The organism is Elioraea rosea (assembly GCF_007644105.1).
GTDB classification, from domain to species: domain Bacteria; phylum Pseudomonadota; class Alphaproteobacteria; order Acetobacterales; family Acetobacteraceae; genus Elioraea_A; species Elioraea_A rosea.
Genome location: NZ_VFAC01000002.1, coordinates 223,827 through 281,497 on the forward strand (window position 1 = coordinate 223,827; position 57,671 = coordinate 281,497).

General features: G+C 69.1%; 44 protein-coding genes (2 of these 44 cut by a window edge). 29 read left to right on the top strand and 15 right to left on the bottom strand.

The window, feature by feature from the left end; genetic code table 11:
* The 3 genes in view from FIF60_RS02770 to FIF60_RS02780 are tightly spaced (at most 7 nt apart) and all read right to left on the bottom strand, a layout consistent with a single transcriptional unit that may run on beyond the window.
* Positions 1 to 809 carry the 5' portion of an ABC transporter permease gene (locus FIF60_RS02770; RefSeq protein WP_144183598.1) on the bottom strand. 373 nt of this gene lie to the left of the window's left edge, so only the first 809 of its 1,182 coding nucleotides appear in the window; it begins with the start codon at positions 807 to 809; the stop codon falls past the left edge of the window.
* A 7-nt stretch (positions 810 to 816) separates the two neighbouring features.
* On the bottom strand, positions 817 to 1,848 hold the full coding sequence (locus tag FIF60_RS02775) for an extracellular solute-binding protein (protein ID WP_144183600.1): 1,032 nt from the start codon (positions 1,846 to 1,848) through the stop codon (positions 817 to 819).
* The gene (locus FIF60_RS02780) at positions 1,845 to 2,816 is read right to left on the bottom strand and encodes an aminotransferase class IV (protein WP_158639033.1); all 972 of its coding nucleotides are present in this window, start codon (positions 2,814 to 2,816) and stop codon (positions 1,845 to 1,847) included. Before FIF60_RS02780 ends, FIF60_RS02775 begins: the two co-directional genes overlap by 4 nt.
* A 52-nt stretch (positions 2,817 to 2,868) precedes the next feature.
* On the opposite strand from FIF60_RS02780, the gene FIF60_RS02785 reads away from it, so the two are divergent.
* Positions 2,869 to 3,576: a DUF2272 domain-containing protein gene (locus FIF60_RS02785; RefSeq protein WP_158639034.1), complete on the top strand. Its 708-nt coding sequence runs from the start codon at positions 2,869 to 2,871 to the stop codon at positions 3,574 to 3,576.
* Positions 3,577 to 3,592: 16 nt separating this feature from the next.
* Here the strand turns inward: FIF60_RS02785 and FIF60_RS02790 are convergent, their stop codons facing one another.
* Positions 3,593 to 4,288, bottom strand: coding sequence for a helix-turn-helix domain-containing protein (locus FIF60_RS02790; protein ID WP_144183604.1), 696 nt, complete (start codon positions 4,286 to 4,288; stop codon positions 3,593 to 3,595).
* A gap of 176 nt (positions 4,289 to 4,464) precedes the next feature.
* Between FIF60_RS02790 and FIF60_RS02795 the strand changes: the two genes are divergently transcribed.
* The 9 genes from FIF60_RS02795 to FIF60_RS02835 all read left to right on the top strand — a co-directional run bounded on the left by FIF60_RS02795 (position 4,465) and on the right by FIF60_RS02835 (position 17,120).
* A complete protein-coding gene (locus FIF60_RS02795; RefSeq protein WP_144183605.1) occupies positions 4,465 to 7,209 on the top strand; it encodes a nitrate/nitrite transporter in 2,745 nt (914 codons plus the stop codon).
* Positions 7,210 to 7,228: 19 nt separating this feature from the next.
* Positions 7,229 to 10,975 carry a nitrate reductase subunit alpha gene (locus FIF60_RS02800; protein WP_144183606.1) on the top strand — a complete coding sequence of 1,249 codons (3,747 nt, stop codon included), beginning with the start codon at positions 7,229 to 7,231 and terminating at the stop codon, positions 10,973 to 10,975.
* Between the two features lie 28 nt (positions 10,976 to 11,003).
* Positions 11,004 to 12,560 carry a nitrate reductase subunit beta gene (gene narH / locus FIF60_RS02805; RefSeq protein WP_144183607.1) on the top strand — a complete coding sequence of 519 codons (1,557 nt, stop codon included), beginning with the start codon at positions 11,004 to 11,006 and terminating at the stop codon, positions 12,558 to 12,560.
* Positions 12,557 to 13,252: a nitrate reductase molybdenum cofactor assembly chaperone gene (narJ, locus tag FIF60_RS02810; RefSeq protein ID WP_144183608.1), complete on the top strand. Its 696-nt coding sequence runs from the start codon at positions 12,557 to 12,559 to the stop codon at positions 13,250 to 13,252. Before narH ends, narJ begins: the two co-directional genes overlap by 4 nt.
* Positions 13,253 to 13,264: 12 nt before the next feature.
* Positions 13,265 to 14,020, top strand: a complete 756-nt coding sequence (gene narI, locus FIF60_RS02815; protein ID WP_144183609.1) for a respiratory nitrate reductase subunit gamma — start codon at positions 13,265 to 13,267, stop codon at positions 14,018 to 14,020.
* A 5-nt stretch (positions 14,021 to 14,025) separates the two neighbouring features.
* Positions 14,026 to 14,805: a peptidylprolyl isomerase gene (locus FIF60_RS02820; protein WP_144183610.1), complete on the top strand. Its 780-nt coding sequence runs from the start codon at positions 14,026 to 14,028 to the stop codon at positions 14,803 to 14,805.
* Positions 14,802 to 15,506: a carbonic anhydrase gene (locus tag FIF60_RS02825; RefSeq protein ID WP_144183611.1), complete on the top strand. Its 705-nt coding sequence runs from the start codon at positions 14,802 to 14,804 to the stop codon at positions 15,504 to 15,506. Before FIF60_RS02820 ends, FIF60_RS02825 begins: the two co-directional genes overlap by 4 nt.
* Positions 15,507 to 15,613: 107 nt before the next feature.
* Positions 15,614 to 16,318: a monofunctional biosynthetic peptidoglycan transglycosylase gene (mtgA, locus tag FIF60_RS02830; protein WP_144183612.1), complete on the top strand. Its 705-nt coding sequence runs from the start codon at positions 15,614 to 15,616 to the stop codon at positions 16,316 to 16,318.
* A gap of 31 nt (positions 16,319 to 16,349) precedes the next feature.
* On the top strand, positions 16,350 to 17,120 hold the full coding sequence (locus FIF60_RS02835; protein WP_204251079.1) for an SDR family NAD(P)-dependent oxidoreductase: 771 nt from the start codon (positions 16,350 to 16,352) through the stop codon (positions 17,118 to 17,120).
* 10 nt (positions 17,121 to 17,130) lie between these two features.
* On the opposite strand, the gene FIF60_RS02840 is transcribed toward FIF60_RS02835, so the two are convergent.
* Positions 17,131 to 17,889 (bottom strand): DUF3750 domain-containing protein, encoded by a 759-nt coding sequence (locus tag FIF60_RS02840; protein ID WP_144183614.1) that lies wholly within the window; start codon positions 17,887 to 17,889, stop codon positions 17,131 to 17,133.
* 75 nt (positions 17,890 to 17,964) lie between these two features.
* On the opposite strand from FIF60_RS02840, the gene FIF60_RS02845 reads away from it, so the two are divergent.
* Positions 17,965 to 18,717 carry an SDR family NAD(P)-dependent oxidoreductase gene (locus FIF60_RS02845; RefSeq protein WP_158639035.1) on the top strand — a complete coding sequence of 251 codons (753 nt, stop codon included), beginning with the start codon at positions 17,965 to 17,967 and terminating at the stop codon, positions 18,715 to 18,717.
* 25 nt (positions 18,718 to 18,742) lie between these two features.
* On the opposite strand, the gene FIF60_RS02850 is transcribed toward FIF60_RS02845, so the two are convergent.
* Positions 18,743 to 22,114 (bottom strand): PAS domain S-box protein, encoded by a 3,372-nt coding sequence (locus FIF60_RS02850; protein ID WP_158639036.1) that lies wholly within the window; start codon positions 22,112 to 22,114, stop codon positions 18,743 to 18,745.
* 348 nt (positions 22,115 to 22,462) lie between these two features.
* Here FIF60_RS02850 and FIF60_RS02855 point away from each other — a divergent pair, with 348 nt between their 5' ends.
* The 8 genes from FIF60_RS02855 (at position 22,463) to FIF60_RS02890 (ending at position 39,967) form a co-directional block, all read left to right on the top strand.
* On the top strand, positions 22,463 to 23,152 hold the full coding sequence (locus tag FIF60_RS02855; protein ID WP_144183620.1) for an extensin-like domain-containing protein: 690 nt from the start codon (positions 22,463 to 22,465) through the stop codon (positions 23,150 to 23,152).
* Positions 23,153 to 23,458: 306 nt separating this feature from the next.
* Positions 23,459 to 26,839 (top strand): maltotransferase domain-containing protein, encoded by a 3,381-nt coding sequence (locus tag FIF60_RS02860; RefSeq protein ID WP_239451468.1) that lies wholly within the window; start codon positions 23,459 to 23,461, stop codon positions 26,837 to 26,839.
* Entirely contained in the window at positions 26,836 to 30,126 is a 3,291-nt protein-coding gene (gene treS, locus FIF60_RS02865; protein ID WP_144183622.1) for a maltose alpha-D-glucosyltransferase, read from the top strand. Before FIF60_RS02860 ends, treS begins: the two co-directional genes overlap by 4 nt.
* 1 nt (position 30,127) lies before the next feature.
* Positions 30,128 to 32,290 (top strand): 1,4-alpha-glucan branching protein GlgB, encoded by a 2,163-nt coding sequence (gene glgB, locus FIF60_RS02870; protein ID WP_144183624.1) that lies wholly within the window; start codon positions 30,128 to 30,130, stop codon positions 32,288 to 32,290.
* A 2-nt stretch (positions 32,291 to 32,292) separates the two neighbouring features.
* A complete protein-coding gene (glgX, locus tag FIF60_RS02875; RefSeq protein WP_144183625.1) occupies positions 32,293 to 34,392 on the top strand; it encodes a glycogen debranching protein GlgX in 2,100 nt (699 codons plus the stop codon).
* Complete coding sequence (gene treZ / locus FIF60_RS02880; RefSeq protein WP_144183627.1) at positions 34,389 to 36,185, top strand: malto-oligosyltrehalose trehalohydrolase; 1,797 nt, start codon at positions 34,389 to 34,391, stop codon at positions 36,183 to 36,185. The genes glgX and treZ overlap by 4 nt, the downstream gene beginning before the upstream one ends.
* Positions 36,182 to 38,935, top strand: coding sequence for a malto-oligosyltrehalose synthase (gene treY, locus FIF60_RS02885; RefSeq protein WP_144183629.1), 2,754 nt, complete (start codon positions 36,182 to 36,184; stop codon positions 38,933 to 38,935). The genes treZ and treY overlap by 4 nt, the downstream gene beginning before the upstream one ends.
* Before the next feature lie 81 nt (positions 38,936 to 39,016).
* Positions 39,017 to 39,967, top strand: a complete 951-nt coding sequence (locus tag FIF60_RS02890) for an aldo/keto reductase (protein ID WP_144183631.1) — start codon at positions 39,017 to 39,019, stop codon at positions 39,965 to 39,967.
* 66 nt (positions 39,968 to 40,033) lie between these two features.
* Here FIF60_RS02890 and FIF60_RS02895 read toward each other — a convergent pair whose 3' ends face one another.
* From FIF60_RS02895 to FIF60_RS02925, 7 genes are all read right to left on the bottom strand, one after another.
* A complete protein-coding gene (locus tag FIF60_RS02895; RefSeq protein ID WP_144183633.1) occupies positions 40,034 to 40,279 on the bottom strand; it encodes a hypothetical protein in 246 nt (81 codons plus the stop codon).
* A 98-nt stretch (positions 40,280 to 40,377) separates the two neighbouring features.
* The gene (locus FIF60_RS02900; protein ID WP_158639037.1) at positions 40,378 to 42,114 is read right to left on the bottom strand and encodes an AI-2E family transporter; all 1,737 of its coding nucleotides are present in this window, start codon (positions 42,112 to 42,114) and stop codon (positions 40,378 to 40,380) included.
* Positions 42,111 to 42,938 (bottom strand): metallophosphoesterase family protein, encoded by an 828-nt coding sequence (locus FIF60_RS02905; protein WP_158639038.1) that lies wholly within the window; start codon positions 42,936 to 42,938, stop codon positions 42,111 to 42,113. The genes FIF60_RS02900 and FIF60_RS02905 overlap by 4 nt, the downstream gene beginning before the upstream one ends.
* Positions 42,935 to 43,867, bottom strand: a complete 933-nt coding sequence (locus FIF60_RS02910; protein WP_144183639.1) for a diacylglycerol/lipid kinase family protein — start codon at positions 43,865 to 43,867, stop codon at positions 42,935 to 42,937. The genes FIF60_RS02905 and FIF60_RS02910 overlap by 4 nt, the downstream gene beginning before the upstream one ends.
* A gap of 218 nt (positions 43,868 to 44,085) precedes the next feature.
* Complete coding sequence (locus tag FIF60_RS02915) at positions 44,086 to 44,250, bottom strand: DUF1328 domain-containing protein (RefSeq protein ID WP_144183641.1); 165 nt, start codon at positions 44,248 to 44,250, stop codon at positions 44,086 to 44,088.
* 202 nt (positions 44,251 to 44,452) lie between these two features.
* Positions 44,453 to 44,650, bottom strand: a complete 198-nt coding sequence (locus FIF60_RS02920) for a CsbD family protein (RefSeq protein WP_144183643.1) — start codon at positions 44,648 to 44,650, stop codon at positions 44,453 to 44,455.
* Positions 44,651 to 44,747: 97 nt separating this feature from the next.
* A complete protein-coding gene (locus tag FIF60_RS02925; RefSeq protein ID WP_144183645.1) occupies positions 44,748 to 45,467 on the bottom strand; it encodes a response regulator in 720 nt (239 codons plus the stop codon).
* A 93-nt stretch (positions 45,468 to 45,560) separates the two neighbouring features.
* Here FIF60_RS02925 and FIF60_RS02930 point away from each other — a divergent pair, with 93 nt between their 5' ends.
* The 6 genes from FIF60_RS02930 to FIF60_RS02955 all read left to right on the top strand — a co-directional run bounded on the left by FIF60_RS02930 (position 45,561) and on the right by FIF60_RS02955 (position 49,981).
* A complete protein-coding gene (locus FIF60_RS02930; protein ID WP_144183647.1) occupies positions 45,561 to 46,061 on the top strand; it encodes a sigma-70 family RNA polymerase sigma factor in 501 nt (166 codons plus the stop codon).
* 239 nt (positions 46,062 to 46,300) lie between these two features.
* The gene (locus FIF60_RS22005) at positions 46,301 to 47,011 is read left to right on the top strand and encodes a sigma-70 family RNA polymerase sigma factor (protein WP_275426700.1); all 711 of its coding nucleotides are present in this window, start codon (positions 46,301 to 46,303) and stop codon (positions 47,009 to 47,011) included.
* Positions 47,011 to 47,244 carry a hypothetical protein gene (locus FIF60_RS02940; protein WP_144183651.1) on the top strand — a complete coding sequence of 78 codons (234 nt, stop codon included), beginning with the start codon at positions 47,011 to 47,013 and terminating at the stop codon, positions 47,242 to 47,244. Before FIF60_RS22005 ends, FIF60_RS02940 begins: the two co-directional genes overlap by 1 nt.
* A complete protein-coding gene (locus FIF60_RS02945) occupies positions 47,241 to 48,986 on the top strand; it encodes a sensor histidine kinase (RefSeq protein WP_144183653.1) in 1,746 nt (581 codons plus the stop codon). Before FIF60_RS02940 ends, FIF60_RS02945 begins: the two co-directional genes overlap by 4 nt.
* A 218-nt stretch (positions 48,987 to 49,204) precedes the next feature.
* Positions 49,205 to 49,552: a hypothetical protein gene (locus tag FIF60_RS02950; protein WP_144183655.1), complete on the top strand. Its 348-nt coding sequence runs from the start codon at positions 49,205 to 49,207 to the stop codon at positions 49,550 to 49,552.
* Positions 49,553 to 49,555: 3 nt separating this feature from the next.
* Complete coding sequence (locus FIF60_RS02955) at positions 49,556 to 49,981, top strand: hypothetical protein (protein ID WP_144183657.1); 426 nt, start codon at positions 49,556 to 49,558, stop codon at positions 49,979 to 49,981.
* A gap of 12 nt (positions 49,982 to 49,993) precedes the next feature.
* Here the strand turns inward: FIF60_RS02955 and FIF60_RS02960 are convergent, their stop codons facing one another.
* Positions 49,994 to 51,019, bottom strand: coding sequence for a sensor histidine kinase (locus FIF60_RS02960; RefSeq protein ID WP_144183659.1), 1,026 nt, complete (start codon positions 51,017 to 51,019; stop codon positions 49,994 to 49,996).
* A gap of 98 nt (positions 51,020 to 51,117) precedes the next feature.
* Between FIF60_RS02960 and FIF60_RS02965 the strand changes: the two genes are divergently transcribed.
* From FIF60_RS02965 to FIF60_RS02975, 3 genes are all read left to right on the top strand, one after another.
* A complete protein-coding gene (locus FIF60_RS02965) occupies positions 51,118 to 51,867 on the top strand; it encodes a Crp/Fnr family transcriptional regulator (RefSeq protein WP_144183661.1) in 750 nt (249 codons plus the stop codon).
* A gap of 103 nt (positions 51,868 to 51,970) precedes the next feature.
* Entirely contained in the window at positions 51,971 to 52,432 is a 462-nt protein-coding gene (locus FIF60_RS02970; RefSeq protein WP_158639039.1) for a PRC-barrel domain-containing protein, read from the top strand.
* 127 nt (positions 52,433 to 52,559) lie between these two features.
* The gene (locus FIF60_RS02975) at positions 52,560 to 53,432 is read left to right on the top strand and encodes a YihY/virulence factor BrkB family protein (RefSeq protein WP_158639040.1); all 873 of its coding nucleotides are present in this window, start codon (positions 52,560 to 52,562) and stop codon (positions 53,430 to 53,432) included.
* Between the two features lie 4 nt (positions 53,433 to 53,436).
* On the opposite strand, the gene FIF60_RS02980 is transcribed toward FIF60_RS02975, so the two are convergent.
* On the bottom strand, positions 53,437 to 55,506 hold the full coding sequence (locus FIF60_RS02980; protein ID WP_204251080.1) for an acetate--CoA ligase family protein: 2,070 nt from the start codon (positions 55,504 to 55,506) through the stop codon (positions 53,437 to 53,439).
* Between the two features lie 170 nt (positions 55,507 to 55,676).
* On the opposite strand from FIF60_RS02980, the gene FIF60_RS02985 reads away from it, so the two are divergent.
* Positions 55,677 to 57,671, top strand: partial view of a heavy metal translocating P-type ATPase gene (locus tag FIF60_RS02985; protein ID WP_144183669.1) — the 5' portion only. 540 nt of this gene lie beyond the right edge of the window; the window shows 1,995 of its 2,535 coding nt (coding positions 1-1,995); its start codon is at positions 55,677 to 55,679; the stop codon falls past the right edge of the window.

Genomic DNA, 57,671 nt, shown 5'->3' on the forward strand with positions numbered 1-57,671 from the left:
AGCAGGACATGCAGCATCGCGACGATGACGGCGATGCGCGTGCCGATGAGCTGGACCGGCGCCTCCGTCAGCCCGAGCGCGACGAGGGTCGCGTTCACCGGCCCCTCGCGCTGCAGCAGGACGAACCAGGCAGTGGTTCGCACGAGGATCGACGACCAGAACGGCACCAGCACGGCGAGCAGCCCGAGCCCGGCCCAGCGCGGCGGCAGCGAGGCAAGCAGGAAGGCGACGGGCGCCGCAAGAAGCGTGGCCAGAAGCGTCACGATCACCGCCACGCCGAGGGTGCGGAGGAAGAGGGTGAGGAACAGCCGGTCCTCCTCCCCCATGCGCGTCACCGCACCGCCTGGTGCCTGGTCGAGATCGAGCGCGCGCAGGAGATAGAGCGGCGTCACCGGGCCGGTGGCGTCGCGGAGCCTGAGCCAGGTGTCCCGCTCACCCCAGCGCGGATCGAGGGCGGGAAGCGACACCGCGTACGGCGCAGTGAGGCCGTCCGCGGCCCGCGCGGTGCGCAGAAGCAGCGCGCGCTGGCCGCCGGCGGCGAAGTTCATGCGCTGGGCGAGCGGGCCCAGCCTGCGCTCCTCGAGCGCGACGCCCAGTTCGTCGGCGACGGCAGCGAAAGCCTCCTCGCCGGGAAGCGCCTCTCCATCCCATGCGGCGAGCGCGTGGTGCGTGCGGGGAAGCGTATCGGCAAGCTCGCGATCTGCCACCGCCGTCAGCAGCGTCGTGCCGAGCGGCACAAGGAACGCCGCCGCGAGCAGAAGCAGGAGCGGCGCGACGAGGACCGCTGCGAGAGCGTTCTGCCCCCTCACCCGACCGTCAGCGGTTCAGCCAGGCGGCGAAGCGGCGCTCGAGCTCCGGCCCGTGCTCGATCCAGAACTCCGTCGAGATGTTGAGCCCCTTCTCGACGTGGTTGGTCATCATCAGCGGGTTGCGGGCGCGCACCTCCACATCGTTCGCCACCGCCGCTGTGACGGGGTTGATCGGCCAGAGCCTGGTCAACTCCAGAAGCGGCGCAGGATCGGTGATGAACTCGATCATGCGCATCGCTGCCGGTGCGTGCGGCGAGCCGCGCACCACCGCCCAGTAGTCGTATGCGTAGAGAAGCGTCTCCCACTTGAGCGCGTAGGCAGCACCTGAGCGCATGGCATTCGTCGTCCGCCCCACGAAGCCTACGGCGTAGGCAACCTCCCCGGCATTGACGAGCTCGATCGGCTGCTGCCCGCCCGACCAGAACATCAGCTCCGGCCGAAGTGCATCGAGCCTCGCGAAGGCGCGCGCCTGGCCCTCGGGGGTTGCGAGCACGCGATAGACGTCTCCCGGGGCAACGCCGTCGGCCATCAGCGCAACCTCCAGCGTGATCCGTGCCCCGCGCCGGAGAGCCCGCTTGCCCGGGAAGGTGCGCGTGTCCCAGAACTCGGCATAGGTGGTCGGCCCGTTCGCGTTGCGGCGCGTGTCGTAGAATACCGCCACGCCCCAGCCGATCGCGCCCGCGCCGCAGGTGATCGCGCCGCCCGGCAGGAACTTGTCGCGCCGCACGACCGACCAGTCGATCCGCTCGAACACGCCGTCCTCGCAGCCCTGAACGAGATCGGGCGCCTCGACCATCACCACGTCCCAGGTGACGTTGCGCGCCTGAACCATCGCCCGGATGGGGCCGACATTGTAGTCGTAGGAGGTGTCCGCAACCGCTATTCCGGAAGCGCGCGCGAAGGGCTGGAACAGCGTCGAGCGCATATGGTCCTGCAGCGGGCCGCCGCCGGCGACGATGGTGAGGTCTCGTGCCCCGGCCGGCGCGGCGGCGAGCATCGCGGCGAGGCCGATGGCGCACAGGGCGCGGGTAGGGATCATGAAGCCCTCCTGGACGTATTGGGCAGAAGAGAGGCGACGGGCGTGATCCGCCAGCCTTCGTTCTTGCGCCGATAATAGGTGTTGAGCAGCCGTGTCGTGACCGGCCCTGGCCGGCCCGAACCGATCGGCGCGCCGTCGAGCCGCGTGAGAGGGAACAGCCCGCAGGACGTCGACGTTATGAAGGCCTCGTCCGCTGCCGCGAGAATCTCCGGCGCGAGAGTGCCGTAGCGGCCTGCGATGCCGAGATCGGCCGCGATCTCCATCATCGTCCGGCAGGAGATGCCCTCGAGCACACCCGCCTCGGCGGCGAGAAGACCTTCCCGCGTCACCGCGACCACGTTGAACCCAGGCCCCTCCGCGACGTTGCCCTCCTGGTCGAGCAGGATGGTCGTGTCGAAGCCGGCATCCTTGGCGAGGAACAGCGCGCGGGTGAAATCGCCCCAGTGCGTGTTCTTCCAAACCGGGTTCACCGAATTAGCGGGAATGCGGCGGATGTCGCGCGAGATCGTCGCATCGAGACCGCGCCGCATCTCATCCGGCTGGCCGCGCAGCACGAGAGGCTGGGCATAGGCGAAGAAGCGGTTCGCTGCCGTGCGCGGGTCGCGCGAGCCTGGCGGCGCCTGGCCACGCGTGCAGGCGAAGTAGACGAGCGTGTCGGCGAGTCCGCTTCGGTCGACGAGCTCTGCAAGCAAGGCGGCGAGGGCATTGCGCGGCAGGCCGGGGGCGAGCCGAAGCCCGGCGCAGGAGGCCTCGAAGCGATCGAGATGGTCCTCGAGCCGGAAGAAGCCGCCCCGCCAGGTATGGACGACGTCGTAGGTCATGTCGGCATACATCAGGCCGAAATCGCGCACCGGGATGCGGGCCTCGGAAAGCGGAACGAAGGTTCCATCGATGAAGGCGACCGCGCGGGAGAAATCGGCCTGCGCGGCACTCAGATGGTCAGGAACCTCGAGTGTCTCCTCGCTCACCACAGCACCTTCCCTGCACAGCCGGCGGCATCGTGGAAGCACGGTCGGCAGCGTGTCAACGCGGCTCCGGCTTGCCCGGCGCGGCCGCGTGGTGAAGACTCGGCGCACGATGGCACGGATGGATACGACCGCTGACCGCCTCGCCGCCTGGGCGGAAGGCGAGGAAGCGCGCTTCCTCGGCAGGCTCGAGGACGAGGAGCCCTGCAACGGCTGGATCGCCGAATACTGGCGCATCGTCGGCGATGCCGCGGAGCGCCCGGCCTATCGCCACGTCGATGGGCGGACGGTCGATGCTGCGGGCGATCGCTGGGCCTGGTCGGCCGCCTTCATCGGGGCAGGCGTGTGGTTCGCCTCGTCCGGCGCGCCCTGGTTCGCCTACTGCGAATGGCACAGCACCTACGTGCGCGATGCCATCCGCCGCGCGGCCGAGGGGGGGGCACAGCCCTATCGCGCGTACCCGATCGGCACGACCGCGCTGCGGCGTGGCGACATCGTCGTGCAATGGCGCGCCGGCCTCGGCGACGGGGCGCCAGACCGGCCGGTGACCTTCGAGGCCGCGTCGCGCATCGAGCCGTTCACGAGCCATGGCGACATCGTCGTCTCCGTCGGCGCCGATGCCGCGGAGATCATCGGCGGCAACCTCTCCGACACGGTGATGCGCCGACACCTCGCGCTCGACGGCACAGGCCACCTCGCCGACGCGGGGCAGCTGCGCGGACATTGGTTCGCGCTGCTGCGCTTCGAGGAGGCCGCAGCGTAGGTCAGGCAGCCCCTCGCTAGCCCCCGGCGATCGAGCCCAAGCGGCCCGCTGCGGAGGCAAGCCTCGAGCGGTCATTCACCCGAACCGTCCTGCCGGTCGCCGCGATCGCGCCCTGGTCGCTCAGCGCAGCGATGGCGCGCGAGAAGCTCTCCGGGCTCATGCCGAGCCGGCGGGCGAGAACACGCTTCGTCTCGGTCAACGCGATCACGTCGCCCGCCTGCTCGCTCTCGCGCAGCAGCCAGTCGGCCAGCCGCTCCGTCGCACCGAGGGACTTCAGGTCCTTGATCTGCCCGATCAGCAGGCGCCAGTGGCCGGCCAGCATGTCCACCACCGCGCGGGCAAAGCGGGGCTCACCGTCGAGCTCGGCGCGGAAGACATCGGCACGGATGGTCATCACGCGGGATTCCTGCATCAGCCGGCAAGACGCCAGGTAGGGAAGGCCGAGCACGACGGCCGGCACGAGCAGGAACGTTCCGGGCCCGAAGATCTCGATCACGGTCTCCTGCCCACTCTTCGCGGTGGAGACGAGCGCGGCACGGCCGGTGAGCACGACATGAGCCGCCTCCGGAACGGTCCCTTCCTCGAACAGGACCGTTCCCGCGGGGAGGATCTGCACGATGCTTCCCGCGAGCAGCCGGCCGAGACTCGCATCGCTCAAAGCCGATCCAACGCCGGCTTCCCGGAGCAGATCGATCGCCTGTCGTCCCAGCATGGCTGCGCCCTCCCGAACCTTGGCAAATGTCAAGGCGATGCTTGATCGATGCGCTGCACCATAAAACAAAAGCGCGGCGCGGTTGCCAAACTTGATCTGGCTCAACAACCGCTGGTGCTGCCACGATGAGGCTTCCTTCAGCACCCGACTTCCGGGTGAGGACGGAGCATAGAACGATGGGTCAGCCTCTCCCCGACGCGGTCCCACCTGGCGCGCGGCAGGCGATGTGGATGAGCACGGTCGCCTTCACCGTGTGTTTCGCGGTGTGGACGATCTTCTCGATCATCGGCGTTCAGATCAAAAGAGATCTTGGCCTGAACGACACGCAATTCGGCCTGCTCGTGGGCACGCCGATCCTGACGGGAAGCCTGATCCGCCTGCTCCTCGGCATCTGGACCGACCAGTATGGCGGCCGGATCGTGTTCACGGGCGTGATGGTCTCGGCCGCGATCGCGACCTTCCTCCTGACCTTCGCGTACGACTACCCCACCTTCCTCATCGCGGCCCTTGGCGTCGGCATCTCGGGCGGCTCCTTCGCCGTCGGCATCGCCTATGTCTCGAAATGGTTCCCGAAGGATAAGCAGGGCACCGCGCTCGGCGTGTTCGGCGCGGGCAATGTCGGCGCTGCGGTCACCAAGTTCTTCGCTCCGCTCGTGATGGTGGCGTTCGGCTGGACCGCGGTCGCGCAGCTCTGGGCGCTCGGGCTTCTGGTGATGGCGGCGGTGTTCTGGTTCACGACGAAGGACGACCCGCAGCTGGAGGCGAGGCGGGCCGCGGGCGTGAAGCCGGAGCCCCTCTCCGCGATGCTCGTGCCGCTCAAGAACATCCAGGTCTGGCGCTTCAGCCTCTACTACTTCTTCGTGTTCGGCGCCTTCGTCGCGCTGGCGCTGTGGCTGCCGCGGTACATCATCGACACCTATGGGTTCGGCATCGCCGCCGCCGGCATGATCGGCGCCGCCTATTCCGTTCCGGCCTCGATCTTCCGCGCCTATGGCGGCGTCCTGTCGGACAGGTACGGCGCCAGGAGGGTGATGTACTGGACGCTCGGCGTCTCCGTCATCGTGAGCTTCATCCTGTCCTATCCGCCAACGACCTACGTGGTGGACGGAATCCAGGGGCCGATCACCTTCCGGCTCGCCACCGGGGTCATCCCCTTCATCGTTCTCGTCTTCGTGCTCGGCTTCTTCATGAGCCTCGGCAAGGCGGCCGTCTACAAGCACATCCCGGTCTACTACCCGAACCATGTCGGCGCGGTGGGCGGCATCGTGGGGCTGATCGGCGGCCTCGGCGGCTTCATCCTGCCGATCGTGTTCGGCCTGATGAACGACCTCACGGGCATCCGGCAGTCCTGCTTCATGCTTCTGTTCGCGATCAGCACCGTGGCGCTGGTGTGGATGCATGTCGCGATCCTCAGGATGGAGCGCGAGGCGGCAGGGCCGGCGCTCGCCGGGCTGCCCGAGCTTCCCGAGATGCAGCCCATCCACGGACCCGCGCAGGCAGGCGCCCTGCGTGGCCACGCGATCGAGGACTGGCGGCCCGAGGAAGAGCAGTTCTGGGCCGACAGGGGCCGGGCAATCGCGCGGCGCAATCTCTGGGTCTCCATCCCGTGCCTTTTCCTCGCCTTCGCGGTGTGGATGGTGTGGTCGGTCGTCGTGGCGAAGCTTCCCGCCGTCGGCTTCCGGTTCGACACGGGCCAGCTCTTCTGGCTCGCCGCCCTGCCCGGCCTCTCCGGCGCGACGCTCCGGGTGTTCTACTCCTTCATGCCGCCGATCTTCGGCGGGCGGCTCTGGACGACCGTGTCCACCTGGTCGCTGCTGATCCCCGCGGTGGGCATCGGCCTTGCGGTGCAGAATACCGCCACGCCCTACTGGGTGTTCCTGCTTCTCGCGCTCGCCTGCGGCTTCGGTGGCGGCAACTTCGCCTCTTCGATGGCGAACATCTCGTTCTTCTTCCCCAAGCGCGAGAAGGGCAACGCGCTCGCGCTCAACGCCGGGCTCGGCAATCTCGGCGTCAGCGCGGTGCAGTTCGTGGTGCCGCTCGTGATCACAGCGGGCGTGTTCGGCGCGCTGGGCGGCGATCCGGCCACGGTGACGCAGGCGGGAGCGCAGACAAGGCTCTGGCTGCAGAACGCCGGTTTCATCTGGGTGCCGTTCATCGCCGCAGCGGCCTTCGCCGCCTGGTTCAAGATGGACGACATCGCCAGCATGAAGGCCTCCTTCACAGACCAGGCCGTCATCTTCCAGCGCAAGCACAACTGGATCATGTGCTGGCTCTACACCGGAACGTTCGGCTCCTTCATCGGCTACTCCGCCGGCTTCCCGCTGCTCGCACGCACCCAGTTCCCTGAGGTGGACGCGCTCCAGTTTGCGTTCCTCGGCCCCCTCGTCGGCGCCGTCTCCCGCTCCGTGACGGGCTGGGTGTCGGACCGATGGGGCGGCGGCCGCGTCACCTTCTGGGTGTTCGTCGCCATGGCGCTCGGCGTCTACGGGGTGATCCACTTCATCGGCATCAAGGACCAGCCGGGCGCGTTCTGGGGCTTCTTCGCAAGCTTCCTCTTCCTGTTCTTCGCAAGCGGCGTGGGCAACGCGTCCACCTTCCAGATGATCCCCGCGATCATGGGCAAGGACATGACGCGGCTGATGCCCGGCGCGAACGCCACCGAGCGGCGCGTGCAGGCCGACAAGGAGAGTGCCGCGATCATCGGCTTCACCTCCGCCATCGCCGCCTACGGCGCCTTCTTCATCCCGAAGAGCTACGGCACCGCCATCGCGATGACCGGCGGGCCGCAGGCGGCGCTCTGGGCCTTCTTCGCCTTCTACCTGAGCTGCATCGCGATCACCTGGGCGGTCTACACGCGCAGAGGTGGCCTTCTCTACGACATCGAGCATCGGCAGCGCCCCGCTGCCCCCGCCGCGGCCTGAGACAGGAGGACAATCCGAGATGAGCCACTTCCTCGACCGCCTGACCTTCCTCCAGAAATACGCCGGCACCTTCTCCAACGGCCATGGCGAGGTGACCACCGAGAGCCGCGCCTGGGAGGATGCCTATCGTTCCCGCTGGGCAACGGAGAAGGTGGTGCGCTCGACGCACGGGGCGAACTGCACCGGCTCATGCTCGTGGAAGATCTACGTCAAGGGCGGCATCGTCACCTGGGAGACGCAGCAGACGGACTATCCGCGCACGCGGCCCGACCTGCCGAACCACGAGCCGCGCGGCTGCTCGCGGGGCGCCTCCTACTCCTGGTACCTCTACAGCGCCAACCGCCTGAAATACCCGATGGCGCGCAAGCGGCTCATCAAGCTGTGGCGCACCGCGAAGGCGAAGCATGGCGACCCCGTCCTCGCCTGGAAGTCGATCCAGGACGATCCCGCGCAGCGGCGCGAGTACCAGGCCGTCCGCGGCATGGGCGGGTTCGTGCGCATCTCCTGGGAGGAGGCCGAGGAGATCGTCGCCGCCGCGAACGTCCACACGGTGAAAACCTGGGGGCCCGACCGCGTCATCGGCTTCTCGCCGATCCCGGCGATGAGCATGGTCAGCTACGCCGCAGGCAGCCGGTATCTCTCCCTGATCGGCGGCGTCTGCATGAGCTTCTACGACTGGTACTGCGACCTGCCGCCCTCCTCGCCGCAGACCTGGGGCGAGCAGACCGACGTTCCCGAGAGCGCGGACTGGTTCAATGCGGGCTTCATCATAATGTGGGGCTCGAACGTGCCGCAGACGCGCACGCCCGATGCCCACTTCATGGCCGAGGCGCGCTACCGCGGCACGAAGGTGGTGACGGTCACGCCGGACTATTCGGAAGCCTCGAAGTTCGCCGATCTCTGGCTGCATCCGAAGCAGGGCACCGATGCCGCGCTCGCGCTGGCGATGGGCCATGTCATCCTCAGCGAGTGGCATGCCAAGGACAGGGGCGAGTACTTCGTCGACTACTGCCGCCGCTACACCGACATGCCGATGCTCGTGCTGCTCGCGGAGCAGGACGGGCGCCTCGTTGCCGATCGCCAGCTCCGCGCCTCGGACCTCGCCGACAATGCGGGCCAGACCAACAACCCGGACTGGAAGACGGTCGCAATCGACGATGCATCGGGCGAGCCCTACGTGCCGACCGGTTCGATCGGCTTCCGCTGGGGCGAGCAGGGCAAGTGGAACCTCGAGGGGCGCGATGCCCGCACGCTCGAGTCGGTGACGCCGCGGCTCTCGCTGGTCGGAGACGGCGCCACCGCGCAGGTGACGTTCCCCTATTTCGGCGATCTCGCGCAGCCCTTCTTCAATCCGACCGCGCTCGGCCAGACGATGACGAGGACGGTGCCCGTGCGCAGCATCACGCTCGCCGACGGGAGGGAGGCGAAGGTCGCGACGGTCTATGACCTCATGCTCGCCAACTACGGCGTCGAGCGTGGCTTCGGCGACGGCGCGGCGAGCTACGAAGCCATGGCCCCATATACGCCGGCCTGGGCAGGCATGGTGTGTGGCATCCCCGCGAAGCAGATCGTCACGGTCGCGCGCGAGTTCGCCGACAATGCCGAGAAGACGCGCGGCAAGTCGATGGTGATCCTCGGTGCCGCGCTGAACCACTGGTACCACTCCGACATGAACTACCGCGGCATCATCAACCTGCTGGTGATGTGCGGCTGCATCGGCCAGTCCGGCGGCGGCTGGGCACACTATGTCGGGCAGGAGAAGCTGAGGCCGCAATCGGGCTGGATCCCGCTTGCCTTCGCGACTGACTGGCACCGCCCGCCGCGGCAGCAGAACTCCACCTCGTTCTGGTACGCGCACACCGACCAGTGGCGCTACGAGACGGTGTCGGTCGGCGAGATCCTCTCGCCCACCGCGCCGCGCAAGCTCTCCGGCGCGCTGATCGACTTCAACGTGCGCGCCGAGCGCATGGGCTGGCTTCCCTCGGCGCCGCAGCTCGCGCTCAACCCGCTTACGGTCGCGGCCGACGCGGCCAAGGCCGGGCAGGAGGTTCCGGCCTGGCTCGCGGGCGAGCTCTCCGCCGGGCGCATCACGATGTCCTGCGAGGATCCCGACCATCCGGTGAACTGGCCACGCAACCTGTTCGTCTGGCGGTCGAACCTGCTCGGCTCCTCGGGCAAGGGTCACGAGTACTTCCTCAAGCACCTGCTCGGCACGCAGAACGGCGTGCAGGGCAAGGACCTCGGCGAGGAGGGGCGGGCGAAGCCGGAGGAGGTCGCCTGGCACGGCGAGGCGCCGAAGGGCAAGCTCGACCTCCTGGTGACGCTCGACTTCCGCATGAGCACCACCTGCATGTACTCCGACATCGTCCTGCCCACCGCCACGTGGTACGAGAAGAACGACCTCAACACCTCAGACATGCACCCGTTCATCCACCCGCTGACCACGGCGGTGGACCCCGCCTGGGAAAGCCGGAGCGACTGGGCGATCTTCAAGGGCATCTGCAAGCGGTTCAGCGAGCTTTCGAGAGGTCATCTCGCCGTCGAGAAGGACGTGGTGCTCACCCCGCTGATGCACGACAGCCCTGCCGAGCTCGGCCAGACGCATGTCGTGAAGGAGTGGCGCAAGGGCGAGGTCGCGCCGATCCCGGGCAAGACGATGCCTGGCGTGACGGTGGTCGAGCGCGACTATCCGAACACCTATGCCCGCTACACGTCGCTCGGCCCGCTTCTCGAGAAGCTCGGCAACAACGGCAAGGGCATGACGTGGAAGACCGGCGACGAGGTTGAGTTCCTCCGCCAGCTCAACGGCACCGTCGAGGTGCCTGGCGTCGAGACGCCGCTCGCGCGCATCGACAGCGACATCGATGCCTGCGAGGTGATCATGCATCTCGCCCCCGAAACCAACGGGCATGTCGCGGTGAAGGCGTGGGAGGCCCTCGGCAAGGCCACGGGGATCGACCACACGGGCCTCGCCAAGCCCAAGGAGCACGAGGCGATCCGCTTCCGCGACATCGTCGCCCAGCCGCGCAAGATCATCTCCTCGCCTGTCTGGTCGGGGCTCGAGAGCGAGGAGGTCTGCTACAACGCCGGCTACACGAACATCCACGAGCTCATACCGTTCCGCACCCTGTCGGGGCGGCAGCAGCTCTACCAGGACCATCCCTGGATGCTCGCCTTCGGCGAGGCGCTCTGCGTCTATCGTCCGCCGATCGACCTCAAGGCCCACCAGGCGATGACGGGCCGCGCGCCGAACGGCAACAAGGAGATCGCGCTCAACTTCATCACGCCGCACCAGAAATGGGGCATCCACTCGGTCTACACCGACAACCTGATCATGCTGACGCTCTCGCGCGGCGGCCCGATCGTCTGGATCTCGGAGGTCGACGCCGCGGAGGCCGGCATCGAGGACAATGACTGGGTGGAGGCGTTCAACCTCAACGGCGCGCTCTGTGCCCGCGCCGTCGTCTCCCAGCGCGTGCCGAAGGGCATGATCATGATGTACCACGCACAGGAGAAGATCGTGAACGTGCCGGGAAGCGAGATCACCCACGCCCGCGGCGGCATCCACAACAGCGTCACCCGTGCCGTCATCAAGCCGACGCACATGATCGGCGGCTATGCGCAGCAGGCCTATGGCTTCAACTACTACGGAACGATCGGCACGAACCGTGACGAGTTCGTCGTCGTCCGCAAGATGGCGAATGTCGCATGGCTCGATGGTCCGCGCCTGACGCACCAGGCGGCAGACCTCAAGGCGGCCGAGTGAGCGCGGCGCGAGCAAGGGAGATCAGATCATGAAGGTCCGTGCCCAGATCGCTATGGTGCTGAACCTCGACAAGTGCATCGGCTGCCATACCTGCTCCGTCACCTGCAAGCAGGTGTGGACGAGCCGCGAAGGCGTCGAGTACGCGTGGTTCAACAACGTCGAGACCAAGCCTGGCATCGGCTACCCGAAGGACTGGGAGAACCAGGAGCGGTGGCGGGGCGGCTGGAAGCGCAAGGCGAACGGAAAGATCATTCCTCGCCAGGGCGGCAAGTGGCGCATCCTCGCCAACATCTTCGCCAACCCCGACCTGCCCGAGATCGACGACTACTACGAGCCCTTTACCTTCGACTACACCCACCTGCAGACGGCGCCGGAAAGCGAGACGATGCCGGTGGCACGGCCCGTCTCGCTCATCACTGGCGAGCGGATGGAGATCAAGTGGGGGCCGAACTGGGAGGAGATCCTCGGCACCGAGTTCCGCAAGCGCTCCAAGGACGCGAACTTCGAGGGCATCCAGAAGGAGATCTACGGGCAGTTCGAGAACACCTTCATGTTCTACCTGCCGCGCCTCTGCGAGCACTGCCTGAACCCGGCCTGCGTCGCCTCCTGCCCCTCGGGCTCGATCTACAAGCGCGAGGAGGACGGCATCGTCCTGATCGACCAGGAGAAGTGCCGCGGCTGGCGGATGTGCGTCTCCGGCTGCCCCTACAAGAAGATCTACTACAACTGGCAGAGCGGTAAGGCAGAGAAGTGCATCTTCTGCTACCCGCGCATCGAGGCAGGCGAGCCGACCGTGTGCTCGGAGACCTGCGTCGGCCGCATCCGCTATCTCGGCGTCCTGCTCTACGACGCCGACCGCATCGAGGAGGCGGCCTCGGTCGAGAACGACCAGCACCTCTACCGCAGCCAGCTCGACATCTTCCTCGACCCGCATGACCCCGCGGTGATCGCCCAGGCGCGTGCCGATGGCGTGCCCGATGCCTGGCTCGACGCGGCACGGCGCAGCCCCGCCTACAAGATGTGCGTCGAATGGCAGATCGCCTTCCCGCTCCACCCCGAGTACCGCACGCTTCCGATGGTCTGGTACGTGCCGCCTCTCTCGCCCGTGCAGTCCGCCGTCGAGGCGGGGCATGTCGGCTGGAAGGAGGGCCTTCCTGACATCGACAGCCTGCGCATCCCCGTGCGCTACCTCGCCAACCTGCTGACGGCGGGGGCCGAGGCGCCGGTGGTGCTCGCGCTGAAGCGGATGTTCGCGATGCGGATGCACATGCGCGCCCGCACCGTCGAGGGCCGCAACGATACCTCGATGCTCGACGCTGTCGGGCTGACGCGCGCGCAGATCGACGACATGTATCGGACGCTCGCGATCGCGAACTACGAGGACCGCTACGTCATTCCCTCGACGCATCGCGAATACGCCGAGAATGCCTTCGACCTGAAATCCTCCTGCGGCTTCAGCTTCGGGCAGGGCTGCTACGACGGCCGTACGGTGGGAAACCTGTTCTCGGCGCTCGGTCCCTCTGCCGGTCGCATGGCGCCGCCGCGCGTCGACGAACCTGCCGAGCGGAAGGAGGACGCGCGATGAACCGGCGCTTCCGAATCCTCTCCGCCCTGCTGCACTACCCCGACGAAGCGCTGCGCGCAGCCCTTCCCGAGATCACCGAGGCCATCGCGACGTCCGGCTTCGGCGATCGGCATGCTCGCGCGCTCGCGCGGCTGTGCCGCCGGCTCGCCGCGGGCGAGCTGCTCGACAGGCAGGAGGCCTACAGCACGCTGTTCGACCGCGGCCGCTCGTGCTCGCTCAACCTCTTCGAGCATGTGCATGGCGACACGCGCAACCGCGGCCCTGCCATGGTGGCGCTTGTCGAGGCCTACCACGCGGCGGGCTGGGCGGCGCCGGCAAACGAGCTGCCCGACTACCTGCCCCTGTTCCTCGAGTTCCTCGCCGTCGCCCCGGAGCCGCTGACCCGCGATCTCCTCACCCAGGCCGCGCCGATCCTCGACCAGCTGCATGCCCGGCTCGCCGGACGCGGCACGGCCGATGCGCGCGCCTACGCGGGCGTCATCGCCGCAATGCTCGCCGAGGCAGGCCGGGCCCCGGAAGCCCCGCCCGCGCCGGCCGAGGAGGACGACCCCGAGGCGATCGACCGCGCGTGGGAGGACGCGCCCGTCACGTTCGGCCCGGAGAACGACCCGGACAAGGAAGGCGCGCGAAGCAAGGTCGCCGCCATGATCAAGCGGCTGCGCACGCTTCGCGCCAGCCAGCCCACCCGCTGAAGGAACCGCGACATGGTCGAGCTCTATCAAAGCTTCACCACCTATCTTCAGGGCTTCCTGTTCGGCATCTACCCTTACATCTGCATGGGCGTGTTCGTGATCGGCAGCCTCATCCGCTTCGACCGCGACCAGTACACGTGGCGTTCGGGTTCCTCGCAGATGCTCCGCACGGGCCAGCTCCGCCTCGGCTCGAACCTGTTCCACTACAGCATCTTCTTCCTGTTCTTCGGCCACCTCTTCGGCCTGCTGACGCCGCATTGGGGCTATGAGTGGGCGATCAGCCCGGCGACCAAGCAGGCGCTCGCGATCTACAGCGGCGGGGCGGCGGGGGTCGTCTGCTTCATCGGCCTCAGCATCCTGATGCACCGCCGCCTGGTCGACCCGCGCATCCGCCGCACCAGCACCTTCGCCGATCTCGCGATCCTCGTGCTGTTGTGGGTGCAGCTTTCACTCGGCCTCATCACCCTGCCCTTCTCGATGTCGCACAGCGACGGGTCGGTGATGCTCGCGCTCGCGTCGTGGAGCCAGGCCATCCTCACCTTCCAGGCGCGGGCCTCGGAGCTCGTGATCGGCCTGCCCTTCCCCTATCTCGCGCATCTCGTGCTCGGAATGACGCTGTTCCTGCTGACGCCGTTCTCCCGGCTCGTGCACATCTTCTCCGTCCCGATCTGGTACCTGTTCCGCACCTGGCAGATCGTGCGCCGGCGCGGCGGCGCCACACGGCGGCCCGGCCCCGTTCTGCCGCCGCGGCCGACAGCGGCGGAGTGAGCGCAATGCCGGTACGCGTGAACGATACGGTCATCCCCGAGCGGGAGATCGCCGCGGAGATGCAGCACCATCCCGCGCCGACGCGGGACCTCGCCTGGCAGGAGGCGGCGCGCGCTCTCGTCGTGCGCCGCCTGCTTCTCGACGCGGCAGCGGAACGCGGCATCGCCCCGCCCGAGGACGGCACGCTCGTCGCCGAGGAGGCGATGATCGAGGCCCTGCTCGACGACGTGGTGAGCGTGCCGGAGGCGGACGAGGAGTCGCTGCGTCGCTGGTACGATGCCAACCGCGCCCGGTTCCGCAGCAAGGAGCTCTGGGACGCGAGCCACATCCTCATCGCCGCCGACCCTGCCGACGAGACCGAGCGCCGAACCGCGGAGGCCCGGGCCCGCGACCTGCTCGACCGGGTGCTGGCAGACCGTTCTGTATTCAGCGCGCTTGCCGAGGCGCATTCCGCCTGCCCCTCGGGCAAGCAGGGCGGGCGGCTCGGCCAGGTCACGCGCGGAAGCCTGGTTCCCGAGGTCGAGACGTTCCTCTCCGCGCTCGAATCCGGGCAGATCTGCCCGACCGTGGTGAAGAGCCGCTACGGCATGCATGTGCTCTGGCTGCATGAGCGCGCCGAGCCGCGGCAGCTTCCCTTCGAGGCGGTGCGCGAGGATGTCGCGCGCTTCCTGCGAGAGACGTCCTGGCGTCGCGCGGTGCACCAGTTCATCGCGCTGCTTGCCGGGCGCGCGCGCATCGAGGGTGTCGAGCTCGACGGCGCGGCCGCCACTCCACTCGTCCAGTGACGACGCCCGGCGCCGCGCTCGCGCGGCTCGTCGAAGGCTTCGACAGGTTCCGTGCGGCCTATTTCGAGACCGACCACACGCTCTTCGACCAGCTGGTGTGGGAGGGGCAGAAGCCGCAGATCATGGTCGTCGGCTGTTCCGACAGCCGCGCCGACCCGACCATGATCACCGATGCCGGACCGGGCGATGTGTTCGTGATCCGCAACGTCGCCGCCCTCGTTCCGCCCTACATGCCCGACGGGCGTCTCGCCGGCGTCTCCTCCGCGCTCGAGTTCGGGGTGAAGGGGCTTGCCGTCTCCCATATCGTCGTGCTCGGCCACGCCATGTGCGGCGGCGTGCGCAGCCTGATGGAGTACGGCGATGCCGACCCGCGCTTCGAGTTCATGGGCCGATGGGTCGGGCTGCTGGCGGAGGCGCGCGAGGAGGTGAGGATGCTGGTCACGGAGGCCGAACCGGCTCTGCTCGCCCGTTATGCGGAGCGCGCCTCGGTGCTCGTGTCGCTGCGCAACCTGATGACCTACCCCTGGGTCGCGGACCGCGTGCGCGACGGCACGCTCGCCCTGCACGGCTGGTATTTCGACTTCACCTGGGGCGTGCTGATGGCCGCGGAAGGGCCGCGCGGGCCGTTCCGTCAGCTCGAGTCCACCGACAGGACGCCCGAGCCCGCCATCGGCGCGACACGGACCGACGAGGCCGCCTGACGGTCACAGCTTCGCTGGTCACCTCGCCTGCGCGCCTGCGGTGGGTGGCGCCGGCGCACGGCTTGTGGTGTGAAGGGCGAGCAACCCTCCTGCTCCGCCGCCCGGGAATGCCTGACAGGAACGCGACCAGATCACCATGGCCGAGGCGCCTGCGGCGGCTCATCATCTCCGTGCTTGCCGCGGTGATCCTGCTGCCACTCGCCGCCATCCTGCTGTTCCGGTTCGTACCGCCCCAGGCCACCCCGCTGATGGCGATCCGCCTCCTGCAGGGCCATGGGTGGGAACGGGCCTGGGTTCCGCGCGAGCGGATCTCCTCCGCGCTGGCCGCCTCAGTGATCGCGGCGGAGGACAACCTCTTCTGCCGCCAGAGCTTCGGGTTCGATGTCGATGCACTGCGCGGCGAGGTCGAGGCCTGGAGGCGCGGAGACAGGCCTCGCGGCGCCAGCACCATCACGATGCAGACGGCGAAGAACCTGCTTCTCTGGCCGGGGCGCGACCCCCTGCGCAAGGCGATCGAGGCCTGGCTCACGCCGCAGCTCGCGCTCGCCTGGCCACGGCAGCGCGTGCTGGAAGTATATCTTAACATCGTCGAGTTCGGCCCGGGCATCTACGGTGCCGAGGCTGCGGCGCGTCGCTTCTTCGGCAAGCCCGCAGCAGCGCTCAGCCCGCGCGAGGCGGCGCTGCTCGCCGCGGTGCTGCCGAGCCCGCTCACCTGGTCCGCCGCCGAGCCAGGGCCCTATGTACGCCAGCGTGCCGCGGTGATCGAGCGGCGCGTCGGCCAGCTCGGCTCGCTTCTCGATTGCGCCTGGTAGCCGCCGCTGCCTCGCGCGCTACACTGCTCCCATGCGCATCGAGGATCTCGCGGGCAAGGCCTGCCTCGTCACCGGCGCGAGCCGCGGGATCGGCGCGGCGGTGGCCCGTGGGCTCGGCGCCTGCGGTGCACGTGTTGCCGTGCACTACCGGAGCGGCGCGGGGGAAGCACAGGCCGTTGCGGCCGATATCGAGGCCGCGGGCGGCGAGGCGGAGCTGCTGTCCGGAGACATCGCGGCCGCGGGAACGGCCGCCCGTCTCGTCGCCGAGACGGTCGCGCGGTTCGGGCGGCTCGATGTGCTGATCAACAATGCCGGCGACCTGGTCGAGCGACGGCCGGTCGCCGACACGCCCGACACGCTGCTGGCGAGGCAGATCGACGTCAACGTCCGGCCGGTGCTCGAAGCCTGCCGCGCGGCGATCGCGCAGTTCCGGGCGCAGGGAGGCGGCGGCGCGATCGTGAATGTGAGCTCGATCGCCGCCCGCACGGGAGGCGGCGGCGGCTCGGCGCTCTACGCCGGCGCCAAGGCTTTCGTCGCCACGATGACGCGCACGATGGCCAAGGAGCTTGCGGCCGAAGGCATCCGCGTCAACTGCGTCTCGCCCGGCGTGATCGACACGCCTTTGCAGCACCGCACCACGCCACCCGACATGCTCGCCGCCATCGCCGCGCAGATCCCCATGCGCCGGGTCGGGCGCGCCGAGGAATGCGTCGGTGCCTTCCTGTTCCTCGCCTCAGAGGCGATGAGCAGCTACGTCACCGGCCAGGTGATCGAGGTGAATGGCGGCCTGCTGATGCCCTGATGCGCTGCGGTCACTTCGCCCAGGCGGAGGCCGAAACGCCGAGGCGCCCCAGCCCCGGCAACACCACCGCGGGGCGCAGCACGTCGATGCCCGCGACAGCGCCGAGCACGTTGAGCTCGACCCCCTCGACGGCGCCAACCGCCAGCCCACCATAGCCGCCGAGGGTGAGGCGAAGCCCCGTGCCGCTCGCCGTGGGGCGAAGCCAGCGTCCGTCATAGGGATAGTCGCGTCCGATCGCCGTCGGCGGAAGCGAGGCGCCGGCTTCCGGCACGGCATCGAGCACCGCGGCGACGAAGGTGTTGGAATTCGGCCCAGGCCAGGCGCGGTAGTCGCCGCTGCGCAGCCAGCCATAGGCCTCGATCGCTGCCTGCATGCGTGGGATCAGCGCCTCCGCGGCCTTGCCATCGGCGGCGAACACCACGGTGGGCGCGCGACCGAACCAGCGGCCGTCCGGCTCGAACCCGTTCACACGCAGCGGCTGCCCCCAGGCCGTGACGTCGTAGCGCATGTAGCGGTCCGCCCCGGCGGGCTTGATCACGATCCACGAATGCACAGCAAAAATGCCGCGCCACCGCACCGTCGGCGCGGCGAAGACGCGAACGACCGCCTGCCGCGCCTCGGCGGCCGGCCGCAGCAGCCCCGCGCTCGAGCGATCGGCCCGGCGCCAGTCAGGCCCCGGTGCGGTCGCGGCATGCAGCACCGCGGAGAGGCCGAGCGGCAGGAGGAAGAGAAGGCAGAAAAGGCGCGCGGCGAGCTTGAGCTTTGTCATCCTGGCGTTGAGAGTCGCCCTCCGGCACGGAAATGCAAGCGCCCGGGGCCAGGGCGCGCAGGGAGGGATGAGCGGATGGATCTGACGGGCAAGGTCGCGTTGGTCACGGGCGGCAATGGCGGCCTCGGGCAGAGGATCTGCCATGCCCTCGCGCGCCATGGGGTGCACGTGGCGGTCGTCTACGCGCGAAGCCGCGAGCAGGCCGAGGGCGTGGCGGCGGAGCTTGCCGCGCAGCATGGCATCGAAGCGGCCGCATTCGCCTGCGACCTCGAGGACGGCGCGGCCGCCGAGGTGGCAGTCGCGGCCGTTCTCGAGCGGTTCGGCCGGCTCGACATTCTCGTCAACGACGCTGCCTTCAACATCGCCATTCCCTTCGCCGACCTCGACACGCTGACCGTCGAGCTGTGGGAGAAGATGATGGCGATCAACCTCACCGGGCCGTTCCGGCTGATCAAGGCAGCCGCGCCGCATCTCAAGGTGCATGGCGAGGGGCGCGTCGTGAACATCTCCTCCGTCGCCGGACTGGGGCCGAGCGGCTCCTCCGTCGCCTACGCCGTCTCGAAGGCGGGGCTGATCCATCTCACGCGCTGCATGGCCGTGGCCCTGGCGCCGAAGGTGCTCGTCAACTGCGTCGCGCCGGGGCTGCTCGAAGGCACGCGGGCCACGGCGAACCTGCCGGCCGACCTCGTCGCGCGCTCTGCCGCCGGTGCTGTGCTGGGCAAGGCCGCCGACAAGGATGACTGCGCCGACATGGTGGTCGCCATGTGCCGCACGACAACGATGACCGGCCAGACCGTGGTGATCGATTCGGGCCGGGTGTTCCACTGAACCGCGCCCGCCGGCGCGTGGGCGGTCAGGCGGGCGCGGCACCTTCGGCTGGCGCCTGCCCCGGGGCCGCGGCGATTGCCAGCGCACGCTGCACGGCAGCGACGAGGCCCGCCCGGTCGAACGGCTTGTTGAGCAGCAGGATCTCGGGGGGAAGTTCGTCGCCTCCGAGAAGCCTGTCCTCCGTGTAGCCGGACATCAGGATCGCCGGCAGGCCGCGGCGGAGGGCGCGCGCGGAAGCGGCGAGCTTGAACCCGTCCATCCCGTCCTGGAGGATCACGTCGCTGAGCAGCAGGTCCACCGCATGACCCTGTCCCAGCCAGTGCAGCGCCTCCTCCGCCGTGGCGAGGCAGGTCGGCGACAGGCCGATCTCGCCGCACAGCCGCTCGACCGATCGGCGGACCTCCGGGTTGTCCTCGACGACGAGAACGCGCAGCCGCGGCAGGGCGCCGCGCACGGCGGCTGGTTGGGCGACCGTGCCCGCGGAGGCTAGGCGGGGGAAGATCATGCTGAGCCGCGTCCCGGCCCCCTCGGCGGTGTCCAGCGTCACCCGCCCGCCTGACTGCGCAACGAACCCCTGCACCATCGAGAGGCCGAGCCCCGTTCCCTTGCCGACAGGCTTGGTCGTGAAGAACGGATCGAACACCTGGGCGACGATGTCGGACGGGATGCCCGGGCCGTTGTCGGCGACCGTCACGGCGACGGCATCCTTCGGCGCGTCGCCTGCCGCATCCTCCTCGAGCGCCGCGGGCGCGATCGAGATGGTGATGCGGCCGCCCTCCGGCATCGCATCGCGGGCGTTGATCACGAGGTTCAGAAGCGCGGCCTCGAACTGGGCCGGATCGACATCGATCACCAGCGGGCCTGCCGCGAGGTCGAGCCGAAGCGGGTGCCGTTCGCCGACCGATCGCGCAACGAGCTCGAGAAAGCCGCGCATGTACGCGACGATGTCGATCGCCTTCGGGCGAAGCGGCAGGCGCCGCGCATAGGAGAGCAGACGGTGCGTCAGCGCCGCGCCGTTCTGCGCCGCCTCGCGCGCCACGGCGATGAGCTCGCGCAGCTCCGGCTCGTCCATCCGGTCCTCGGCGATGTCGAGATTGAGCGCGATGATGGTGAGCAGGTTGTTGAAGTCGTGCGCGATGCCGCCGGTGAGCTGGCCGATCGAGGCAAGCTTCTCCGCGCGCGCGGCCGCAAGCTCCGCGGCACGGGATTTCGTGACGTCCTGGCAGTAGCCGGCGATGTGCGTGCGGCCGTCCGGCTCCGCCTTAGGCGTGCCCTCGGCGCGGATGTGCAGCGGCGTGCCGGTTCCCGGGTCGATGCGGAACTCGCAGGCGAACGGGCGCACGGCCTCGGCTGCCTCCTCGAGCGCCCGATGCAGCATCTCGCGATCGTCCGGCTCGACCAGGCCGAACCCGCTCTCGGCCGTCGACCGTGGCACAGCCGCGGGGCCGAACAGGCGCAGCAGCTCCTCTGACCAGACGATCCGCGCCTCGGTCGGCTCGTAGGAGAACCGGCCGACACGGGCGAGCCGCTGCGTCTCGGCCAGTTCGTCGGCGCGATCGGCGAGCGCGGCCTCGCTCCTCCGAAGGTCGCTTTCGGCACGGAGCCGCTCCGAGAGGTCCCACACCGCGACGAACCTGGCAGAGCGGCCGCCGAAACGGGTGGCACGGCTGACAATCTGCACCGTGCGTTCCGCGCCGCTGCGCGTCAGGTGGCGCCAAGGGCCGGATACGGCCCCCTTCTCGGTCAGCGACCGCGCGAGCGCGACGACCTGCTCGTGCTCCTCCTTCGGGCGGATGTCGAGGATGGTCATGCGCAGGAACTCCTCGCGCGACCAGCCATAGGCCTCGACGGCGGCGTCGTTGACGCTCAGGAACGCAAACGTCTCGTTGTCATAGAGCCACATCGGGATCGGGTTGCCCTCGAACAGGCTGCGGAATGCCGCTTCCCGTTCGGCAGAGCGTTCTGCCTCCGCACGCTGCTTGGTGATGTCGCGCTGGATCGCGATGAAGTGCGTCGGCGACCCGTCTGCGTCGCGCACCGGCGAGATCGACAACTCGCTCCAGTAGGGCGCGCCGTCCTTGCGGTGGTTCACGATCTCCTGCCGCACCGGCCGGCCGGCCAGAAGCGCTGCGCGGATCGCCTGCCTCGCCTCGATGCTCGTTTCGGACCCCTGAAAGAGCCGCGGCGTTCGGCCGAGCACCTCGATCACGCTGTAGCCGGTCTGCGCGAGGACGGCGGGGTTGACGTACTCGATCACCGGGCCCGGCTCGTCGAGCTGCGCTGCGTCGGTGATGATCACGAGGTCGTTCGAGGCATCCACTGCCCGACGGAACAGGCGTACCTGCTGGGCATCGCGGAGGCGGCGAAGCAGCGGGCGGATGGTGGTCGCGATGTCGCCGAGCGACTCGAGCACCGCAGCGAGGTCTCGCCGTGCGCCCGTCGCAAATCCGAGGGCAAGGCCGTAGCGCTCGTCGCCGAGCGAGAATGGCGCGAAGACTTGCGCATTGATCCCGTGCTCCACGGCCATCTTGAGCCCCGGGTAGCGGTCGAGGTCGGCGGCGCGAAGGTCAGGCATCACGAGCTGTTCGCCGCGTGCGATGGCCGCGCCGACCGGTGCGTTGTCGACCGTCAGGTGCAGCAAGCGCAGCCGCTCGAGATAGTGGGGATCGGCGATCGGGCCGACGCCGTCGCCACCGACGAGCTGGAGCGACCGGCCATCGGAGGCGAGCCGCCAGAACAGGCAAAGGCTGGCACCCGTTGCATCACGCAGTGCCCGCATGACGGAGCGGGTCGCGGCATCGAAGTCAACCGCCTCGGCGACGCTTGCGAGAATCGACTCCGCGAGGCGGTTCCGCGCGATCTGCTTGCGCTGCTCCGCCAGCCTCAGGCGCAGGTCGAGCTCCGACATCACCGACGCGGCGAGATCGGTCAGCGCGCGCGCCTCGGCGTCGGTCAGGCCCGGGCGCGGGACGGTGTCGAGCACGCAGATCGTGCCAAGCGCGTGGCCATCGAAGGTGACGAGCGGCGCGCCGGCATAGAAGCGAAGGCCGTCCGCCCTGGACACAAGTGGATTGGACGCGAAACGCGGATCGGCCAGGGCATCGGGGACGACGCATGGGCCTTCGCCCAGGATCGCGATGGTGCAGATGGAATGGCTCCGCGGCACCTCCTGCACATCCACCCCGATGCGGGCCTTGAACCAGACACGCTCGGCATCGACGAAGGTGACGAGGGCGTGGGGGACGCCGAAGATCTGCTTGGCGAGCCGGACCGAGCGATCGAACGCATCCTCCGGCATCGTGTCGAGGATGGCATAGCGGGCGAGGGCGGCGAGCCGGCGAGCCTCGGCCGCGGAGGCTTCCGTACCGGAGGCAGGCTGGCGGGGGGCATCAGCCATGCGATCGACCATCTCCTGGCGGCAGTCCGCCGCGCAAACCACCAGACCGGGCGACAGCGCGATCCGCCACCGCCTGACGACCACCCTCTCCCCTTCGGCCAGGAACGCCGCCTGCGCACGCCATCAACGGCACGAGGACCCGGCTTGCGTCCTCGGAACGCGTGGGCGCGTCGCGCCTCGATCCGCCAGACAGTGCCTACCATACCGGAAGTTGCATGAACGATCCATCAGCACAGACCCATACCGGCGCATGGCTTCCGCAGTCCGCGCTCGCCTCCGCCGCGACGGTCGCGTTCAGGATTGCGTCACCCGGCCCGACGCGGCGCGGACCGACCCCATCTCCCCCCGATGCGTCCATTGCTGGTCACCCTCGCCATTGCCCTCCTGCTCGGCGGCCTTGGTGTCGTCGCGCTTCGCCACCTGCCGCCCGAATGGGACCCGCGTGAACCGCTCGACCTCGCCGCCCCGCCGAATGCGATGACGGCCTGGAAGCTTCGCCGCCTCGGCGGTGACGGAGAGGCCTGCCGCGCGGCGTTCGACATCTCCTCCATCGCGACGCGACCGGTGCTGGACCGACCCTCGGCCGTCGGCTGCCCCATCGAGAACGCGATGCTGCTTCCGGCGGCCGTGGCACCAAGGCCGAACACGCCGACGGTGACGTGCCGCCTCGCCGCCGCGTGGACGCTGTTCGAACGGCACACGCTGCAGCCCGCGGCGCGCGAGCATCTCGGATCGGAGGTGGCGTCGATCCGGCATCTCGGGACCTTTGCGTGCCGGAACGTCAACCACGCCTCCTCGGGGCGGCGAAGCCAGCACGCGACGGCGAATGCCATCGACATCGCAGGCTTCGTGCTCGCCGACGGGCGCGAGATCAGCCTGCTCCGGCACTGGAACGAGGGGGCCGAGCCAGCGGCGTTCCTTCGCGCGGTGCGTGATGGCGCCTGCCGCTGGTTCAAGGCCGTGCTTGGCCCCGACCACGACGCCGCGCACCGCGACCACTTCCACTTCGACATGGGACCCTGGCGTGCGTGCCGGTGAACGCAGCGCGCATAACGCGGGTCCGTCGATCGGGTTTCGGGGAGCACGACTCACATCGGTGAGAGTAGGGCACGGCGAGACTAAGTCGGTGGCTTCGGCCGGGCATTCACCCCAAAATCGTTTGACGCGCTTTGGAACGATCGCCTAGCCTTCGGTCTATACCCCTCAATACGATTTCTGGATCGGATACCCGTTCCGATCATGGATGACTGTCATGGAGGACCCATGATGTTCAGTCGCGCCGGAGCATATTCTTACTAACTTGGCAAACGTGATCGGGGAGTGACAACAATTCCTGAGGCGACGATGAGCGATGCGAAGCGGATGACGGGCAGGCGCAAGCCGGCCAGCCCAGGCCGGGATGGCACGGCCAGCCGGAGCGGAAATGGAGCGGCGAGCCGCGCGCCGATGATCTACTACGCTTCGCCGCTTCTGCTCGGGGCAGGCGAGGCGGCGGGCCAGCACATTGCCCGGATCGCCCGAATGGGGTTCGACACGCTCCTGATCGCCCCACCCTGCCAGCCCGGACGGTCAGGCTCGCCGTTCGAGCTCGCCGATCCCGATCAGCTTCACGCCGTGCTCGGCGGCGGCGACACCACCTCCTACCTTCGCGCGCTCAGCGCCAGTTTGGCCGGGCACGGCATGAGGCTGATGATCGATTTCGCTGTCGATCGCCTCGCCGCCGATTCCCCTCTCGTCGCGTCCTCGCCCGATCTGTTCGAGCCCGAACCTGGCCGCCCCGAGGCGCCGCTCGATCCCCGCAAGCCGCTCCGCCCGGGCGACGCGGCGCTGAGCCGGACCGATGATGGCGACCGGGCGGCGCGTGTCGCCGCGCTGTTCGGAGCGCTGCTTCGCGACTGGGTCGAAGCCGGCGTCGGCGGTGTCCGCGCGCTGCGGCCAGGCCATGCCCCGGCATCCGTCTGGCGGCGGGTCCTGGCTGAGGCGCGCGGGGCGCGGAGCGACCTCCTCGCCCTGGCGTGGACGCCCGGGTTGCCGGCCGAGGCCGTGGCCGGACTGGCGGACGCGGGCTTCACCCATAGTGTCGCGAGCACGCCGTGGTGGGATGGGCGGGCGGCATGGCTCGGTCGCGAGTACGAAGACCGGCGCCTGGGCCTTCCCGCGATCGGCCTCGTCGAGGACCCTGCGGGGCCCCGGGTTGCGCGTGACGACCAGGACGAGACCGCGCGGCGCGCAGCCTGCGAACGCGCGCTCGCCGTGGCGGTCACGACCGGCGCCGGAATGTTCGTTCCGATGGGGTTCGAGCACGCGGCCACCCGCCCGCTCGACATGACGTCCGACCGGCCGGGCGACTGGGCCTGGGAGGATGGTCGGGGAGACCACTCCCTGCACCAATCGATCGCTCGGGCGATCGAGCTTGCGAGCGGCCTCGCCCCGCTCTCGACGGCCGGGCAACTCGTTCCCCTCTCAGGACCAGGCGAGCCGGTCGCCATCTTTGCGCGCGCCTCGGGCGGCGATCTCCGTCGGGCCGAGGAAGTGGCGGTGGTGTTCGCGAACGCATCCATGCACCAGGCAACGACGATCCTTCCCGACGCCGCGCTCTCGGGCCTGGATGGTCGGTTCCCATCGCTGCGCGCGCTGTTCCCTGAGGAGAGCGGGGAGACGCTCACGCCCGGCAGCCCGATCAGGCTTGCCGCCGGGGAGGTTCGCGTCTTCGCAGGCAAGGCTGCCGGGGTGCGGACGCGGCCAACGAAGCCGCTCGACAAGGCGGCGGCGCGGGCGATGCCGAGGATCGCGATCGAGCGCGTCGCCCCGACGGCCGATGACGGCCGCTTCCCCGTCAAGCGCATCGCCGGCGAGAGCGTCGCCGTCTCGGCCGACATCTACGCCGATGGGCACGACATGCTCGCTGCCGTGGTGCTGTGGCGCGCGGCGGGCGAGGAGCGCTGGCACGAGGCGCCGATGCAGCGCGGGCAGAACGACCGCTGGTCGGGCCTGCTGCCGCTCACCTACCTCGGCCTGCACGAGGTTGCCATCGAGGCATGGCGGGACCTGTTCGCGAGCTGGCGTGACGAGATCGAGAAGAAGCACGCAGCCGACGTTCCGATCGCGCTCGAGCTCCGCGAGGGCATTGCGCTCATCGAGCAGGCCGCAGCACGAGCGACGGGGGAGGACAAGGCCGCTCTTGCTGCCCTTCTCTCCCGCGTCGGCAAGGCGGGCGAGGGTACCGCGCTGCACGAGCTCCTCTCCGATGACACCGCGCGGCTGATGCGTCGCTGGGCCGAACGCACCCAGGCGGTGCGGACGGAGAAGACCTACCCGGTGATGGCAGACCGGCGGGCCGCGGGGTTCTCCTCGTGGTACGAGATGTTCCCTCGATCCGCAGCGGACGACGCCTCCCGCCATGGCACGTTCGACGACGTGATCCGTCACCTGCCACGCATTCGCGGCATGGGCTTCGACGTGCTGTACTTCACGCCGATCCACCCGATCGGGCTGAAGAACCGGAAGGGGCGGAACAACACGCTCAAGGCAGGCCCGGGAGACCCCGGCAGCCCCTATGCGATCGGCGCGGCAGAGGGCGGGCATGACGCGCTGCACCCGGAGCTCGGCGATGCCGCGGCCTTCCGCCGCCTGGTGGACGCCGCGGAACGGCATGGCCTCGAACTCGCGCTCGACTTCGCGATCCAGTGCAGCCCCGATCACCCCTGGCTCGAGCAGCATCCGGGCTGGTTCGCCTGGCGCCCGGACGGCAGCCTGAGATACGCCGAGAACCCGCCGAAGAAGTACGAGGACATCGTCAACGTCGACTTCTATGCCGACGAGGCTGTGCCCTCGCTCTGGATCGCGCTGCGCGACGTGATCCTTCACTGGATCGAGGCGGGCGTGAAGACGTTCCGGGTGGACAACCCCCACACCAAGCCACTGCCGTTCTGGGAGTGGATGATCGCCGACGTGCAGGCGCGGCACCCCGACGCGATCTTCCTCTCCGAGGCGTTCACGCGGCCGAAGATGATGAAGCGGCTCGCCAAGCTCGGCTTCACGCAGTCCTACACCTACTTCACGTGGCGCAACACCAAGGCGGAGCTGACCGAGTACCTCACCGAGCTCTCGACGACGGATGCGGCGGAGTATTATCGCCCGCATTTCTTCGTCAACACGCCCGACATCAATCCGCATTTCCTGCAGCGTTCGGGGCGGCCCGGCTTCCTGATCCGCGCCGCCCTCGCCACCACCATGTCCGGCCTCTGGGGAGCCTATTGCGGGTTCGAGCTGTGCGAGGCCGCCGCGCTGCCCGGCAAGGAGGAGTATCTCGACAGCGAGAAATACGAGCTCCGCGCGTGGGACTGGGACCGTCCGGGCAACATCGTCGCCGAGGTCACGGCGCTGAACCGGATCCGGCGGGAGAACCCCGCGCTGCAGACGCATCTCGGCATCGGCTTCCTCAATTGCTGGAACGACCAGGTCATCGCCTATCGCAAGATGACACCCGACAGGCGCAACCTCGTCGTCGTCGCGGTCAATCTCGACCCGCTCGCGGCGCAGGAGGCGAGCTTCGAGGTCCCGCTCTGGGAGTTCGGCCTTCCCGACGACGCGGAAGTAGGCGTCGAGGACCTCATGACGGGCCGGACGTGGCGATGGCGCGGCAAGGTTCAGCACCTCCGTCTCGACTCCGCCGTGCTTCCCTACGCCATCTGGCGCCTGTCGCCGCCTGGAGCCGCCGCATGACGATGACTGACCCGCTCTGGTACAAGGATGCGATCATCTACCAGGTGCACGTGAAATCGTTCTTTGATGCCAACGACGACGGCATCGGCGACTTCGAGGGGTTGATCCGCAAGCTCGACTACATCGCGGGCCTCGGCGTCAACGTGATCTGGCTGCTTCCCTTCTACCCCTCGCCCCGGCGCGACGATGGCTACGACATCGCCGACTACCGCGGCATCCACCCCGACTACGGCACGATGCGCGACTTCAAGCGCTTCGTCGCCGAAGCGCACCGGCGTGGCCTGCGCGTCATCACCGAGCTCGTCGTCAACCACACCTCCGACCAGCACGAGTGGTTCCAGCGCGCACGCCTCGCCAAGCCTGGCTCCTGGCAGCGTGACTTCTACGTCTGGCGCGACGACGACAAGGGCTTCTCCGAGACGCGCATTATCTTCCTCGACACGGAGAAGTCGAACTGGGCGTGGGACGACGCCGCCCAGGCCTATTACTGGCACCGCTTCTACAGCCACCAGCCCGACCTGAACTTCGACAATCCGCGCGTGCTGCGCGCCATCACCGACGTGATGCACATGTGGCTCCGCCTCGGCGTGGACGGGCTGAGGCTCGATGCCGTGCCCTATCTCGTCGAGCGCGAGGGAACCAACAACGAGAACCTTCCCGAGACGCACGAGGTCATCCGCAAGATCCGCGCCGAGATCGACGCGCACTACCCCGACAGGATGCTGCTCGCGGAGGCGAACCAGTGGCCGGAGGACGTGAAGGAGTATTTCGGCCAGGGCGACGAATGCCACATGGCGTTCCACTTCCCGCTAATGCCGCGCATGTACATGGCCATCGCCCAGGAGGACCGCTACCCGATCACCGACATCCTGCGACAGACGCCGCCCATCCCCGAGACCTGCCAATGGGCGATCTTCCTTAGGAACCATGACGAGCTAACGCTCGAGATGGTGACCGACCAGGAGCGCGACTATCTCTGGACGACCTACGCCTCCGACCGCCGGGCACGGCTCAACCTCGGCATCCGCCGGCGGCTCGCGCCGCTTCTCGAACATGACAGGCGGCGCATCGAGCTGATGAACAGCATGCTTCTGTCGATGCCCGGAACGCCCGTCATCTACTACGGCGACGAGATCGGCATGGGCGACAACATCTTCCTCGGCGACCGTGACGGCGTGCGCACGCCGATGCAGTGGTCGAACGACCGCAACGGCGGGTTCAGCCGCGCCGATTTCGCCCGCCTCGTGCTGCCGCCGATCATGGACCCGCTCTACGGGTTCCAGACGGTGAATGTCGAGGCCCAGTCGCTCGACCCGCACAGCCTGCTGAACTGGACGCGGCGCATGATCGCCGTGCGGCAGAACCACGCCGCAGTGTTCGGGCGCGGCAGCTATCGGTTCCTCTATCCCGGCAACCGCAAGGTGCTCGCCTATGTGCGCGAGCACGAGGGGGAGAGCATCCTGTGCGTGGCAAACCTCTCGCGCTCGCACCAGGCGGTCGAGCTCGACCTTTCCGTCTGGCACGGGCGCGTTCCGGTCGAGCTTCTCGGCCGAACGCCCTTTCCCCCGATCGGCGACCTCACCTACCTGCTGACGCTGCCGCCCTATGCCTTCTACTGGTTCATGCTTGCCGAGGAGCATGCGCTGCCCGGCTGGCACAGTCCGACGCCCACGCCGATGCCGGACCTCGTCACCTTCGTGCTTCGCGAAGGCCTGCGCACCGCCTTTGGCGAGCAGGACCGCGTGACCTTCGAGAAGCAGGTCCTCCCCGCCTACCTGCCCCTCAGGCGCTGGTACCAGGGCAAGGGAACGCGGCTCGGCGAGACGCGGGTGGTCGCCGCCGCCACTCTGCCGACCGACGAAGGCGAGATGGTCATCATCGAGGTCGAGGCACCGCTCGGCAGCGGGGAGCGCTACGTCATCCCGCTCGCCGTCGTGTTCGAGGACAGCGAGCGCATTTCCGCGCTTTCGACGCAGCTGGCGCTGGCGCGGGCAAGGCGTGGCCGCCGCGTCGGCATCGTGACGGACGCGGTCTCGCGTGACGGGTTCATCCGCGCGATGGTCTCCTCCCTCGCCACGGCAGCCGTGTTGCCCTTCGGAGATGGCGAGCTTCGCTTCCGCCCCTCGCCCCTGCTCGAGGCGGTGCTTCCCGGGGCCGATGCGCCGATCACCCGTTTCGGCGGCGAACAGTCCAACACGACGATGGTCCAGGGTGATGTGGTGATCAAGCTCGTCCGGCACGTCATCCCGGGCATCCACCCGGAAGCGGAGATGGGCAAGGCGCTGACGACGGAGGGCGGCTTTCCCGCGACGCCGGCCTTCCTCGGCGATGTCGTGCATGTCGATGCGGAGGGAACGGAGCGGACCATCGCCGTCGCCCAGGCGTTCGTCCGCAACCAGGGCGATGCGTGGGGCTGGACGCTCGGCCAGATCAAGCGGCGGCTTGACGAGACGCTTGTCCCCGACGGCGTCGCGGAGGAGGCCGCACCGGCCGCCGCGGCACCGGAGGTGGTAGAAACCCTCGCGCCCTTCCTCGCCACGCTCGGCCAGCGTGTCGCGGAGATGCATCTCGCGCTCGCACGGCCCTCCGAGGACGCCGCCTTCGCGCCCGAACCTCTGCGCGATGCCGATGTGCGCGCCTGGCGGGACGCCGCGGTGGAGGAGGCGCGCGCCGCGCTTGCCCTGCTCGCCGAGCGGATCGACGATATTCCGCCGGATGCACGGGCGAACGCATCGTCCCTTCTCGAGGCCGGCGACAGGCTGCTGGCCCGGATGCGCCAGAGGCTTCCGGCCGTGACCGGGGGGCTGCGCACGCGGATCCACGGCGATCTCCATCTTGGCCAGGTTCTCGTCGCTGCGGGCGATGCGGTGATCGTCGATTTCGAGGGAGAGCCGCTTCGGCCGCTCGACGAACGCCGTGCCAAGAGCACGCCGGCGCGCGACGTCGCCGGAATCCTCAGAAGCCTCGACTATGCCGCCGAGGCGGCGCTCCGCGAACTGACGCCCTATGCACCGGGCACGAGCGACCCTCGGCCGGAGCTCCTGGCGCGATGGCGCGCGGAGGCGTGCACGACCTTCCTTGCCGCCTACCAGGAGGCAATCGGCACCTCGCCCGCCTGGCCGGCCGAGGAACAGGAGCGGCGCGGGTTGATCGACTTGTTCGTTGCCGCCAAGGCCGCCTACGAGCTCATCTACGAACTGCGCAACCGCCCGGGCTGGGCAGCCATCCCGGTCCGTGCGCTTCTCGAGCTTGCCGGTGCGGGCGACAATGACGACGCGGGAGGCTGAGATGGACGCTTTCGGACCGGCGTTCCAGGCGCTCGCCGCCGGCAGGCATGGCGACCCCTTCTCCCTGCTCGGCCCGCATGAGAGCGGCGGCAGGCGCATCGTGCGCGCCCTGCTTCCCGGCGCGCGTGCCGTCACCGCGGTTGCGGACGACGGCGCGATGCTGGCGCCGCTCGATGCCGTCGGCCCGCACGGGCTGTTCGCCGGCGCCGTTCCGGGCAACGCGCCCTACCGCCTTCGGATCGCCTGGCCCGATGGCGAGGAGGAGCGAGAGGACCCGTACGCCTTCCCGCCGCTGCTCGGCGAGCTTGACCTGCACCTGATCGCCGAGGGGCGGCACCGCGAGCTCGGCTCCGTGCTCGGGGCGCATGTGGTGACGATCGGCGGCGTCGAGGGCGTCCGGTTCGCGGTGTGGGCACCGAACGCGCAGCGTGTCTCGGTGGTGGGCGACTTCAATGGCTGGGACGGTCGGCGCAACCCGATGCGCAGGCGCGTCGAGGCGGGGGTGTGGGAGATCTTCATCCCCCGCCTCGGCCCCGGCGAACGCTACAAGTACGAGCTCCTCGGGCCGGATGGCTCGCTTCTCCCCCTGAAGGCCGACCCCTGCGGCGGCGAGGCGGAGCGTGCCCCCGCGACCGCCTCGATCGTGCCGCGCCCCGGCCCGTCCTCCGGCTGGATCGGGCGTGGCCCGCCGCATACCCCCGATGCGCCGATCTCCATCTACGAGGTGCATGCGACCTCGTGGCAGAGGCACGAGGATGGCCGGCACCTGAGCTGGGACGAGCTCGGCGACCGCCTCATCCCCTACGCGTCGGGCATGGGCTTCACCCACCTCGAGCTCCTGCCGGTGACGGAACATCCCTTCGAGGGGAGCTGGGGCTACCAGCCAATCGGCCTCTTCGCACCGACATCGAGGCTCGGCCCGCCCGAGGCGTTCCGCCGCTTCGTCGGCCGCTGCCATGCCGCCGGCCTTGGCGTGATCGTGGACTGGGTGCCCGCGCATTTCCCGACGGACGCGCACGGCCTCGGCCGGTTCGACGGCACCGCCCTCTACGAACACGCAGACCCGCGCGAGGGCTACCACCATGACTGGTCGACGCTGATCTACAATTTCGGCCGGCACGAGGTACGTGGCTACCTGATCGCCTCGGCGCTGCACTGGCTGCGCGACTATGGCTGCGACGGCCTCCGCGTCGATGCCGTGGCCTCGATGCTCTACCGCGACTATTCGCGCAAGCCAGGCGAATGGGTGCCGAACATCCATGGCGGGCGCGAAAACCTCGAGGCCGTCGGCTTCGTCAAGGAGCTGAACGAGGCAGTGGCGACGCACGCGCCCTGGGCGATGGTGATCGCCGAGGAATCCACCTCATGGCCGGGCGTCTCCCGCCCCGCTTCCGAAGGGGGGCTCGGCTTCGGCTACAAGTGGAACATGGGGTGGATGCACGACACCCTGAGCTATATCGGGCGTGACCCGATCCACCGCGCCCACCACCACGACGAGATCACCTTCGGCCTGCTCTACGCCTTCAGCGAGCGGTTCGTGCTGCCCCTGTCGCATGACGAGGTGGTGCACGGGAAGGGAAGCCTGCTCGGGCGGATGCCGGGCGATCGCTGGCAGCGCTTCGGAAACCTTCGGGCGTATCTCGCATTCATGTGGGGCCATCCCGGGAAGAAGCTCCTCTTCATGGGCGGCGAGATCGCTCAGGAACGGGAATGGAACCACGATGCATCGATCGATTGGCACCTGCTGGACGACCCCAGCCACGCAGGCGTGCAGCGCCTCGTGCGTGATCTCAATATCGTGATGGCCGCGCGCGCCGCCATGCACCGTCGTGACGTGGAAGCCGAGGGCTTCGCCTGGATCGTAGGCGATGATCGGGCCAACAGCGTGTTCGCATTCTGCCGGTTCGGCCAACCGGGAGACCCGCCGGCCCTGGTGGTGAGCAACTTCACCCCCGTGCCGCGGGAGGATTATCGCATCGGGGTGCCCTTCGGCGGCCGATGGGTGGAACACATCAACACCGATCTCGCGATCTATGGCGGCTCTGGCGTGGCCAACACGCAAGGGGTGCTGGCCGAGCCCATCCCGTCGCACGGCCACCCGCAGTCGATCGTCCTGACCTTGCCACCGCTCGCAACGCTGATCCTCGTTCCGGAAGCGAGCTAGCCTTGCCCCGTTTTCCGGCGCGGCTGGAGCCTGGTCACCCCTCCCCCCTCGGCGCAACCTATGATGGTGGAGGGGCCAACTTCGCGCTGTTCTCGGCGCATGCCGAGCGCGTCGTGCTCTGCCTGTTCGACCCGTCAGGCAAGCGCGAGATCGCGCAGTTCGATCTGCCCGAATGCACGGACGGCATCTGGCACGGCTACCTCCCGATGGTCGAGCCCGGCCGTCCCTACGGCTATCGCGTGCATGGCCCCTATCGCCCCCACGAGGGCCATCGCTTCAACCCGCACAAGCTCCTGCTCGACCCCTATGCGCGGACGCTGATCGGCGAGCTGAAATGGAGCGACGCGCTCTACGGCTACCGGCTCGGCGCGCCGCGCGGGGACCTCGCGCGCGACCGTCGCGACAGTGCCGCGGGCATGCCCAAGGCGGTGGTCACGGCCCACCCCGCTTTGCGGCCCTCGCGTTCTGCCCGCCACCACTGGCGCGACACGGTGATCTACGAGGCGCATGTGAAGGGCATGACGGCATCCCTGCCCGGCGTGCCGCCGCACGAGCGGGGCACCTTCGCCGCGCTCGCCGATCCCTACGTGATCGAGCACCTGCAGCGCATCGGCATCACCGCGATCGAGCTCCTGCCGATCCACGCCTTCGTCGATGATCGGTTCCTCGTCGAGCGCGGGCTCAAGAACTACTGGGGCTACAGCACGCTCGGCTTCTTCGCGCCCGAACCGCGCTACCTCTCGCGGCGCGACCCGGAGGAGGCGCGCATCGCCATCCGGCGCCTCCAGGAAGCCGGCATCGAGGTAATCCTGGACGTCGTCTACAACCACACCGCCGAAGGCAACGAGCTGGGGCCCACCCTCTCGTTCCGCGGCATCGACAACGCAAGCTACTACCGGCTCATGCCGGACGAGCCGCGCTACTACATCAACGACACCGGCACCGGGAACACGCTTAACCTCTCCCATCCGCGGGTGATCCAGCTCGTGATGGACAGCCTGCGCCACTGGGTCATGCAGTATGGCGTCGATGGGTTCCGCTTCGATCTCTGCACCATCCTCGGACGGGAGCCGAACGGGTTCGACCAGGGCTCGGGCTTCTTCGACGCCATCCGTCAGGACCCCGCGCTGGCCGAGGTGAAGCTGATCGCGGAGCCGTGGGACATCGGGCCCGGCGGCTATCAGCTCGGCAATCATCCTCCCGGTTTCGCGGAGTGGAATGACCGGTTCCGCGACGGCGTGCGCCGCTTCTGGCGCGGTGACGAGGGGCTTCGGCCCGAGCTTGCGGCGCGTATCGCCGGCTCGGCCGACTTCTTCGATCACAGCCGCCGCCGCTCCTGGTCGAGCGTGAACTTCATCGCGCCGCATGACGGCTTCACGCTGCGCGACATCGTGTCCTACGCCGAGCGGCACAACGAGGCGAACGGCGAGGACAATCGCGACGGCCACAGCGACAACAGCTCCGCCAACTGGGGCGCGGAGGGTGAGACCGACGATGCCGCGATCAGGGCGCTGCGCCTTCGTGTTGCCCGCGCGATGCTCGCGACCGTTTTCGTCGCGCACGGCACGCCGATGGTGCTGATGGGCGACGAAGCCTGGCGCACCCAGGGCGGCAACAACAACGCCTACTGCCAGGACAATGCGATCTCCTGGATGGTCTGGGGTGACGAGAGCCCTCCGGAAGCGGAGGGCATGATCGACTTCACCGCGCGCGTCGCAACCCTTCGCCGTGCCTACCCGGTGCTCCGCTCGGACACGTTCCTGCACGGCGAGGAGTTTCTGCCCGGCCTTCCCGACATCGCCTGGACCGAGCCCGACGGCGCGCGCCTCTCGCCCGAGGACTGGCACGACCCGACGCGCCGCGCCTTCACGCTGCAGCTCGCGGGGCGGTCCGCCCAACCCGGCGCGACGGATGTGCTGCGCATCATGTTGAACGCGGCCGACAACACCGTGCATTTCGCGCCGCCCGACCTCGACGGAGCGGAGTTCACGCTGGTTCTCGACAGCGGCGCGCCGGAAGCGCCGACGGTGGCGAAGCCCGATGGCTACGATGTTCCCGGGCACACGCTTGCGGTGCTCGCGGCACGACTTTCCAGGGAATGAGCGGGCGGCTGTTCCGCCACCACCTGCCGTTCGGGGCCGAGCTGCAGGATGACGGCACCACGCGGTTCCGGCTTTGGGCGCCCTCCGCTGCCGCGGTGGCTCTCGAGATCGACGGCCACGGATCGCTGCCGATGCATACCGACGGCGAGCAGTGGTTCTCGCTCCGGACCGTAGCACCCGCCGGAACGCGCTACCGGTACCGGGTCGCGCCGGGGCTTTCGGTGCCTGACCCGGCCTCGCGCGCACAGGCGGGCGACGTCAGCGGCTGTAGCGTGGTTGTCGACCCAGGCTCCTATCGCTGGCGCCACGGCGACTGGCGCGGCAGGCCATGGCACGAGACGGTCCTCTACGAGCTTCACCCTGGCGCCTGCGGCGGCTTCCGCGGCGTGATGGCGGAGCTTCCGCGTCTTGCCGCGCTCGGTGTCACCGCGGTGGAGCTCATGCCGATCGCCGATTTCCCTGGCACACGCAACTGGGGCTATGACGGCGTCCTGCCCTACGCGCCTGACGAGGCCTATGGCACGCCGGATGACCTCAAGGCGCTGATCGATGCGGCCCATGGCCATGGGCTGATGATGTTCCTCGATGTCGTCTACAATCATTTCGGCCCCGAGGGGAACTGGCTGCACAGCTACGCCGCCGGGTTCTTCGCCGACGGCACTCACACGCCCTGGGGCGCGGCGATCGACTTCTCTAGGAAGGCGGTGCGGGATCTCTTCATCGAGAACGCCGTCTACTGGGTGAACGAGTACCGCTTCGACGGGCTGCGCTTCGATGCCGTACATGCGATCGAGTCCTCCCCGGGCGAGCATTTCCTGCGCGAGCTCGCAACAAGGGTCAGGCACGCCGTCGAGCCGGGGCGGCACGTGCATCTCGTGCTCGAGCATGACGACAACGATGCGACCCACCTCGGGCCGTCGCTCTATGACGCGCAGTGGAACGATGACGGTCATCATTGCCTCCATGTGCTGCTGACAGGGGAGCGAGACGGCTACTACGCCGACTATGCCGATGCGCCGGCGCGGCATCTCGCGCGCTGCCTTTCGGAAGGCTTCGCCTATCAGGGAGAGACGTCGCTCCATCGCGGCGGATTGGCGCGGGGGCGGCCATCGGCGCATCTCGAAACCACGGCCTTCGTCCTGTTCCTGCAGAACCACGATCAGGTCGGCAACCGCGCGCATGGCGAGCGGCTCACGACGCTCGCGCCTGTTCCGGCTCTCGCAGCCGCACGCGCGCTGCTCCTGCTCTCGCCCCAGGTGCCGATGCTCTTCATGGGCGAGGAATGGGCGAGCCAGAACCCTTTCCTCTACTTCACCGACTTCGAGGGCACGCTCGCCGATGCGGTTCGCGAAGGAAGGCTCCGCGAGTTCGGGCGGTTCGCGTCGTTCGGCGACCCGGCACGCGGCGCCTCGATCCCCGACCCGAACGACCCCGCCACCTTCGAGCGGAGCAGGCTCGACCCGGCGGAGGCGCGCGCACCCGACGCAGCCGAGGCGCTGGCCCACACGCGCGCCCTGCTTGCGCTCCGCCACCAGGCGATCATCCCGCGCCTCGCCGGCACGCGCTCGCTCGGCGCATCCGCGATCGGCGAGCATGCGCTTACCGCCGCCTGGCTGATGGGAGACGGCGCGACGCTGCGCCTTCTCGCCAATCTCGGCACTGCCGGCGTGTCCGTCGCCGCAGAGGACAGGCCGCCGCTGCATGCGACTCCGCCCCGGGCCGCCGATGACGTGGCGCACGGCGTGCTGCCCGCCCACAGCACGCTCTGGTTCCTCGAGGATGCCGGCGCATGACGCCGACCGCGACGTACCGGATACAGTTCCACGAAGGCTTCACCCTCGCCGACGCCGAGCGGGTCGTTCCCTACCTGCACAGCCTCGGCATCTCGCATCTCTACGCCTCTCCGCTTCTCGCGGCCCGTCCGGGCTCGCCGCACGGCTACGACATCATCGATCACGGGCGCATCAGCCCGGGCCTCGGCGGGCTCGAAGGCTTGCGCTCCCTTTCCGCGGCGCTCCGCCGTCACGGCATGGGGCTGCTGCTCGACATCGTTCCGAACCACATGGGTGTCGGCGGTGCAGACAACGCGCTCTGGCTGGACGTGCTCGAATGGGGGCCGGCGAGCCCCTATGCGGAATGGTTCGACATAGACTGGCAGGTGGCCGATCCTCGCCTTGCCGGCCGCGTGCTCGCGCCCTTCCTCGGCGCCCCCTACGGCGAGGTTCTGGCGACGGGCGACATCGCTCTGCGCGTGGACGCTGACACCGGCACGCTCTCGGCCTGGTACCACGAGCACCGCTTCCCGATCGCCCCGCGCGACTACCGCTCTCTCCTTCCGCAATCGCCGACGGGCATCGCGCCGCTCGACGGGGCGATCGATGCCTTCGCGACGCTCCAGCGACTGCCACGCTCGCGCCAACGCGACGGGGCCGCAGCCGCCAAGCGCCTGCTGGCGCACGCGCTGCGCGAGCCGGAAGCCATCGTACGCCTGACGGAAGCCCTCACCCGCCTCGGGCCTGACGATCTCCATGCGCTCCTGGAACGCCAATCGTATCGCCTGAGCTGGTGGCGCGCGGCGTCCGACGAGATCAACTACCGGCGGTTCTTCGACATCACCAGCCTTGCCGGCTTCCGTGTCGAGGTTCCGGGCGCCTTCGATGCGGCCCATGGGCTGCTGCTTTCGCTCTGGGCGGAAGGGCTCGTCGATGGCTTCCGGATCGACCATGTCGATGGCCTCGCCGATCCTCGCGCCTATTGCCGCAAGCTGCGACGGCGCATGGCGGCGCAGGCGGCCTCGCGGCCCGAGGGGCTCTCCCGCGAACCCTGGATCGTCGTGGAAAAGATCCTCGCGCATCACGAGCGGCTTCCCGCGGAGTGGATGACCGACGGCACCACCGGCTACGAGGTCATGGATCGGATCGGCGCCGTGCTGCATGACGCCGGAGGCGAGGCTGCGCTGACCGAAGCCTGGGCTGAGCTGTGTCCGGACGCGGCCGATTTCCACGCGATCGAGCGCCAGGCGCGGCGCGAGATCCTCGCCGATTATCTTGCCGCCGAGCTCGCCGCGGCGGCGCTTGCGATCCACCGCGTGCTGCAGCGCGACCTCACGACGCGCGACCACACCTTTACCGCGATCCGCCGCGCCTTGCGGGCGGTGATCACCGAGTTCCCGGTATACAGGACCTACGCCGCTCTCGCCGGCGGGCGCGATGCAGACGCCTACGTCCTCGATTGGGCCTTCACCCGCGCTGGGCGGCACGTGCGCGCCACTCAACGTGCGCTTCTGGCGCTCCTTCGGCCGATCCTGTCCGGGGAGAAGCTTCGCACGACTCCGCCCGGCCCGGCGCGGCGCGACATGCTCGAGGCGATACGTCGATTCCAGCAACTGACCGGGCCGGTCGCTGCGAAGTCGGTCGAGGATACGGGGTTCTACCGATACCTTCGTCTCGTCTCACGCAACGAGGTCGGGTCCGACCCGTCGCGGCTCGCCATCGCGCCGTCGGTGTTTCATCGGTTCATGGCCGCGCGGCGGCGCACGCCGCACGCACTGTCGGCGACGGCAACGCATGACCACAAGCGCGGCGAGGATGTGCGCGCGCGACTGGCCGTCCTGTCGGAGAACGCTGCCTCCTGGGTCGCGACGCTCGAGCGGTGGCGACGGCTCAACGCGCCTCTTCGCGGAGATGCGCCCGACCCGGGCGACGAGGCGCATCTCTACCAGATGCTGGTCGGCGCCTGGCCGATCCGGCTCGACGCGGATGATCGCGCGGGCGTCGATGCGTTCCTGCAACGCATCGAGGGATGGTTCGTCAAGGCGCTGAGAGAGGGCAAGCGGCACAGCGACTGGGCCTTGCCGAACGAGACCTATGAGCAGGCCTGCCTCGCCTTCCTCCGCGCCGCGATGGCGGCCGAACGGCCAGCGCGGTTTGATCGGGAAGTCGGCGCACAGGCCGAGGCGATCGCCGCCGCCGGCGCTGCCAAGGGCCTGCTTCAGGTGGCACTCAAGATCGTGTCGCCGGGCATTCCCGACATCTACCAGGGCACCGAGCGGTGGGACCTCTCCCTTGTCGATCCCGACAACCGCAGGCCTGTCGACTTCGCCGTACTCGCGGCCCTTCTCGACGCTCCGGAGGGGGAAGAGTGGCGCGACGGCGGCATCAAGGCGCGCTGGACGAGGCTCCTGCTCGGCCTTCGGCGCAGGCACCCCGCTCTCTTCGATGAGGGCACCTGGATCGGCCTCACGGCGCGCGGCAGGCTCCGCGAGCGCGTGCTGTGCGCGGCGCGCAGCACGGGCGAGGCGGGGCTGCTGATCGTCGGCCTGCCCTACCCCTCTGCTCTGCTCGTGCCGGGCCGCGTGACCCTTTCGCCCTCCGATGCGCTGCGGGCGACGAGCATCCCCCTGCCCGCGTCGATCTCGCGCTTTCCGCGCTGGCGCCTCCTCCGCCCAGGCGAGCAGGACGCGGTGTGGACCGCAGGCGGTGCGCCGAACCTGCAGGACCTGCTCGGCACATCGGTGGTCGCGGTCGCGGTGAGCGAGGCGTGAGCGTGCGGCATGGCCCTTCCGGCCGCGCGGCTGCATAGTCACCCAAGGCAGAACGTCCGACGCAGAAAACTGGAGGATCGCATGCAGGCACGCGCACTCGGCCGATCGGGCATCACCGTTCCGCCCATCATCTTCGGCGGAAACGTTTTCGGCTGGACGGCGGACAAGGCAATGTCGTTCCGCCTGCTCGACGCCCTGGTCGATGCCGGACTGACGGCGATCGACACCGCGGATGTCTACTCAGCCTGGGCAGACGGCCATTCCGGAGGCGAATCCGAATCCGTGATCGGCGAATGGCTCCGAGCCAGGCCTGGCCGGAGGAAGGACGTCGTGATCCTGACCAAGGTCGGCATGGAGATGCCGGGGCGGGGCAAGGGATTGTCGCCGGCCTGGATCGCCACCGCAGTCGAGGACAGCCTCAAGCGCCTCGGCACGGACGTGATCGACCTCTACCAGGCTCACAAGGATGACGAGGCGACGCCGCTGGAAGCGACGCTGGGTGCTTTCGCCGACCTGAAGCGGCAGGGAAAGGTCCGCGCGATCGGCGCATCCAACTATAGCGCCGAGCGCTTCATCGCCGCGCTCGAGGCAAGCGAGCGGACGGGGTTGCCGCGCTTCGAGACGATGCAGCCCCACTACAATCTGATGGAACGCGGCATCGAGGCAGACCTGCTGCCGCTCTGCCGCGACAGGCAGGTGGGAGTCATCCCCTATTTCGCGCTTGCCGCCGGCTTCCTCACGGGCAAGTACCGAAGCGAGGCCGATCTCGACAAGAGCGTTCGCGGCAAGCGGAGTGCGGGAAAGTATCTCACGCCCCGCGGGCTTCGCGTGCTCGCCGCGCTCGACGGTGTTGCCGGGCAGCTGAAGGCGACGCCGGCCCAGGTCGCACTCGCCTGGCAGATCGCGCGGCCGGGGATCACGGCGCCGATCGCGTCCGCAACGACACCGGAACAGCTGAAGGAACTCGTCGGCGCGGCCACGCTCCAGCTGGATGCCGAGGCGATCGCGGAACTCGACGCCGCTAGCGGCTGAGCTGCACAAAAAAAGCCCGGCACACGGCCGGGCCAACCAGGAGAAAGGGGAGAGGGGAGGCGAAGACTACTTCCAGGCAGGACGGCCGAGGTTGACGTCGCTCGGGCTCGTCAGGGCACCCGCTGCGGCACCCGCTGCGCCGCCAAGAGCGGCACCACCAAGAACACTGCCGCCGGTGACAGCACCCACCGCAGCGCCGCCTGCGGCGCCGAGCGCGCCGCCCGAAAGCGCACGCTCACCGGTGGACTGGCCGCACGCCGCGAGGCCGAGCGCCATCAGCGCAGTGCAGGCAACGATGCGAACGGTCTTCATCGAGTGTCCTCCTTGCTGATTCATGACACTCAAACGCGCTGCTCCAGGCACGGTTTCAGTCGAGGGCGTATGGGCGCGAGCATCGCTGCCCCGCCCGATCACGACGCCGCGAGGCCACGCGGCTCGGCATCGCGGACGGCAGCCGGGTCACGGCCAAGTGGGATTGCGGGAACGAGCTCGCGCAGTGCAGCGGGAATGATCGTGAGCCCCTCAGGCGGCGACTGAGGGGCCTCGCCGAACTGAACGAAATTGGCAGGTTCGCCACGTCGGCGCGCCCAGCCGGCAGCCCTCGAGATGCGCGACTGCGAGGCACCGGCCGTCACCAGAACCACTGCGCGCCCGTGCAGCTCTCCGTCCATGTCGGAAAGCTCGAGCGGCGCCTGGCCCTGGGCACGAAACGCTGCGCAGACGATCGCCGCGGCAGCCCTGTCGAGCGCTCCGGCCACCCCGAGGACGGCAGGGCCGCGGCGTGCATCCTCCGGCTCCTCGACGAAGCGGCGTGCCGCCTCGGCGAGCTGGACGGAGACGCCTGCGGCCTCTACCGGCCGCAGCGCCGATGCGCGCCGATCCTGCGCGGCCGCCTCGAGCGCCGAGACGAACAGTTCCTGCAGCACTGTGGATTGCGAGGTCTGCTCGGCCTGTTCGTTGGCGATCGCCATCGCACCCTCGATGTCCTTGGCCAAGAGCCGCTGGTAGAACCGCATCGGCGCGGGCAGCACCTCCCCTTCCCCAAGCAGAACGTTCAGGAAGGAGAAGGACGGAACGTGGCGGCCGATGATGAGGAGGCAGGCCGTGATCGCGGGTGCCAGGATCAGCCCGATCGGCCCCCACAGCACCGTCCACACAGCCGAGGAGAGTAGAAGCGCGAGCGGCGTGATGCCGGTGCTGCTGCCATAGAGCGTCGGCTCGAGCGCATAGGTGATGACGATGTCGACGACCACGAACAGCGTAAGCACGAGGATCAGCGGCATCCAGCCCGTGGTGGTCGCAAGCGTCACCAGCACCGGGAAGCAGAGGAAGATCCACACCCCGATGAACGGCACGTAGCGAAGGATGAAGCCGAGCACGCCCCAGAGGGCGGCGTTGGGGATGCCGATCGCCCAGAGACCGATGCCCATCGCCGTTCCGAACAGCGCGTTCAGCGCCGTCTGCATCAGGAGATAGCGGCCGACCCGCTCCGTCGCATCCGCCATCGCACGTGTCGTACGGTGCAGGTCATGCGTGCCGGCAAGCCGGAGCACGCGGTCGCGCACGTCCTCCCGCTGCACGAGCAGGAATGTCACGAGCAGAAGCGCGAGAGCCAGCGACGCAATGGGTGTCGCGACCCAGGACAGGAGCTCGATCAGCCGCGCGAGCGTGCCCCGCGTCTGGCTCCGATCAGTCACGACGATGGGAACCTGTTCCGTCTGGCGCTGCGGAGACGAGGAGGCCTGCTCGGCCAGCCGCGACAATGTCTCTGCCGCGCGGTCGAGCACGCCAGAGCCGTCGCTCAGCGTCAGCAGCCGCTGGCGAAGCGTGAACTCGTAGCCTGGCAGCTCGGCCGCGAGGGTGATCGCCTGCGAGACGACGAGAAGCAGGACGCCAACGATCGCGGCGCTCGCGAGGAACATCATGATCAGTGCGGCCGGAACACGCGGCACACCTCGCCGCTCAAGCCAGGATGCTGGGGGCATGAGCGCGACGGAGAGGAGCAGCGCGAGCGCGAGCGGCACGAACACTGCCTGGCCGACATAAAGCACCGCAAAGACGATGCCGAGGATGATAGCGCCGTTGAGGGACCAGGCCTCCGCTGCCGGCGCAAGCGCCCGCAAGCCGCTTCGGCGTGTCGGCCTCACGACAGGTTCTCCGCACCGCCGGTTCCGACCCGGGCAGAAACGGCTTCGAGATCGGCCGGACCCGGGCGGATCGGGGCCGCGAGCCACCGCATTCCGCGCCTCTGGCGCACGGTCACATCAATGCGGCTCGCGCCGACATCGACGAGATTGTAGCTGTTGCCATGGCCATCGTGCCGATGCGACAACGACGAGCCGGAGACGATCTGCGGTGGAAGTCCTCGCCCCTGCTCGAGCATCAGCGGGCGATGAAGATGCCCGGCAAGGATTGCCACAACGCCCGTTCGCCCGAGCGTCGCCCGGAGCGCACGGCTTCGTCCGAGTGGGCGTCGATGCGCTGCCCAATCCGGATGGACGGGCGGATGGTGGAGCGCGAGCACCACTCTGCGCGCCCGGCGCTCCGTGCGCGCCGAGACGATGCTGGCAATTTGCTCGTGCGAGATCCTGCCAGCCGACCAGTCGAGATGCGCCGCCATGCGGCGCACGGTGTTCAGGCCGATCACCAACGTGTCGCCGAGTGCAATCATGCCTTCGGTGGACGGGCTGAAATAGGCATGCCACCTCCCGAATGGGTCGCCGAAGCGGGCGAGCAGATCATGTGCGGGGATGTCATGATTGCCCGGCACGGCGAGTACCGGAAGGCCCAAGCCATCGAGGAAGCGGCGCGCCGCGGTGAACTCATCCGCTTGCGCCCGCTGCGTCAGGTCGCCGGTGACGACGACGGCATCGGCGCCCTGCTCGCCGAGGTCCTCGGCAAGGGATGCATCGAGCCCGTTTTCCACAGTTCCGAAATGCAGGTCAGACAGGTGTGCGATGCGCCCGGTCACGCAGCCCGTCCCGGAACGAGGACGTGACAGGTCTCATGCGCGACCTCGAACTGGAGCGGCGGTGGCATCAGGCACATCTCGCCGTCCAGCGTGAGGCGCAGGTGCCCCGTGCGCGAGAGGACGGAGAGCCGCGGCAGGATGACGCGCTCGACGGCAGGCGCCTCGCCGAACCGCCCGCGGAACCATCGCCAGGCCTGGAGCGCGCCCATCATCACGCCCGATCGCGTCACCGCATCGGCGCGGAGCCCACCGTCTTCCTGCGGACCGGGGACGGTGACGACCGCAGCGACCGCATCGCGACGCCAGCCGTCGGGACCGATGAGGCGTATCCGCCGGCGGCGGAGCGGGCGCCCGAGTGCGCGCAGCGCGCCAACGAGGAGCTTGAGCCAGTTCTCACCCGGCTTCCGCTGCAGCTCGCGCAATCGCGCAAGCCGTGCCGGGCGCCCGATGAGGGATTGGTAGAGGAAGATCCGTCCGTTCACGGTGCCCACCGTCAACGCCGCACGCTTCGCAGTTGATAGAGATTCAACAGCGGCAATCGGGTCGTCGGGGAGGCCAAGGCGGCAAGCGAGGCGATTCATCGTTCCGCACGGCAGGATGCCGATGGGAATGCCCGTCTCTGCCAGCGACCGTGCCACAGCAGAGACGGTTCCGTCTCCGCCCGCCACGATGACGGCGTCAGGATCCGCGCCAAGGATCGCAGCGAGCTGCTCCTCGAGGGGCAGATCAGGCTTCGGCGGGGTTGCGAGGGCAAAGCCGTGATCCTCGAGCGCTACCGCGAAGGCGGACGCACCATCCTGCCGCTCTGCGAGGCCGCGCGCGCGCGCGTTGACCACGAGCCCCACGCGCAGCGCACCCTCACGCGGTGCGGCGCCGCTGCGTTGAACCGCAACCGGTTCCGTCGCGCGCGGATGCGCAAGACTGGGCATGTGCACGAAGCTCCTCTCCGGACAGGTGGCGCGGACAATGTCCTCGCCAGCACACAACGCCGAGAGGCGCGATTGGTTGCGGCACCGTACCGCGCGCCCTGCCTCGGCAGAATTAGAACCGCCCGCAACCTCCGAGGAGGATCGGGCGGGCGGTACGTGACGAGGAGAAAAGCAGCAGACGGCCGGCGCGGGGAGGGGGAGGCCGCGCCGGCCGTCGCTCACGCGGCTCCAACGAAGCCGGTGACGAGGGAGACGACGAGAAGGATGAGAAACACGACGAAAAGCACCTTCGCGATACCCGCGGCGGCGGAGGCAATCCCACCGAAGCCGAGGATGCCCGCGATCAGGGCAAGGATGAAGAAGAGCGCCGCATAGCCGAGCATGGAAACCTCCTGGGGAACGTTGCACGCTGCCGCAACAACGTGGCGTGCATTGCCCGGTTTCAGCGCCGCACTGCAACCGATGCCGTAGATTCCTTCGTATCGGACCCGATCGTCTTTTCCCGAACAAGCGAACGCCGCCGCGGCGGTGCCGCGACGGCGTCCTCGTCACTCCGTATGCGTCACGCCACGTGGCGGACGTCGATCAGAGCGTATCCTCCCAGGACTTCACCTGGCGCTCGGCCTCGTCCTTGGCGATGCCATATCGCTCCTGGATGCGGCCGATGAGCTGCTCGCGCTTGCCGTCGACGACCGTCAGGTCGTCGTCCGTGAGCTGGCCCCACTTCTCCTTCACCTTGCCGGTCATCTGCTTCCAGTTGCCGGAGACCCTGTCCCAGTTCATCGCGAACTCCTCATCTCATGAGCGCCGCGCAACGCGGCACCTGCGGGGAAAACGCCGGCGCGGCGCACCGGTTGCGGCGCCGGCAACGCGACGCCGATCACACGATCGGCACGGAGCTGGTGGTCGTTGCCTGGTAAGTGGCGATCGCGAGCGCGCGCGGCTCGAACGGCTTGCTGATGATGAAGGTCGGCTCCGCGCCCCGTGCGGTCAGCAGGCGCTCCGGGTAGGCGGTGACGAAGATCACCGGCACGCGCATCGACTTCTGGATGCGCGCGACGGCCGCGCTGCCATCGCCGCCTCTGCCGAGATTGATGTCGGCGAGGATGAGCCCGGGCTTCTTCTCGGTCGCGAGACGGACGGCCTCGGCCTCGCTCGCGGCGACTCCCACCACCCTGTGCCCGCACGCCTCAACAAGGCGGCGGACGTCCATCGCAATGATCGGCTCGTCCTCGATCACGAGAACGTCCGTCGCCGCCGTCGCGCGCAGCGCCGCCCGCGCCTCCTCGAGCTCGCGGCCAGCCTCCTCGCCGGACAGGCCGACGACCTGGCCAGCCTCGTCGATGGTGAGGTCCTCGAGCGCGGTCAGGAGAAGGAGCTGCCTCTGGCGGGCCGACAGTCCCTGGGCGTCCGGTCGTTCTGGCGCCCGCTCGGTGATTGCGGCATAGAGCGCGAGCCGCGGCTCAAGCGGCGGCAGGTCGCCCCGAAGCGCTTCCGCAACGAGCCCATCACCTGCTTCCTGCGAGCCGGTGAGCGCTCGCGCGTAGCGGCGCGCCATCGGCAGGGTGCGCACGAGGATGTCGCGACTAGACTCGGTCATCTTGGTTCCTCCGACAGACGGCTTACGTGTAACCGCCATGGCACTGCATCGCCCATCACCGAAAGCACCCCGTTCACCGAAAGCATGGGGAGAATGACGGGCTCCTCGGCCACGTTCCGGCAAGGGCTCATCGAGCTGATGCCCAGGCTGCGCGGCTTCGCCCGCTTCCTGGCGAAAGATACCACCGCGGCCGACGACCTCGTGCAGGATGCACTGTTGCGCGCGCTCGGGGCCGAGGCAAGCTGGCAGCAGGGAAGCGACCTCGCCGCGTGGATGTTCCGCATCCTGCGCAACGCGTTCTTCGAGGAACAGCGTCGCAAGCGACGCCGCAGCATGACGATCATCTCCCATGACGGCGATGGCGAGGGCGCGATGGAGCCGAGGGTCGAGGCCTCGCAGCACGCGGCGAGCGAATTGTCGGCGCTCGACGAGGCGATCCGCGCCCTGCCACTCGGCCAGCGCGAGGCGCTGTTGCTCGTCTCCGCCCAGGGCTTCTCGGTCGGGGAGGCCGCTGCGATCTGCGGCGTGCCGGAAGGCACGATCAAGGCGCGGATATCCCGCGCGCGCGCAGTCCTGCACCGCCGGTTCGGCTAGGCCACGTCACGTCGTGCACAGTGAGCAGCATATCGCGATGAATCTCATGGGTTTGGCCGACATCATGCCGGGGCTCTCGCCCGCCGGACATGGCGGCCCGAGAAGGGAACTCCGGCGGGTCTCACCGGTTGCCCCTATTCTATGCATACCTGTCTTGCGTCACACGCATTGGTCCGAGGCAACCGAATTGCCGCGCCGATCATTTGGCCTGGCATCGAGGCAATCGTTTAGGTGACATCGTGAATCTGACCGCGACCGACCAGATCTCCGCAGAGCGTCCCAGCGCGGATCGCTGCGTGGCCGAAGGGGCGACCGCGACGACGACTTCGCGCAACCGCAACGCAAACCGAGCCTCCGAGGGCGAGTTCCACTCGCTTCTCGTCGCCACGCTTCCAGCGCTGCGCCTCCAGGCCTTGGCGATGACGCGAAACCGCGCCGACGCGGACGACCTCGTCCAGTCGGCCGTGGTCAATGCACTTTCGGCGCAGGGCCAGTTCGAGCAGGGCACGAATTTCGGCGCCTGGATGTATCGCATCTTGCGCAACCGCTTCCTGTCGGACCGCCGCCGCGCCAGGCCGCACACCGACATCGAGGACGCACCTAGCGCAGCGTTCGCCCGTCCGGCCACGCAGGACAGCGGCCTCGTGATGGCGGAGCTGCAACAGGGCCTTGCCCGCCTGCCGGTCGATCATCGTGTCGCCCTCGTGATGGTCTCTGTAGAAGGCAAGTCCTACGAGGAGGTGGCCGCGACGCTCGGCTGCCCCGTTGGCACCGCGAAATGCCGTGTCTTCCGCGCGCGGCGCCAGCTCGAGGCCTGGCTGCTCGGCGAGGACGAGAAGCCGAGCCGCAGCGGCCGCGCCATCGGTGCTCGCAAAACGGCACCGATTTCCACTAAGATCACGGACTCGCGAGACGCACGGCTGAAGGAGCCGTTGAGCTGTAGGACTTGATGACCGAACAGAACGACAGGAAGGGAACCGACCCGGGCCGCGAGACGCCGACCACGGCGTCCGCGGCGCGCGGCTCTCCGGGCGGTCCGAAGAAGATGGCGGCGGATTCCGCTTTCGACTCCTGGCTTCGCGGCAAGCTTCACGCGATCTTCGATGGCGTCGCGCAGGAGCCCTTGCCCGATGAGCTCATCCGTCTGATCGAGCAGGATCGCGACCGGAACGAGAAGAAATGACCTCCGGAACAGGCCCCTCGGCAAGGACCGAGGCGCCGCCGGGGAGATGGTCCTCCGGCGTTCGTGCGCGGCTTCTCGTTCTCGTCGCCGCGGCAACGATCCCCGTTCTTGGCATCGCCGGCGCCAATGCCTGGAACGAGTACGAGAACGCGCTCTCCCGCGCGAGCCGCGAGGCCCAGGTCTTCGTCGAATCGGCCGCAGGCCGGCAGGCCGCATCGTTCGACAATTTGCAGGAACTGGTCGAGTCGCTCGCGGGTCGCCAGGATCTTCTGGCGCGAGACGCGGCGTCATGCGACAGCGCGCTCGGCGAGATCCATGCCCTGTTCCTTCAACGGTACACCAACATCTGGATCCTGAATCCGGCCGGCTACACGGTTTGCAGCGCACTAACGGCGCCGCGCGACATCGCCTACACCGATCTCGACTACTACCGCTCGGTGTTGGCGGAGGATCACTTCGTCCTCGGCGGGTTCATGAACGGCATCATCTCGGGCCGGCCGGTCATCACCGGCGCCGCCCCGATGCGCAACGATTCCGGGACGCTCATCGGGATCGTGGGGGCCGCGCTTCGCCTCGATATCCTGTCGAACGAGAATCGGGCGTTCCCGGCGAGCGACGAACATGGGCTCTGGCTGCTTGACCGGGCCGGCAAGGTCCTGGCGCTCAACCAGGCGCCGGACAGCGAGCTTCCGCCCCCTGACATCCTCGTCGCCGCGTCACTGACAGGCTCTGCCACATTCTCCGGACAGGGGCGGGACGGCCGGGGCTACGCCTGGTCGATCGCGGCGCTCGAGCCGAATGTGCGCGTGCTGGGCAGTGTCGCCACGGCGGAGGTCGAGCGCGAGGCGCGCGACCGCCTCGTCGCGCGTGCGATCGAGCTCGGCCTGTTCCTCACCGCCTGTATCCTGGCCGTCATCGCTGGCGTGGAACTGACCGTCGCCTGGCCACTGCGCCGCCTTGCCTCTGCCGTCACCGGCTGGGCGCCTGGGCAGGCCTTCACCGCGCCTGACACCGCCTTCCGCCCGCGCGAGGTGGCCCGGCTGTCCGACGCGCTGTCGGCCGCATCGGCGGCGATCGCCGAGCGCGAGAGCGCGTTGCGCGCGGCGCTGGAGCAGCGGGACCTGCTGATGGCCGACATCCATCACAGGGTGAAGAACAACCTGCAGATCGTCGCCTCGCTCCTCAACCTGCAGGCTGATCGTGCGCGCGAGCCTGGGGCTAGCGCGGAGTTCGCCATGGCGCGCGAGCGCGTGCAGGCGCTGGCGACGTTGCACCAGCATCTCTACATGCGCCGGAACTACGAGCAGGCCGATCTCCGGCCGTTCCTCGACGATCTGTGCCGCCAGCTCTCGGAAACGCTCGGAGCCGATCGGCGCAACAAGGTGACGATCGACATCAAGGTCGAGGATATCGCTCTGCCATCGGACCAGGCGATCTCGCTCGCACTCCTGATGACAGAGGCGGTGAGCAACGCGATGCGCCACGGCTTCGCCGATGGCAGGCGCGGCACGATCCGGGTATCGCTCCGGCGCGATGGGGAGAAGGCGATCCTCGAGATCGCGGATGACGGCGTGGGCATGGCGGAGCCGACGGCGAATGAGGGGCTCGGCCTGTTCCTGATCCGCGGCTTTGCGGCGCATCTTGGCGGCGAGCTCGAGATGGACACCGAGCAGGGCACGCGCATCATCGTCGAATTCCCGATCCCGCAGGATCAGGACGAGCAGCGCCTCGAAGCAGCCTGACGCGCGCTCATGCGGGAAGGAGCCGGGCGGGCCGGATGGGCGCCCGCGCCGGGTCCGTCTCCTGGTTTATAGAACGCCGAAGATGTTCAGCGCGATGATCAGGACGATAGGCACGCCGAGCAGGTAGAGAATGATCGACTTCATCGCAGGTCTCTCCTCAGGGCCACCGCAGGGGCGCGGGGCGTGGCATGGGAACGCCGGCGGCTCGGCATGGTTGCATGAGCGGCACGACGAGCATTCCGCAACCGCAGGCTCGTTCGGGCGTTCTCGAGGCACACACGCTCCAACAGGAGATCATGATGGCCAGTTCCTCTTCCAATACCGAGTGGTCTGCTGAGGCCGAGATCGCCGAGCTCCGCCGCAAGGTGGAAGCGCTGATGAACGACCGGGTGGCGCCGGCTGTCTCCGAGCTGGCGGGTCGCGCCGAAGGTGTGGCTCAGCACGCCGTGTCGACGGCGCGTCGCGAGACCGAGCGCGTCGGCCAGGCGGTGCGTGACCAGCCCATCGCCGCGCTCGCGATGGCCGCGGCAGCGGGCTTCCTCGTGGCCCTGCTGGCCCGACGCTAAGCGATGCAGACGGTCGGCCTGCTCAGGCTGGCAGCCGAGGCGGAGGCGCTGCGCATCCGGCGCAGCGTCTCCACCGGGCTCCACCGCACCGCGCTGATCGCCGCCGCCGCGCTGTTCGGGCTCGCGGCTCTAGCGCTGCTGCATGTCGCGGCATGGACGGCCCTTGTCGCTGAACTGGGCCCGGTCCAGGCGGCGCTTGTTCTTGCGATGGGCGATGCGCTCTGCGCTGTCGTTCTCGTCGTCGTCGCGCGCCCGCGGCGCGATCCCGTAGCGGCGGAAGCTGCCGCGCTGCGCTCGGCCCTGCTCATGCAGGCGACATCCGGCGCGGCACTCGGCGCCACCGCCAAGGCGCTGACGCTTCGCACACCCGTTGCCATACTGGGCGGGCTGCTCGCTGAAACGGCGGTGGCCGCATTCCGTCGCCGCTGACGCAGGCGGCGCCTACGCTGTCCGATGCGGCATCGAAGGAGCCTGATCACTCGGTATCGTCACGGTGACGCGCGCGCCGCCGGCTTCACTGGCGGCCAGAGCGAAGTCGCCTCCGAGACGCCCCGCCATAGCCTGCATCACGACGAGACCGAGACTGTCCTCGGGAAGGTCAGGGCGCAGCCCCACCCCGTCATCCTCGACGGCAAGAACGAGCGCATCGCCGCTTGGGCCGATCGAGATTCGCAACCGCCCAGTATCCCGGCCGACGAAGCCATGCTTGGCGGCATTCGTCACCGCCTCTGCAATGATCAGGACCGCTGCATTCAGTCCCGCCGGACCACCAAGCCTGAGGAGGTCGGACATCGTGACATCGAGCGCGATGCCGCCCGGTCCGACGACGTAGCCGCGTGCCGCGAGCAGCCCTTCCGCCACGTCCTTCACCAGCGCGGCAAACCCGTCCTCCGTCATCGCCGGGTCATGCAGCCTGCGGTGCAGCCCAGCCATGGTGCGAAGCCGCTCCGAGCCATCGGCCAGGGCGTCGGCAGCCTCGGCCCACGCAACTCGCTCGGCCTGCAGCGACAGAAGACTTGCCACGAACTGCAGCGCGTTGGCATTGCGATGCTGCACCTCGGTCAGGGCCGCGCGCTCGGCGGAGAGGCGCGCCTCCTGATGCGCCCGCTCGGCCGCGAGAGCCCGCCGCGCTGCGACAAGCGCTTCGACGAGCAGGACCTGCGCGGAGGCGAGCAGGGCAAGGCAGCCGACGTCGATGATCGTCTCCGCCGATTGAACCCACCAGTGCAGCTCGGCGGCTCCTTGGGGGACCTCCGGCCTCGTGGCGATGAAGAGCCCGATGCCGGCGACGGCCAGGACCGAAGCAGTCACCAGGCCAGACCAGAAACCCGCGAGCGCGATGGCCGCGAAGAGCGCCACAAGCGCAGGCCCGAGCATCGACTCCCGCGAGAGGAGCGGCGCGAGGCAGGCCACGGCGAGCAGTCCCACCGCGACCGCGCAGAGCGACGGAAGGCGAAGCCGCTGCAAGGCAACGCGGACTGGAATGGCCTCTCTCCCCTGTTCGGCGGAACGTGCTCTATACCGGTGCCGGAACCGATCTTCATTAACCTGTGATAGGTCTGCACATGCGCGCAGCGACGCTCGATCCACCCTTCCCGTGCACGCACTGCCCGCTCCGGCCCCTGCCGGGGTTCATCGATGGGTCGGCCGAGGAACGGACGTTCATCGCGCGCCGCAAGCTCGGGCAGCTGCATGTCGTGGCCGGCGGCACGATCCTGCCGGAAGGCCAGCCGGCCCAGTACATGTTCACGCTGCTGTCAGGCTGGGCCTTCCGCTACAAGACGCTGAGCGACGGAAGGCGGCAGATCATGAACGTGCTCCTGCCGGGAGACCTGGTGGGGCTGCAGTCGCACATGCTCGACAGCCACAGGCACAGCGTCGAGGCGCTGACGGATGTCTCGCTCTGCACCTTCGGCCGCGAGACGGTCTGGGCGATCTACAAGTCGCACCCGCCGCTCGGCTTCGCGCTCACCTGGCTTGCCGCGCACGAGGAACGCCTCGTCGACGATGCGATCCTGTCCGTGGGGCGACGGTCGGCGGTCGAGCGCATCGCCGCACTCATGGTGCACATCTTCAAGCGCGCCGAGGCGGCGGGGCTGAAACAGGGCGACGCCATTCCATTCCCGCTGACGCAGGAGCACGTTGCCGACGCGCTGGGGCTTTCGATCGTGCACACCAACCGGACGATCCAGCACCTGAGGCGCGCAGGCCTGATCCGCCTCGCCGATGGAACGTTGTCGATCGGCGACCTCCGGGCGCTCCGGCGCGTGGCGCTCTACTGGGAACAGCCGGCGGAGCCGCGGCCGCTGTTCTGAGCACGAAAGCGGATCGACCGGCACCGAGCCGCAACCCCGCCGGACCGCCAGCGTTGAGTGTGCAGTGGTGCAGGATTGCACCCCAACCAGAGGGAGTTACCCCATGAGCACACGTCTTCCGCTCGCCCGCATGACGCTCGCAGCCGGCCTCATGGCGGCGCCGATGCTCGCCTTCGCCCAGGCCCCCGCCACGCCGGCCTCCCCCGCCATGCCCGCTCCGAGTGCGACGCAGCCTGCGACGCCGACGGCGCCGATGGCCACTGCACCTGCCACCCGGATGGGCCCCGCAACGATTCGCGCCTCGAAGGTGATCGGCGCGAACGTCTACAACGAGCAGAACGAGTCGATCGGCGAGGTCGAGGACCTGGTCATCCCCGCGGGACAGGGCCCGATGCTCGCCGTGGTGTCGGTCGGCGGATTCCTCGGGATCGGCGAGAGGCTCGTCTCCGTTCCGATGAACGAGCTGCGCTGGAACGCCGAGCGTGAGCGCTGGTCGCTCGCGGGCGCCACCAAGGAGAGCCTGAAGAACCGCCCGGAGTTCCGCTACGAGGACCGCCGCGGCTGACGCAGCCTCTTCACTTCACTGCCAGCAGGGCCGGCGCGCGACCTTCGCGCGCCGGCTTCTCGTTTTGGGTTAGACACGTTACAGAGCGAAGGCCGCACGGTGAGGCATGGGCCGCGAACGCGAAACGATGATCGGTGCCGTCTGGCACGCCGCGACGTCGGACAGGATCTCCCTGTCGGCGGCGGGCTGCGCGTTCTACGCCCTGCTCGCGCTGTTTCCCGCGCTGTCGCTGCTTGTCGCGCTCTACGGCCTGATGTTCGACCCGGCCACCGTCGAACCGCAGCTCGACCTCCTGGCCCAGTTCCTCCCAGAAGAAACGCATGAGCTGATTGCCAACCGCCTGCATGACCTTGTGATGACGGAGCGGCCGAGGCTCGAGTTCCAGGCCTGGGTCAGCCTCGGCATTGCGGCATGGAGCAGCGCCGCAGGCGTGCGCGGCCTCATCGGCGCGCTCAACCTTGCCTCCGGCCGCGTCGAGACACGCGGCTTCTTCGCCTATCAGGCGATAGCGCTCGGCATCGCGCTGACCGCCATCGTCGCGGCGATCATCGTCATCGCCGCGCTCGTGGCGCTCCCCCCCGTCCTGACGATCATGGGCGTACCCGATGATCGGATCGTCACGATGCGCAGCGCGACAATCATTCCGCTTCTCGTGATCGTCGGACTCGGCTTCGCGGCCCTCTACCGCTTCGGCCCCTCCGGGCCGCGCCAGCCTTGGCGGTGCGTCATTCCCGGCGCGCTCGTCGCAACGCTGCTCTGGGCCGTCGCCTCGGCCCTGTTCTCGATCTATGTCAGCGACTGGGCGGCGTATGACCGAACCTATGGGCCTCTGGGTACAGCCGTTGGCCTGCTCATGTGGTTCTATGTCGGCATCTTCGCCCTTCTGCTCGGCGCCGAGGTGAACGCCGTGCTGCGCCGGCGCGCCGCGAGCGCCGAGGAGGGCCCCGCGCCGGCAGCCAGTGCCGTGCTCCGGCGGCGCGACGCCCTGTCGGTCGAGTGACGGGTCAGTCCGGTTCGACGACGCGCATCACCGCATCGACTGCGACGGCGCCCTCGCCTTCCGCGCCGATGAGAAGCGGGTTCACCTCGCACTCCGCAATCGCGATCCCAGGCAGGTCGCCGAGGCGCGACATCGCGACCACGACGTCCGCGAGCGCCGCGATGTCGCCCCGGGCGCCGCCACGGAACCCCGCGAGCATGGCGAAGGCGCGGACCTCGCCGATCATCTCCACGGCCATCGCACGATCGACCGGCGCGGGCCGGACACTCCTGTCTCGGAGAACTTCCGTGTTCACCCCTCCGGCGGCGAGCAGCACGATCGGGCCCAGGGCAGGGTCGTTTCGATACCCGACAAGCGCCTCTCCGAGCGCGGGCGTCATCTGCTGGACGAGCACCCGCTCGAGCACGATGTCGGGGCGATGGTCGGCCACGGAGGCGGCTATCCGTTGCGCGGCACCAGCCAGCGCGGCGGGCGACGCGACGCCGAGCACCACGCCGCCGACATCGCTCTTGTGCGCGAGCCGCGCGTCCAGTGCCTTCACGGCGACAGGCCAAGCGAAGGGCAGCTTCGCCGCTGCGCGCTGATCGAGCGGCATGACGACGGCCGGAGCATGCGGCACGCCGGCGCGGGCAAGAACCTGGTAGGCCTCCCACTCATCGAGGGACCGCATGGCCCCCTGCGGCAGCGGCGTGGCCGAAACCATCCGCGGCGGGCGCCGGGCGAAGGCCGCAGCGACGGCATCGGCGCAGGCCTCGGGCGTACGGAATGCCGGAACGCCCGCCTCACTCAGCGCAGCAAGCGCAGCGGGCGCTTCGGGAACGCAGAACGCGGCGAGTGGCGCGCCCGATTCTCGTGCCGCATCGACGACCGGGCGCACGGCGATCTCGGGCTGGAACCGCGCCGAGGAGCCTGCGACGGCGACCACGAGGTCGTACTCCGGCGCGCTGCGCATCGCATCGAGGGCCGCCTTCATCAAGGGGTACTGGGCGCCGGCAAGGGTGAGGTCGAGGATGCGCCCGCCATCCTGCCCGACGCCCGAAGCCGCGAGCCGCGCACGCGTCTCCCCGCTCGGTGCTGCCACCGTGACACCGCGCAAGCCGAGCTGATCGACAATCATTGCCGCACCGCCGCCAGTCGTCGTCACCACCCCCACGGCGGGCGGGCGCGCGCCACGCGGGCGGATCGCAAGTCGCCCGAGAAGCGCCGGCGCCTCGAGGAACCCTTCGAGCGTCTCGACGCGGGCAATGCCGCAATCGCGCAGGAACGCATCTGCGAGGTCATCGTCCCCCGCAAGCGCACCGGTATGGGACTGTGCGAGCTCGGCCGCGGCCTCCGACCGGCCGAGCTTGTAGGCAACGACGGGCTTGCCCTTCGCGGCGGCCGCGACAGCGAAGCGCCTCAGCTGATCGGCGCCGCGGATCGTTTCGAGGAACAGCATGTAGCCCGTCACGGCGGAATCATCGATCGAGCGTGCGCAGATCTCTCCGATCGTGAGGTCGAGCTCAGCGCCCACGGAGACGAGCGCGGCAAAGCCGAGTCCCTTCGCCGCACCGCGGGACATGATCGCGCCGATCATGCTACCGCTCTGCGAGGCGACGAACAGGCCACCGCGCGGCAGGTTGGGCTCCGCGAAGGCCGCGTTCGCGGTGAGCACGACGCCGGCGTCGAGATTGGCGAGCCCGATGCTGTTGGGTCCGAGAATGCGCGTTCCGCCACCCGCGAGAACTGCGCGAAGCCGCTTCTCGCGCGCCTCGCCCTCGGCGCCGGCCTCGCCGAAGCCGCCCGTGAGCAGCGTCACCGCCGGAATGCCGAGCCGCACGCAATCGCCAACCGCATCCACCGCGGCATCGGCCGGGAGCAGGATGAAGGCATGGTCCGGCCGTTCTGGCAGCGCCTCGAGCCCGGGCCAGGCGCGCTCGCCAAGCACGGTTTCGCGCCGGGCGACGGGGTAGACGCGGCCGCGATAGCCCCCGGCACGCAGGAAGCGCAGCGGACGTGACGCAGGCTTCGCGGCATCGTCGGACGCGCCAACGATGGCAACGCTCGAAGGGCTGAGAAGAGGGTCGTGCGTCACGGGCAGCTCGCATCTGCGCATTGCGGGAAGGGCGGCGCATCATCCCCAGCGGGCGGGGAATGTCGACCTGCCCTTCGAGGCGCGCAGGGAAGCCATGCACTTGACCTTACCATGATGGGAAGCCTTATCTCCTGGTGCGGTCATCACTGACGGCAGGAGCCGGTACCGCCATGAACGCCATGCCCAGCACCAGACCCGTTCTGCTTCCCGTGGAGGGGATGAGCTGCGCCTCCTGCGTCGGCCGTGTGGAACGCGCACTGTCTGCCCTCCCCTCGGTCGCCTCCGCCTCCGTCAACCTCGCAACCGAGCGGGCGACCGTCGCCTTCAACGGCGCGCCTGCTCTCGGCGCCGCGATCGGCGCGATCGAGGGGGCCGGCTACGAGGTGCCCCGTGAGACGGTGAGCCTCGCAGTCGAGGGGATGACCTGCGCGTCATGCACGGGGCGCGTAGAGCGCGCGCTCGCGGCGGTTCCAGGCGTCATCTCGGCGCAGGTCAATCTCGCCACGGAACGCGCGACGGTCACGATCCCCCGCGGCGCCGTGGCAGTGGCGGATCTCGTCCAGGCGGTCGAGACGGCGGGCTATGCCGCGCGCGCCCTCCGCGAAGGCCAGTCGGATGCCGACACGGGCGCGGCCAGGCGCGAGCTGGAAGCCGCCGGGCTCCGCCGCGCCCTCATCCTCGCCGCGATCCTGACACTGCCTGTCTTCGTGCTCGAGATGGGCTCGCATCTCATTCCGAGAATGCATCATCTGATCGCCGAGACGATCGGGCTACAGGCGAGCTGGATCATCCAGTTCGTTCTGACCACTGCGGTGCTGGCTGGCCCCGGCTTCCGCTTCTACCGCATCGGCCTTCCGGCGCTGTTCCGCGGCGCGCCGGAGATGAACTCGCTCGTCGCCGTGGGCACGATCGCCGCCTACGGATACTCCACGGTGGCGACCTTCGCGCCCTCGGTTCTCCCGGCCGGAACCGTCGCCGTCTACTTCGAGGCCGCGGCGGTGATCGTCACCCTCATCCTGCTCGGGAGGTTCCTCGAGGCCCGCGCCAAGGGGCGCACCTCGGAGGCGATCACCCGCCTCGTCGCGCTTCAGCCGCGCACCGCGCGCATCCGGCGCGACCAGGCGGTCGTCGAGGTCGACCTGGCCGAGGTCGGGCCTGGCGACATCGTCGAGGTGCGGCCTGGCGAGCGCATCGCGGTCGACGGCGAGGTCATCGAAGGGACGAGTTTTGTCGACGAAGCGATGATCACCGGCGAGCCCATGCCCGTCGCCAAGGAGCCGGGCGCGGCGGTCGTCGGCGGCACGGTGAACCAGAACGGTGCGATGGCCTTCCGCGCGACCAAGGTCGGCGGCGAGACCGTCCTGGCGCAGATCATCCGCATGGTCGAGCAGGCGCAGGGTGCGAAGCTGCCGATCCAGGCGCTCGTTGATCGCGTCACGCTCTGGTTCGTGCCTGCGGTGATGGCGGCCGCTGCGCTCACCTTCCTCGTCTGGCTCTTCTTCGGGCCCGAGCCAGCGGTCACCTTCGCGCTGGTCAACGCCGTCGCCGTGCTGATCATCGCCTGCCCCTGCGCAATGGGGCTGGCCACGCCGACCTCGATCATGGTCGGCACCGGCCGCGGCGCGGAGGGCGGCATCCTGTTCCGCAGGGGCGAGGCGCTGCAAGGCCTCTCGGCCGTCCGTGTCGTCGCGCTCGACAAGACCGGCACGCTGACGCGCGGCAAGCCTGAGCTGACCGACCTCGTGGTCGCAGGCGGGTTCGGCCGTGCCGAGGTGCTCGCGCGGGTCGCAGCCGTCGAGGCCATGTCGGAGCACCCGGTCGCGCACTCGATCGTTGCGGCGGCCGAGCGCGAGCGGGTCGAGCCCCTGCGCAGCGAAGCGGTGCAGGCGATCCCAGGCATGGGCGCGGTCGGCACCGTCGGCGGCGAGGAGGTGCTCGTCGGCGCGGCGCGCCTGATGGCCGAGCGTGGCATCGACACCGCGGCCCTCGACGCCGAGGCGGCCGCCCTCGCCGATGCCGGCAAGACGACGCTGTTCGCCGCGATCGGCGGCAGGGTTGCGGCGGTGATCGCGGTCGCCGACACGCTGAAGCCGACGACGCGCGAGGCCATCGCCGCGCTCCGGGGCGCCGGGCTCGAGGTCGCGATGATCACCGGCGACAATGCC

What these genes read in the sequence shown, in the direction of transcription:
- FIF60_RS02775 (WP_144183600.1), bottom strand. Translation starts at nt 1,848, where the DNA reads ATGATCCCTACCCGCGCCCTGTGCGCCATCGGCCTCGCCGCGATGCTC.
- FIF60_RS02790 (WP_144183604.1), bottom strand. Translation starts at nt 4,288, where the DNA reads ATGCTGGGACGACAGGCGATCGATCTGCTCCGGGAAGCCGGCGTTGGA.
- FIF60_RS02795 (WP_144183605.1), top strand. Translation starts at nt 4,465, where the DNA reads ATGGGTCAGCCTCTCCCCGACGCGGTCCCACCTGGCGCGCGGCAGGCG.
- FIF60_RS02800 (WP_144183606.1), top strand. Translation starts at nt 7,229, where the DNA reads ATGAGCCACTTCCTCGACCGCCTGACCTTCCTCCAGAAATACGCCGGC.
- narH (WP_144183607.1), top strand. Translation starts at nt 11,004, where the DNA reads ATGAAGGTCCGTGCCCAGATCGCTATGGTGCTGAACCTCGACAAGTGC.
- narJ (WP_144183608.1), top strand. Translation starts at nt 12,557, where the DNA reads ATGAACCGGCGCTTCCGAATCCTCTCCGCCCTGCTGCACTACCCCGAC.
- narI (WP_144183609.1), top strand. Translation starts at nt 13,265, where the DNA reads ATGGTCGAGCTCTATCAAAGCTTCACCACCTATCTTCAGGGCTTCCTG.
- FIF60_RS02820 (WP_144183610.1), top strand. Translation starts at nt 14,026, where the DNA reads ATGCCGGTACGCGTGAACGATACGGTCATCCCCGAGCGGGAGATCGCC.
- mtgA (WP_144183612.1), top strand. Translation starts at nt 15,614, where the DNA reads ATGCCTGACAGGAACGCGACCAGATCACCATGGCCGAGGCGCCTGCGG.
- FIF60_RS02835 (WP_204251079.1), top strand. Translation starts at nt 16,350, where the DNA reads ATGCGCATCGAGGATCTCGCGGGCAAGGCCTGCCTCGTCACCGGCGCG.
- FIF60_RS02840 (WP_144183614.1), bottom strand. Translation starts at nt 17,889, where the DNA reads ATGACAAAGCTCAAGCTCGCCGCGCGCCTTTTCTGCCTTCTCTTCCTC.
- FIF60_RS02845 (WP_158639035.1), top strand. Translation starts at nt 17,965, where the DNA reads ATGGATCTGACGGGCAAGGTCGCGTTGGTCACGGGCGGCAATGGCGGC.
- FIF60_RS02850 (WP_158639036.1), bottom strand. Translation starts at nt 22,114, where the DNA reads ATGGCTGATGCCCCCCGCCAGCCTGCCTCCGGTACGGAAGCCTCCGCG.
- FIF60_RS02855 (WP_144183620.1), top strand. Translation starts at nt 22,463, where the DNA reads ATGCGTCCATTGCTGGTCACCCTCGCCATTGCCCTCCTGCTCGGCGGC.
- FIF60_RS02860 (WP_239451468.1), top strand. Translation starts at nt 23,459, where the DNA reads ATGAGCGATGCGAAGCGGATGACGGGCAGGCGCAAGCCGGCCAGCCCA.
- treS (WP_144183622.1), top strand. Translation starts at nt 26,836, where the DNA reads ATGACGATGACTGACCCGCTCTGGTACAAGGATGCGATCATCTACCAG.
- glgB (WP_144183624.1), top strand. Translation starts at nt 30,128, where the DNA reads ATGGACGCTTTCGGACCGGCGTTCCAGGCGCTCGCCGCCGGCAGGCAT.
- treZ (WP_144183627.1), top strand. Translation starts at nt 34,389, where the DNA reads ATGAGCGGGCGGCTGTTCCGCCACCACCTGCCGTTCGGGGCCGAGCTG.
- treY (WP_144183629.1), top strand. Translation starts at nt 36,182, where the DNA reads ATGACGCCGACCGCGACGTACCGGATACAGTTCCACGAAGGCTTCACC.
- FIF60_RS02890 (WP_144183631.1), top strand. Translation starts at nt 39,017, where the DNA reads ATGCAGGCACGCGCACTCGGCCGATCGGGCATCACCGTTCCGCCCATC.
- FIF60_RS02895 (WP_144183633.1), bottom strand. Translation starts at nt 40,279, where the DNA reads ATGAAGACCGTTCGCATCGTTGCCTGCACTGCGCTGATGGCGCTCGGC.
- FIF60_RS02910 (WP_144183639.1), bottom strand. Translation starts at nt 43,867, where the DNA reads ATGCCCAGTCTTGCGCATCCGCGCGCGACGGAACCGGTTGCGGTTCAA.
- FIF60_RS02915 (WP_144183641.1), bottom strand. Translation starts at nt 44,250, where the DNA reads ATGCTCGGCTATGCGGCGCTCTTCTTCATCCTTGCCCTGATCGCGGGC.
- FIF60_RS02920 (WP_144183643.1), bottom strand. Translation starts at nt 44,650, where the DNA reads ATGAACTGGGACAGGGTCTCCGGCAACTGGAAGCAGATGACCGGCAAG.
- FIF60_RS02925 (WP_144183645.1), bottom strand. Translation starts at nt 45,467, where the DNA reads ATGACCGAGTCTAGTCGCGACATCCTCGTGCGCACCCTGCCGATGGCG.
- FIF60_RS02930 (WP_144183647.1), top strand. Translation starts at nt 45,561, where the DNA reads ATGACGGGCTCCTCGGCCACGTTCCGGCAAGGGCTCATCGAGCTGATG.
- FIF60_RS02940 (WP_144183651.1), top strand. Translation starts at nt 47,011, where the DNA reads ATGACCGAACAGAACGACAGGAAGGGAACCGACCCGGGCCGCGAGACG.
- FIF60_RS02945 (WP_144183653.1), top strand. Translation starts at nt 47,241, where the DNA reads ATGACCTCCGGAACAGGCCCCTCGGCAAGGACCGAGGCGCCGCCGGGG.
- FIF60_RS02950 (WP_144183655.1), top strand. Translation starts at nt 49,205, where the DNA reads ATGAGCGGCACGACGAGCATTCCGCAACCGCAGGCTCGTTCGGGCGTT.
- FIF60_RS02955 (WP_144183657.1), top strand. Translation starts at nt 49,556, where the DNA reads ATGCAGACGGTCGGCCTGCTCAGGCTGGCAGCCGAGGCGGAGGCGCTG.
- FIF60_RS02965 (WP_144183661.1), top strand. Translation starts at nt 51,118, where the DNA reads ATGCGCGCAGCGACGCTCGATCCACCCTTCCCGTGCACGCACTGCCCG.
- FIF60_RS02970 (WP_158639039.1), top strand. Translation starts at nt 51,971, where the DNA reads ATGAGCACACGTCTTCCGCTCGCCCGCATGACGCTCGCAGCCGGCCTC.
- FIF60_RS02975 (WP_158639040.1), top strand. Translation starts at nt 52,560, where the DNA reads ATGATCGGTGCCGTCTGGCACGCCGCGACGTCGGACAGGATCTCCCTG.